The organism is Streptomyces sp. NPDC006134, assembly GCF_040628835.1.
GTDB lineage: Bacteria > Actinomycetota > Actinomycetes > Streptomycetales > Streptomycetaceae > Streptomyces.
Map to the genome: position 1 here is coordinate 12,837 of NZ_JBEXTV010000039.1, position 56,488 is coordinate 69,324.

A 56,488-nucleotide genomic window follows, 5' to 3' on the forward strand; every position below is an offset into this window, starting at 1 on the left:
AGACGGACTGGAACAGGTCGCGGGCGCGGGTGTGGGCGTCGATCGCCTCCTCCACCCGGCCCGCCACCCGCAGGGCGCTGCCGAGGTTGTTCCACGTCATGGCCTCGCGGTGGCGGTCCCCGACGGACTGGAACAGGTCGCGGGCGCGGGTGTGGGCGTCGATCGCCTCCTCCACCCGGCCCGCCACCCGCAGGGCGCTGCCGAGGTTGTTCCACGCCATGGCCTCGCGGTGGCGGTCCCCGACGGACTGGAACAGGTCGCGGGCGCGGGTGAGGGCGTCGATCGCCTCCTCCACCCGACCCGCCCTCCGCAGGACGAGGCCGAGGTTGTTCCACGCCCCGGCCTCGCGGTGGCGGTCCCCGACGGACTGGAACAGGTCGCGGGCGCGGATGTGGGCGTCGATCGCCTCCTCCACCCGACCCGTCTCCCCCAGGGCGACGCCGAGGCTGTTCCACGCGGCGGTCTCGCCGTGGCGGTCCCCGGCGCGATGTGCGGCCTCCTGAGCGGCACGGCTGACCGTGATCAAGTCGTCGAAGTACCGCCGCCAGTCGAGATACGTCCACAGACGCAGCGCCAGCCGCACCGCCGTGCCCGCGTACCGCTCCTCCCGCGCCCACAACGCCGCCGCCACCAGCCCCGCCCGCTCCGAGTCCAGCCACGCCAACGCCTGCCCCCGGTCAACGAACCGCTCCGGCTCCACCATCCCCGGCAACCACCGCAACCGGTCATCAGCCGCAGTCGCCCACCGGTCATAGAACCCCAGCACCCGCTCCCGCGCCGCCTCCCCCTCCTCCCGCAATCCCGGATCCCCGGCCACGACACCCGCCCCGAACACCCGCACCAGGTCATGCATCCGCCACCACCCCCGCCCACTCCCCCGCTCCACGAGGTGGGCCCGTGCCAGTGCCCTCAGCTCCCGCACAGGCGACGCCTCGGCACCGACCAGCGCGGCGATCACCTCCTCGCTCGCCTCCGGCCCCGGCGCGAGGGCCAGGAGCCGCAGCAGCCGGGCCTGCTCGGGCGGCAGCCGGCGGTACGACAGTTCGAACGCGGCGCGGACGCTGCGCTCGCCGTCGTAGAGGTCGTCGAGGCGGTCGTGGGACTCCGCCAGTTCCGCCACCAGCTCGGTCACCGGCTTGTCCGGGTCCTCCGCCAGCAGCGCGGCGGCGATCTGGAGGGCGAGCGGCAGGTGTCCGCAGAGGCCCGCCAGTCGCTCGGCGGCGTCGGGGGCGTCGGCGATGCGGGTGTCGTCCGGGTCGGCGATGCGCAGGGCGCGGTCGAGCAGCCCGTACGCCTCCGCCGGGGTCAGCTCGTCCAAGGCCACGAGGCGTGCCCCCAGCTGTGGCAGCCGGTCGCGTGAGGTGACGAGGACGCGGTGCCGGGTGTCGCCGGGGAGCAGGGGCCGTACCTGTTCCGGGGACGAGGCGTTGTCCGCGAGGATCAGCACCGGCCCGCGCTCGCGCGCCCGTTCGGCCAGCACCGACCGGTACAGCACCCCCCGCTCGTCCGCCGTGGCCGGAAGGTCCTCGGGCCGCACCCCTAGCGCCCGCAGCAGGGTCTGGAGGCCCCGGTCGGCGGTCACCGGCTCGGCGTCGTACCCGTGCAGGTCGACGAAGAGAACCCCGCCCGGGAACCACCCCCGCGCACACGCCGCATACGCGGTCTCCACGGCCAGCGCGGTCTTGCCGATGCCGCCGAGCCCGGAGACGGCGGCGACCAGCACGGCCGCCGGGCTCGGGGCCGCCGGATCCAGCGCCGCGAGCAGGGCGTCGGTCTCCGCGACGCGCCCGGTGAAGCCGCCCGGCCGGGGCGGCAGCCCGGCGAGGGCCTCCGGCGTGGCGGCGCCGCCCGACTGGATGACGATCTGCACGCCGACGGCCTCCCGCAGGAAGACACCGCCGCGGAAGTCGGTGTGGTCACCGCGGTACCAGGTCGCCGTGCTGCCCGGCGCGTGCTCCTCCATGGCCCGCGCCATGGCCCCGGCGACGCCGGGCTCGCCGCCCAGCAGCCCGGCGAGCCGTTCCCCCCACGCCCGTACGGCGTCCCACCGCGCCGGGTCCTCCGCCGCCCGGGCCAGCTCCCGGACCGGAGCCCCGGCATCCAGGCCGACCGCCCGCGCCAGCTCCTCCACCGCCTTGCGCCCGGCATCCCCGCCCGCGCCCTCGGCCAGTGCCGCAAGCAACGCCGCTCTCATGCTTCCCTGCTCCCCCACCGCGTCCCGGTCGTGGGTCAACGGTACGGCGTCACGGGCCGGTCAGAGGCGGTCTCGCCGGCTTGGTGTACAGCACCACCTGCGCCCCGAGCCCCACCACCACGAGCGCTTCCACCACCGACAGGGCGAGGAGCAGCGCACCGGCGTCCCCGCTCGCCCAGAACACGGCGAGCGCGGCGATCGGTACGACGCAGAAGGCGACCAGGTCCACGACGCATTGGATCGCCTTGCGGGACCTGCGGCGCGCGTCGCGCCGGTGGTACGCCTCCCAGCCGAAGGTCGAGAAGTCCGCGCCGCCACCACCGGCCGCGGCGGCCTGGGCCGCCAGCCGGGGCCCCAGCTCGTCCCGCACGTACAGCCCGATCGCGGAGATCTTCTCGTCGTTGACCAGGTACGTCCACCCGAGGACGACACACACCGGCGGCAGCGCCAGCAGCATCGCCGGCTGCTTGGCCTGCGCCGCGGCGGCGATGACGGCGGCGACCACGGCCAGCGTGACGTACAGCAGGTTGTCGCGGAACCCGATCCGCGCCTTCTGCTCGTCCTTCACGCTCTGGTACTCGGCGAGCAGCAACTGCCCCACGCTGACGTCGTGTTCGGCCACGGTGATCGTCCCCCTCCCCCATCGGCTTGGCAGTACCTTAGGCAGATGCCCGAGCCGCAGCACACCGCCACCGCCGTCGTCCTCACCGCGCTGCCGGTGGAGTACGACGCCGTGGCCGCCCACCTGACGGACCCCGAGGAAGACGTGCACCGCAACGGGACCCGCGTGGAGATCGGCCGGCTCGGCGGCACGGCCTGGCGGGTGGCGGTCGCGGAGCTCGGCGAGGGCGCCCTGAACACGGCGACACTCGCGACGCAGCTCGTGGAATGGCTGCGCCCGGAAGTGCTGCTCTTCGTCGGAGTCGCGGGCGGGCTGAAGGCAGACCTGGAAATCGGGGACGTCGTCGTCGGGACGAAGGTGTACGCCTTCCAGGGCGGCAAGCAGACCCCGGAGGGCTTCCACGCTCGCCCCGAGGTCTGGCACGGCTCCCACCGCCTGGTGCAGACGGCGCGCTCGGCGCTGCGGGAGCTGAAGGACATCCGGGGTCACCGCAAACCGATCGCGGCCGGGGACGTGGTCCTGGCCGACGACAGATCGGCGCTGGCCGACTTCATCCGCCGTACCTACAACGACGCGTACGCCATCGAGATGGAAGGCTCCGGCGCGGCCCATGCCGCCCTGGTCAACGGCTCGTTGGACGCGCTCGTCATCCGCGGCATCAGCGACCACGCCGACCCCGGGAAGGCCGCGGCGGACGCCTCGGGCTCACAGGAACTGGCCGCCGCGCAGGCGGCGCGGGTGGCCGTCGCCGTCCTGCGCAAGCAACGGCCGAGGGGCGCGGGCGGCGACTCCGAGGAGGGCCCCCAAGCGGGCGGCGCCCACTACGGAGGCGACCACATCGACTTCCGGGGCGGGGTCTTCCTCGGACCGGTCACCGGGAAGGGCGGGGAACAGCGGTAGGGGTACCGGTCACGGCCCGGTCCCGCGGGCGACGGCCACGCTGCCGCCCCGCCCACCGGGCTTCACCGGCCGTACGGCGGAACTGGACCGCCTCCTCCCCCGCCTGGCGCCGGACTCCGCCGACTCCGCCGTCCTGATCTCCGCCGTCACCGGCATGGGCGGCATCGGCAAGACGGCCCTGGCGGTGGAGGCGGCGCACCGGGCGTGCGGGCAGGGCTGGTTCCCCGGCGGCACGCTCTTCGTCGACCTGCGCGGATACGACGACGATCCGGTCACGGCCGACCAGGCGGTCCTGGCGCTGCTGGACGCGCTCGGCGTACGGGACCGGGACCTGCCGCCGACGGCGGAGCGGCAGTACGACGCGTACCGCGCGCTGCTCGCCGGCCGGCGGGACCGGACGCTGCTGATCCTGGACAACGCGTCGGCCCCGTCCCAGTACCTGCCGCTGCTGCCCGGCACGGACCACCACCGGGTGCTGATCACGTCCCGTGACCGGCCCGACTCCCTCGCGGTGCGGCTCATCGACCTGGAGACACTCGCACCGGACGACTCCGTGGCCCTGGTGACGCGGGCCCTGTACGACACCGACGAACGCGACGACCGCCCGGCGCGCGAGCCGGACGCCCTGCGCGAACTGGCCGACCTCTGCGGTCACCTGCCCCTGGCCCTGCACATCGCCGCGGGCATGCTGCGCCGGCGACGGCACCGGGACATCGCTTCCCTGGTGACCGACATCCGGGAGGCCGGGGACGCGGCGGCCTTCCTCGACGGCGGCAGCCCCGGAACGGACCTGTACGGGCGGTCGCTCGCGCTGCGCCCCGTGCTGGAGACCTCGTACCGCCGGCTGCCGGCCGAGCAGGCCCGGCTGCTGCGGCTGCTGTGCCTGGCGCCGGGGGCGGAGACGGGGACGGAGGCGATCGCGGCACTGGCCGACCTCGACGTGAAGTCTGCGGTGGCGCTGCTGGAGGAGCTGGCCGCGTCGTATCTCGTCACGGTGGTGCGGGGTGGCAACGGGGCGGCTGCCGCTGTGCGGTGGCGGGTGCATGACCTGGTGCGGGTGTTCGGGGCGGGTGTCGGGGCGGGGAATGCCGGGTTGCGGGAGGAGGGGGAAGCGGCGCGGGAGCGGGTGCTGGGGTTCTATTACCGGTGGGCGGATGCGGCCGATGACCGGTTGGCGTGGTTGCCGGGGATGGTGGAGCCGGAGCGGTTCGTGGACCGGGGGCAGGCGTTGGCGTGGCTGGACTCGGAGCGGGCGGGGCTGGTGGCGGCGGCGTTGTGGGCGCGGGAGGAGCGGTACGCGGACACGGCGGTGAGGCTGGCGCTGTGCCTGTGGACGTATCTCCACTGGAGGCGGTACTTCGACGACTTGATCACGGTCAGCCGTGCCGCTCAGGAGGCCGCACACCGCGCCGGGAACCGCCACGACGAGGCCATGGCGTGGAACAACCTCGGCCTCGCCCTGCGGGAGGCGGGCCGGGTGGAGGAGGCGATCGACGCCCACACCCGTGACCTCGCCGTGTGTCAGGCCGCCGGGGACCGCCGCAACGAGGCCATGGCGTGGAACAACCTCGGCCTCGCCCTGCGGAAGGCGGGCCGGGCGGAGGAGGCGATCGACGCCCATACTCGCGACCTCGACCTGTCCCAGGCCGCCGGGGACCGCCACGGCGAGGCCAGGGCGTGGAACAACCTCGGCATCGCCCTGGCGGAGGCGGGCCGGGCGGTGGAGGCGCTCGACGCCCACACACGCGCCCTCGACCTGTCCCAGGCCGCCGGGGACCGCCACGGCGAGGCCAGGGCGTGGAACAACCTCGGCGTCGCCCTGGAGGAGGCGGGCCAGGTGGAGGAGGCGATCGAGGCGCACGGCAAGGCCCTGGAGATATTCCGGGAGTTCGAGGACTGGTACGGGGCGGGCCAGACCCTCGCAAATCTGGCCCTCGCCCACGAGGACGCCGACCGCCCCGCCGACGCCCGCGCTTACTGGCTCCAGGCCGCCGACGCCTACACCCGCGCCAACGCCCCCACCGAAGCCGCCGACGCCCGCGCCCAAGCCGCCGCACTACCGGAATAGCGCCCCCCCTACCCCCCATACCCCCGAGCCCCCCGCCAAGGCACCACCGCCCACATCCGCGTCCCACCCCCGGGCTCCCGAGCCTCCCCGAACCCCCACTCCCCCTCGCAGGCCCGCACCACGCACCCGAGCACCCGCAGCGCCGCCCGCCGCCGGGCATCGCAGGCCGCCGCCAGCCGGGGATGCGCATGCCGCGCATGCCCGTCGTAGAAGATCACCCGTACCTCCCCGTCCCGGTACCGCAGGGACACGTACACCTCACCGTCGGGCGTGAACCGGTAAGCACATGCGGCGAGTTCGCCGACCACCTGCACCACCGCGTCCGTCACGTCGGCCAGCCCGTGCGTCTGGAGCGCGACCCGCGTGACCGCACGGGCGATGCGGGGACTGGCCGGACCAGGGGGCAACGTGAAGCTGTAGGCGAGTGCGTCGGGAGACGGTGGCGGCGCCTGCCGATCGTCGCCGGACAGGGGGCAGGCCGAGACGGTGACCGATGCGGACACGGGCGACTCCTTCGTGAGGTGAGGTGTGGTGTGTGACGCGATCCGATGAGCCGGCGACTCGACCGACGCCGGTGGCCCGTCTCCCCGGCGCGGGCCCGCCCCTCCCGGGGAAGGAGGACGCGGGCAGGCTCGCGCGATGCACTTCCGGCGGCGCCGGTCGGTAAGCGGCTCATCACCGACTGTAGAGAAAAGTAGGGAACGTGTGCCACATACTCTCCTCAATTGCCTCCAACGGGTTGGACCGAAGGCCCCTGCGCGGTGCAGACTGGCCCCGATTCGCCGGGGAGAAAGGGCAGCGATGCCGACAAGGCCCGCACCGACGGAACGTCAGAAGCGGCTGGGCGCCGAGCTGCGCAGGATGCGGCTTGCGGCGGGGCGGAACACGGAGTACGCCGCCGGACTGCTGGGACTGGACCGCACGAAGGTGTCCAACATGGAAGCGGGGGTCCGCGCCATCTCGCCGGACCGCATTCGGATACTCGCCAGCAACTACGAGTGCTCGGACGAGGCGTACATCGATGCTCTGGTCGCAATGGCCGACCCCCGCCCGCGGGGATGGTGGCACCAGTTCAGGGGTGCGCTGCCGCAAGGGCTGCTGGACGTCGCGGAGCTGGAGTGGTTCGCCACGCGGCTGCGCAGCTATCAGACCGTGCACGTCCCAGGGCTCCTGCAAATCGGCGAGTACGCCCGCGCCATCTTCGCCGCCGCGCTCCCGGCCCTGCCGCCCTCGGAGGTCGAACTCCGCGTCGTTCAGCGACTGCGTCGGCAGCAGGTGCTCGACCGCGAGCAGCCGTCCCCTGTGGACTACGTCGCGTACGTGCACGAGTGGGCCCTGCGCATGCAGTTCGGGGGTCGCCGCACCATGCGGGAGCAGCTCTTCCACCTGTGCGAGGTGTCCGAGCGGCCCCACGTCGAGCTACGGGTCCTCCCCGTCGAGGCAGGGGCGTTCCCGGGCGCGGGACATGCCGTGCTCTACGCGCACGGCGCCGTTCCCCAACTGGACACCGTGCAGCTGGATTCCGCGCACGGCGGCGAGTTCACGTACGCCGAGGCCCAACTGGACAAGTACCGGGCCCATCTGGACTGGTGGCACGCGCATACGCTGAGCCCCAAGGACTCGCGGGAACTGATCCACTCGATCGCCCGCCGACTCTGACCGGAGAGGAGACGTCATGGCCGACATCACCTGGGAAGAGCCCTTCTGCGCCGAGGGCAACAACTGCTTCCGCATAGGCACCGACCCCACCGGCAACGCCTACATCGCCATCGCCGGACAGGAAGACCACCCCCTCGTCGACTCCCACGAAGCCCTCCGCGCACTCATCCGCGCCGTGAAGGCCGGAGAGGTCGACCACCTCCTCTAGGGAAGCGGCGGGGGCACGGTCCCCTTGACCTGACCAGACCGGCGCTCCTACGTTCACACGGCAGTCATCTCCACGCCACAACGACGTGCGCCGCCTGGAGGTCATGCCCGTGCGCCCCACCGCAGCCACTCTCCTCCTCCCCGTCCTCCTCGCCGCCACCGCTCTCACCGCCTGCGGCGGCGGCAGCGGCGGCGACCCGGACACCGTGAAGGTCTCCTTCAAGCAGTCGACGGACAATTCCATCCGCGTGATGGACGACTATCTGGCCGACATCAAAAGGCAGTTCGAGAAGAGCCACCCGGGCAAGAAGGTGGAGCTGGTCCCCATCAAGGCCCCGGACTCGGAGTACTACACCAAGGTCCAGCAGATGCTGCGTTCCCCGAAGACGGCCCCGGACCTGGTCTACGAGGACACCTTCCTCGTCAACAGCGACATCACCAGCGGGTACCTCAAACCCCTCGACGCCTACCTCGCCAAGTGGCCGGACTGGGACCAGTTCATCGACACGGCCAAGGCGGCGGCCCGCGGGGAGGACGGGAAGACGTACGGCGTCCCGGACGGCACCGACGCCCGCGGGCTCTGGTACGACAAGGGCGTCTTCGCCAAGGCCGGCATCCCCACCCCCTGGCAGCCGAAGACCTGGGACGACATCCTCGACGCGGCCCGGACGATCAAGGCCAAGGTGCCCGGCGTGACGCCCCTCAACGTCTACACCGGCAAGCCCGCCGGTGAGGCCGCCACCATGCAGGGCTTCCAGATGCTGCTGTACGGGACCGGCGACGGCACGACCGATCCGCTCTACGACGAGACGAGCAAGAAGTGGGTCACCGGCAGCGACGGCTTCAAGGACGCCCTCCGCTTCGTCCACACCGTCTACGACGAGAAGCTCGGCCCCGACGTCGCCACCGCCCTCGACCCCAACATCCAGACCATCGTCCGCGGCGATCTGCTGCCCAAGGGCAAGCTCGGCATCGCGCTCGACGGCTCCTGGCTCCCGCAGGACTGGCTGCCGGGCAGCGGGCACGAGTGGCCCCAGTGGTCGCAGAAGCTGGGGCTGGCCTACATGCCGACGCAGCACGGGCAGGCGCCCGGCAAGGTGAGCATGTCCGGCGGCTGGACCTGGGCGATCCCCGCGAAGGCCGGCAATCCCGATCTGGCCTTCGAGTTCATCAAGACGATGCAGACCAAGGCGAACGCCAAGAAGTGGTACGTCGCCAACTCCGGGATCGCGGTACGGAAGGACGTGGCGGCCGATCCGTCCTACGCCGGCGCGCAGCCCGGCATCGAGTTCTTCACCGGTCTCGTCGCCTTCACCCACTACCGGCCCGCCTACCCGGCGTACCCGAAGGTGTCCACGGCCGTCCAGGAGGCGATGGAGGGGGTCACCACCGGTGATCTGTCCGTCGAGGAGGCCGCCGCCGGATACGACGAGACGCTGCGGGAGGTCACCGACGACCGCGTGGTCCAGCGGTGACCCGGCGCACCCTGGCCCGCGCCCTTCCCCTCACCCCCGCCGTCGTCCTGCTGCTGCTCTTCCTCGCCGGGCCCATCGCCTACTGCGTCTACATCGCCTTCACCGACCTCCAGCTCACCGGCCAGGCGCACTCCTCCTTCGTCGGCCTGGACAACTTCCGTACCGCCTTCACCGACGAGGGGTTCCTCAACGCCGTATGGCTGACGCTCGTCTTCACCGTGCTGTCGTCGCTCATCGGGCAGAACACGCTCGGGCTGGCCCTCGCCTCGCTCATGCAGCGCGCGTCCAAACCGGTCCGTACGCTCACCGGCGGCATCGTCATCACCGCGTGGGTGCTGCCCGAGGTGGTCGCCGGTTTCCTCCTCTACGCCTTCTTCCGCCGGGAGGGCACCCTCAACGCCGTCCTCGACGCGCTCCATCTGCCGCGCCAGAACTGGCTGTTCACGCTGCCGATCCTCGCCGTGTCCTTCGCCAACGTCTGGCGCGGCACCGCCTTCTCGATGCTCGTCTACTCGGCCGCCCTCCAGGAGATACCGAAGGAGATCACCGAGGCGGCCGAGGTCGACGGGGCGGGCGGCTGGCGGCGGCTGTGGCACGTCACGCTGCCGATGATCCGGCGCTCCATCGGGACCAACCTGATGCTCAACACCCTCCAGACCCTGTCCGTCTTCGGGCTGATCTGGGTGATGACCCGGGGCGGGCCCGGGGACAAGAGCCAGACGCTGCCGCTGTTCATGTACGAGCAGGCGTTCCAGAACAGCATGATCGGCTACGGCACGGCGGTGGCGCTTCTGCTGCTGCTCGTCGGCGCGCTCTTCTCCGTCGTCTACCTGCGCCTGCTGCGGACGGAGGTGTGAGACGCCCATGACCCGCACCCGCACCCGCGTCACGCGCCCTGCGTCCCGCCGCGTCTCCCGCGGTACCTCCCGCCGTGTCGCCGCCGACATCTGCCTGCTGCTCGTCGCTGCGGCCTTCTGCCTCCCCCTCGCCTGGGTGGTGCTCTCGTCCGTCGATCCGCACGCCGACCTCACCGTGAAGGCCCCGGACGGTCTCACCTTCGGCAACTTCGACGCGATCCTCACCGAGGACGTCACCTTCCGGCCGCTGCTCAACAGCCTGGTCCTGTGCGGCGGCGGCACCGCCCTCACCGTCGTCTGCGCGGTGCTGGCGGCCTATCCGCTCTCACGGTTCCGGTCCCGGCTCAACCGGCCGTTCCTGCTGACGATCCTGTTCGCCACCGGCCTGCCGATCACCGCGGTCATGGTGCCGGTGTACGCGCTGTTCGTGCAGGTCGACCTGATCGACACCCTGCGGGGGACGGTGCTGTTCTTCGCCGCCTCCCAGCTTCCCTTCGCGATCTGGCTGATGAAGAACTTCATGGACGGGGTGCCGAAGGAGCTGGAGGAGGCGGCCTGGACCGACGGCGCGTCCACCCGGCAGTCCCTGCTGCGGATCGTGCTGCCGCTGATGGGGCCGGGCGTGGCGGTGGTGACCGTGTTCTCGTTCGTGATGATGTGGGGCAACTTCTTCGTCCCCTTCATGCTGCTGCTCACCCCGGACCGGATGCCCGCGTCGGTCGGCATCAACGAGTTCTTCGGCAACCGCGGCATGGTCGCCTACGGGCAGCTCGCCGCCTTCTCGGTCGTCTACTCGACGCCGGTGATCCTGCTGTACGTCCTGATCGCACGACGGCTGGGCGGCGGCTTCGCGCTGGGCGGGGCGGTGAAGGGGTGACCGGGACCGTACGCCTGTGCAAGCCACCGAGGCCGTACGCCTGCGCGAGCCACCGGAGCCGTACGCCTGCGCGAGCCACCAGGACCGTACGCCTGCGCGAGTGGCCGGAACCGTACCTTCCTACAATCCGTGATCCTGGCCGAACAGCCCGTAGTCACCCCGGCCCCGCGCCCCTACGGTGTGGCCGTGCACCAGCCCACCCCCCGGCCGGACCCGTCCGGTCCTCCGTTCAGCGCCCCCGCCGCCCGCCGGCTCCGCGCCGGCCTCGGCATGGGGCCCGAGCACGTCGCCCACGGCATGCGCGTCCTGTACGGGCTCCCGCACGTCACCCCCGGCCTCGTCGTCGCCTGGGAACGCGGGACCGCCCACCCGACCGGCCCCGAACTCACCGCCCTGGCCGGGGTGCTGTGGTGTTCGCCCGGCGACCTCATCGGCCGGCCCCGGACCCTGCGCGAGCACCGCGTCGCCCGCGGACTCGCGCCCCAGGACGTCGCCCGCGCGATCGGGATGGAGCCGCGCGCCTATCTGCGGGCGGAGGAGACGGACACCTGGCGGGGCACCGACCGCCAGACGGCCGCGCTGGCCGAGGCGCTCGGCCTCGCCCTGCCGGACCTCGTCGCCGTCACGGGCCGCGACGGCGAGCTCGCCGAGCTGCTGCGCAGCGCCGTGACCACCCGCTGGCAGGCGTACGTCCGCCCGGTCGCCAAGGTGGTGCCGCTGGACCGGCCGGTGCTGGAGGGCGTCCTGCGGCGGCTGCACCGGGACTACCAGGGCCGCATGGCCGCCACCCTCGGCTGGGGCGGCGGCAGCGGCGACTCCAGCGACTCCGGGCGCGCCTTCCTCGACCGGATCGCCGAGCACTTCTGGGCGGCGGCCGAGGGGCGGGCGGCCGAGACAGGGAACGCCGGGGGCTAGAAGACCGACTCGGCCTCGTCCATCCGGTTCTTCGGCACGGTCTTCAGCTCGGTGACCGCCTCCGCCAGCGGCACCATCACGATGTCGGTGCCGCGCAGCGCGGTCATCTTCCCGAACTCGCCGCGGTGCGCGGCCTCCACCGCGTGCCAGCCGAAGCGGGTGGCGAGCACCCGGTCGTACGCGGTCGGCGTGCCGCCGCGCTGGACGTGGCCGAGGATGACCGGCTTGGCCTCCTTGCCGAGCCGCTTCTCCAGCTCGTGCGCCAGCGCCGTGCCGATGCCCTGGAAGCGCTCGTGGCCGTACTGGTCGATCGCGCCCTTGCCGTAGTCCATGGTGCCGTCGGCGGGGTGGGCGCCCTCGGCGACGCAGATGACCGCGAACTTCTTGCCGCGGGCGAAGCGCTCCTCGACCATCTTCACCAGGTCGGCGGGGTCGAAGGGCCGCTCGGGCAGGCAGATGCCGTGCGCGCCGGCCGCCATGCCGGACTCCAGGGCGATCCAGCCCGCGTGGCGGCCCATGACCTCCACGACCATGACCCGCTGGTGGGACTCGGCGGTGGTCTTCAGGCGGTCCATCGCCTCCGTGGCGACGCCGACGGCGGTGTCGAAGCCGAAGGTGCGGTCGGTGGAGGAGATGTCGTTGTCGATGGTCTTCGGCACGCCGACCACCGGCAGACCCGCCTCCGACAGCATCCGGGCCGCCGTGAGCGTGCCCTCGCCGCCGATCGGGATGAGCGCGTCGATGCCGAAGTCGCGGGCGATGTCGGCGGCGTTCTCACACGCCTCGCGCAGCCGGTCGCGCTCCAGGCGGGAGGAGCCGAGGATGGTGCCGCCGCGGGCCAGGATGCCGCTGACCGCGTTCAGGTCGAGGGTGCGGTAGCGGCCGTCCAGCAGACCGGCGTAACCGTCCTCGAAACCGATGACCTCGTCGTCGTACTGGGCGACCGCTCGGTGCACGACCGACCGGATCACTGCGTTCAGGCCGGGGCAGTCGCCGCCTGCGGTGAGGACTCCGATACGCATCGTGCTCTGTCTCCTGCTCGCTGTTGACACCGGTGAGCCGGCTTCGATTCTTTCACGTCCCCCGGGACGGTGCCGATTACGCCTCGTCCACCCCGGTGTGCCCCTCTTCGCCCCCTCCCCTCCGCCACTGACAGGCGCCTTATCTGTCGGCAGAGGTATTGTCAAGAGGGTTCCGCTCACCTCGGTGGGCGATTTTTGTGCACGAAACGGTACCCGTCGGACAATGTCGTCTCGCAGGGTGTCCCTCAGACGAAACGGAGAGCACGCGTGACGCGCAGCGTGTACGTGACCGGTATCGACCGCGGCGACGGCCGCCAGGTCGTCGAACTGGGGGTCATGGAACTCCTCACCCGGCAGGTCGACCGGGTCGGCGTCTTCCGCCCCCTCGTCCACGACGGGCCCGACCGCCTCTTCGAGCTGCTGCGCGCCCGCTACCGGCTGTCGCAGGACCCGGCGACCGTGTACGGCATGGACTACCGGCAGGCGTCCGCCCTCCAGGCCGAACAGGGCACGGACGAGCTGGTGTCGGCGCTGGTGGACCGCTTCCACCTGGTCGCCCGCGACTACGACGTGGTGCTCGTCCTCGGCACCGACTTCGCCGGCACCCAGCTCCCCGACGAGCTGGCGCTCAACGCCCGGCTCGCCAACGAGTTCGGCGCCTCCGTGATCCCGGTGGTCGGCGGGCGCAAGCAGACCGCCGAGTCCGTCCTCGCCGAGACCCGCAACGCCTTCCGCGCCTACGACGGGCTGGGCTGCGACGTCCTGGCCATGGTCGCCAACCGGGTCGCCCGCGAGGACCGGGACGAGATCGCCGAGCGGCTCGTCTCCCGGCTGCCGGTGCCGTGCTGGGTGCTGCCCGACGAACCCGCGCTGTCCGCGCCGACGGTCGCCCAGATCGCCCACGCCCTGGAGGCCAAGGTGCTCCTCGGCGACGACTCCGGGCTCGCCCGCGACGCGCTCGACTTCGTCTTCGGCGGCGCGATGCTGCCGAACTTCCTGGGCGCGCTGACCCCCGGCTGCCTCGTCGTCACCCCGGGCGACCGCGCCGACCTGGTCGTCGGCTCGCTGGCCGCGCACAGCGCCGGCACCCCGCCGATAGCCGGTGTGCTGCTCACCCTGAACGAGGTGCCGGGCGACGACATCCTCACCCTGGCCGCCCGCCTCGCCCCCGGCACGCCGGTGCTGTCGGTGTCCGGCAACAGCTTCCCCACCGCCGCGCAGCTGTTCTCCCTGGAGGGCAAGCTGAACGCGGCCACCCCGCGCAAGGCGGAGACCGCGCTCGGCCTGTTCGAGCGCCACACCGACACCGCCGAGCTCGCCCGCCGGGTCTCCGCGCCCAGCAGCGGCCGGGTCACCCCGATGATGTTCGAGCACAAGCTGCTGGAGCAGGCCCGCTCCGACAGGCGCCGCGTGGTGCTGCCCGAGGGCACCGAGGAGCGCGTGCTGCACGCCGCCGAGGTGCTGCTGCGCCGGGGCGTGTGCGACCTGACCCTGCTCGGCCCCGTCGACCAGATCCGCAAGAAGGCCGCCGACCTCGGCATCGACCTCGGCGACTCCCAGCTGATCGACCCGGCCACCAGCGACCTGCGCGACGGCTTCGCCGAGAAGTACGCCGCCCTGCGCGCCCACAAGGGCGTCACCGTCGAGCTGGCCTACGACGTCGTCTCCGACGTGAACTACTTCGGCACCCTGATGGTGCAGGAGGGCCTGGCCGACGGCATGGTCTCGGGCTCCGTGCACTCCACGGCCGCCACCATCCGGCCCGCCTTCGAGATCATCAAGACCCGGCCGGACGCCTCGATCGTGTCGTCCGTGTTCTTCATGTGCCTGGCCGACAAGGTCCTGGTCTACGGCGACTGCGCCGTCAACCCCGACCCGAACGCCGAGCAGCTCGCCGACATCGCCGTCCAGTCCGCCACCACCGCCGCCCAGTTCGGCGTGGAGCCGCGGATCGCGATGCTGTCGTACTCCACCGGCACCTCCGGCTCCGGCGCGGACGTCGACAAGGTGCGCGAGGCGACGGAGATCGTCCGCGCGCGCCGGCCCGACCTGAAGATCGAGGGCCCGATCCAGTACGACGCGGCCGTCGAGCCGTCCGTCGCCGCGACCAAGCTGCCCGGCTCCGAGGTCGCCGGGCAGGCCACCGTGCTGATCTTCCCCGACCTCAACACCGGCAACAACACCTACAAGGCCGTGCAGCGCTCGGCCGGCGCCATCGCCGTCGGCCCGGTCCTGCAGGGCCTGCGCAAGCCGGTCAACGACCTGTCCCGCGGCGCCCTCGTCCAGGACATCGTCAACACCGTCGCCATCACGGCGATCCAGGCCCAGCAGGCCCCCGCCCAGCAGTCCCCCAGCGAGAAGGCAACCGCCCAGTGAGCTCCACCCACCCGTCTCCCGCCACCGCCCTGTCCGACGGGCTCCGCCCGGCCCTCCCTTCCCGGGTCCTCGTCCTCAACTCCGGCTCCTCGTCGGTGAAGTACCAGCTGCTCGACATGCGCGACGAGCGCCGGCTGGCGGTGGGCCTCGTCGAGCGGATCGGCGAGCAGACCTCCCGGCTCAAGCACACCCCGCTGCTCGGCGGCGGCGAGCCCCGGGAGCGCACCGGCCCGATCGCCGACCACAAGGCCGCCCTGGAGGCGGTCGCCGAGGAGCTGGCCGCCGACGGGCTGGGCCTGGACTCGCCCGAGCTGGCCGCCATCGGGCACCGGGTGGTGCACGGCGGGAAGCACTTCACCGAGCCGACCGTCGTCGACGACGCCGTCCTCGCCGAGATCGAGCGGCTCATCCCGGTCGCCCCGCTGCACAACCCGGCCAACCTCACCGGCATCCGCACCGCGCAGGCGCTCCGCCCGGACCTGCCGCAGGTCGCCGTCTTCGACACCGCCTTCCACACGACGATGCCGGAGTCGGCCGCCCGCTATGCCATCGACGTCGAGACCGCCGACGCGCACCGCATCCGCCGCTACGGCTTCCACGGCACCTCGCACGCCTACGTCTCCCGGGCCACGGCGAAGCTGCTCGGCAAGGACCCGTCCGAGGTCAACGTGATCGTGCTGCACCTGGGCAACGGCGCGTCCGCCTCCGCCGTGCGGGGCGGGAAGTGCGTGGACACCTCCATGGGGCTCACCCCCTTGGAGGGCCTGGTGATGGGTACGCGTTCCGGCGACATGGACCCGGCCGTCATCTTCCATTTGATGCGCGTTGGCGGAATGTCCGCCGACGAGATCGACACTCTCCTCAACAAGAAGAGCGGCCTGATCGGCCTGTGCGGGGACAACGACATGCGGGAGATCCGCCGCCGTATCGACGAGGGTGACGAACAGGCGCGGCTCGCCTTCGACATCTACATTCACCGTCTGAAGAAGTACATCGGCGCCTATTACGCCGTGCTCGGACGGGTGGACGCGGTCGCCTTCACGGCCGGGGTCGGCGAGAACGCCGCGCCGGTGCGGGAGGCCGCCGTGGCGGGCCTGGAGGAGCTGGGCCTGGCGGTCGACGGCGAGCTGAACGCCGCGCGCGGCGACGGGCCGCGGCTGATCTCGCCCGAGTACGCCCGGGTGGCGGTCGCCGTGGTGCCGACCGACGAGGAATTGGAGATCGCGACGCAGACCTACGCGCTGGTCGGAAAGAACAGCTGAGGGAGGCAGAGGAATTCACGGGTGAGCACCCACGCGCCCATTTGTATCTTCCGCCAGACGGAATATTCCGCAGCGAAACAAACCGATAGGATCGCTCCATGCGCCGTTCGAAAATCGTCTGTACTCTCGGCCCCGCGGTCGACTCCCACGAACAGCTCGTCGCGCTGATCGAGGCGGGCATGAATGTGGCCCGCTTCAACTTCAGCCACGGCTCCCACGCCGAGCACCAGGGGCGGTACGACCGCCTCCGGGCCGCCGCCAAGGAAGCGGGCCGGCCCGTCGGTGTCCTCGCCGACCTCCAGGGCCCCAAGATCCGGCTGGAGACCTTCGCCGAGGGCCCGGTGGAGCTGGTGCGCGGTGACGAGTTCACCATCACCACCGAGGACGTGCCGGGTGACAAGACGATCTGCGGCACCACCTACAAGGGCCTGCCCGGCGACGTGGCCAAGGGCGACCAGATCCTCATCAACGACGGCAACGTCGAGCTGAAGGTCACCGAGGTCGTCGGCCACCAGGTGAAGACGATCGTCATCGAGGGCGGCGTCATCTCCGACCACAAGGGCATCAACCTGCCCGGCGCGGCCGTCAACGTCCCCGCCCTGTCCGACAAGGACGTCGAGGACCTCCGCTTCGCGCTGCGCATGGGCTGCGACCTGGTCGCCCTGTCCTTCGTCCGCGACGCCAAGGACATCCAGGACGTGCACCGCGTCATGGACGAGGAGGGCCGCCGCGTCCCGGTCATCGCCAAGGTGGAGAAGCCGCAGGCGGTGGAGAACATGGAGGACGTCGTGCTGGCGTTCGACGGTGTCATGGTCGCCCGCGGCGACCTGGCCGTCGAGTACCCGCTCGAGAAGGTCCCCATGGTGCAGAAGCGCCTGATCGAGCTGTGCCGGCGCAACGCCAAGCCGGTGATCGTCGCGACCCAGATGATGGAGTCGATGATCACCAACTCGCGTCCGACCCGCGCCGAGGCCTCCGACGTGGCCAACGCGATCCTGGACGGCGCCGACGCGGTCATGCTGTCCGCCGAGTCCAGCGTGGGCGCGTACCCGATCGAGACCGTCAAGACGATGTCGAAGATCGTCACCGCGGCCGAGCAGGAGCTGCTCTCCAAGGGCCTCCAGCCGCTGGTCCCGGGCAAGAAGCCGCGCACGCAGGGCGGTTCGGTGGCCCGTGCCGCCTGCGAGATCGCCGACTTCCTCGGCGGCAGGGGCCTGGTGGCCTTCACCCAGTCCGGTGACACCGCCCGCCGCCTGTGCCGCTACCGCGCGGCCCAGCCGATCATCGCGTTCACCACCGACGAGTCCACCCGCAACCAGCTCACCCTCAGCTGGGGCGTGGAGCCGCACGTCGTGCCGTTCGTCAACAGCACCGACGAGATGGTCGACCTGGTGGACCAGGAGATGGTCAAGCTCGGCCGGTTCGGCGAGGGCGACATCGTCGTGATCACCGCCGGCTCGCCGCCCGGCGTCCCCGGCACCACCAACATGGTCCGCGTCCACCACCTGGGCGAGGGCACCCGCGGCAACTGACGTCCGCGGCCCGCGTACGGCACCGAGGGCGCCCCCTGCGATCGGCAGGGGGCGCCCTCGGCGTTGTGCGGCTCCCGAACGGGCTTACGAAGGTGCTCAGTCGGTGATGTACTGGTGCAGCCCCGGAATGGTCAGGGTGCCGCCGAACTGGCCGGCCTGGGTGACCTTGACGTCGGTGAAGTAGATCAGGGGGATGTTCAGCGGCGGCGGGTGCTCCGGGTCGAACGTGATCGGGATCAGGCCGAGCAGCTTCCCGGAGATGCTCTCCGTGTACATGATCGTCTTGCCGTCGCGGATGGTGGACGTGGAACCCTTGGCCGCCTGCACGTGGTAGGTCTTGCCGCTGCCCCGGTCCTTGACGATCTGGTGCAGGTCACCGATGTCGGTGCCGTCGGAGACGACGTACTTCAGCACCCTCTTGGTCGTGCCGTTCGCCGTCTTCACCTCGACGATGCCCTGGTAGTCGGCGCCCTTCAGCAGCAGCGAACTGGCCTCCAGGTACCAGGGGTCGTCGGGCACCAGGAGGGCGTTGTCGACGCCGCCCTCCGCGTCCGTGGCGATCGGGCAGTCCGCGGGGTCCGCGGAGGCGCTCGCCGACGGGCTGGGGCTGGGACTGGGCGAGGCGGTGGCCTCCCCGGTCGCCTCCCCCGCGGTTTCCCCGGTCTCCTCCGCAGCCTTCCCGCTCTCGCCCTTCTCGGCCGCCGTACCGGACGTGCCGGCGGACTTCTCCGCCTTCTTCTCCTCCGTCTCCTTCGCCGGGTCCTCGGCGGAGGCGGACGGGGACGGGACCGCGCTCCCGGACGCGGACGCCGAAGGGGTGGGCGTGGGGCCGGCGCTCTCCGGCGATCCGCCGCCGGTGAAGGCGTCCTCGATGGCGTCGCCGATGCCCTCCAGCAGGCCGCCGCCCTTCGGCTCCGGCGGCGGGGAGCCGGCCGCGGCGCCCGCACCGGCGGACGGCGCGCTCACGGACGAGGAGGGGGACGGGGAGGGCTCGGCCGCCCGCGCGCCCTGTCCCGCGGAACCGGTCCGCCCGCCTTCGGAGGCCGCGTCGTCGGAACCTGAATCCGGCGAAGGGGCCCTGTCCGGGGCGGAGCTTTCCGCGCTTTCCACGGGCGTGCCGTCCTCCGTGCCGCCGGAGGCCGAAGGCACCGCCTGCGCGCCCTTCTCCTCCTCGCCGGGCGAGGCGGAGGGCGTCGGTTTCGCCGTGCCGCCCTTCTCCAAGGCGGCCACACAGGCCTCGTACTCCTCGGCCGTCAGGCTGTTCGAAGCCGACGGCGAGGGGCTGTCAGCAAGGGCCAGCGTCGGCGTGAACCCCATCCCCATGAGGACCGCCGTGGGCATCGCCGCCAGGGCTATCGCCCGGCCGGCCGGCATGTGAAACCTGGTCAGAAGCGGCTTTCTGGGGGCTGCGTGGCGGGGCCCCGTTCTCTCCTGCGGCGGCACCCCCGTGCTGCTGTCGTCCCGGATCTCGTCAGCCGACACGGTGCCCCCCGTCGCGGTCCTCGGCCCGGGGGCCGTCCGGGCCGCTCCCTCCGGGGGCGTCCGTTCCGCCGGGTCCCGGGGCGCCCGCCGGCTGCGGTCCGCTCGCCGCCGGCTCCGGCCGGCCCGGCGCCCAGGAGACGGCGAGCGCGCCGCCGACCAGCGCCAGCAGGAAACCGACCAGGAAACCGCCGATGTTGGAGATCACCAGGGACACCAGGGCGAGGACGATCGCCGCGACGCCCGCGAAGACGCGTGTGGCCGCCTGGAACCACATCGTCAGCCCGAGCGTGATCAGCAGCACGCCGATGATCAGCGAACCGGCACCGGCCGTGGTCGACATGGTGATCGACATGGTGCCCAACTTGAGCGTGGCATACGGGAAGTAGGCGATCGGCACCCCGCCGAGCAGGGTGAACAGACCTGCCCAGAACGGCCGGCTGCCCCGCCAGTCACGGAACCGCAGTCGCAGCCGGGTGAGGTTCCCGGCGCTCTGGACCGGAGTTTCGGCACTCATGGAAAACAGCTCCCTGGGTCCGGTGGACGTACATACCGGCTCGGCCGCGTGGAGAAGCCGGAAGTCTGGGTGGGGGGAAGGCGGCGCCCACGGTACGAGGGCACCGGGCGGGGAGCGGGAGGAAAACCCGTTCCCCGCCCTGTGGGACGGCTCAGCCGCCCTGCGTCATCCCGGGTAGCACTCCATCTTGGGGTCCGTGCCGAGACGCATCTTCAGACCGCTGAGCTTGAAGCTGCCGGCCGTGGTCGCCCACGCCGTCTGCTTGACGTCGTAGAGGTCGGCCGATTCCGCCTGCTGGGCGAAGCCACCCGGCAGCACGCTCTTGTCCTTGACGGCAGGCCCCTTGGACTGGTCCTGGACCGCCACACCGATGTCGATGTTCTTGAACTCGGCGTCGGCGTCGAGCTGGGCGACGTCGATGTAGAGGTTCGTGGCCTCGACCTTGCGCTTCTCGTTCGGCCCCGCGTCCAGACGGAGGTAGATCGTCTTCCCGATGAGGGGGATCTCCGTCTTGACCGACTGGCACATCTTGGTGATCTGGGCGGACTTGAACGACGAGATCGCGACCGGACGCTGCGTCGTCTCATCGCCCTTGGTCGTGGTGTAGCCGGTGTCTATGCCGCCGTACTGCGCGAAACCCTCACCGTGCAGGTGACCGGCCGACACCTTGAACTGCTGGCCGGACACGGCGAACGACGCCGCGAGGGCACCCTGCGCCAGCCCGATGCCCACACACGCCGTGGCGGCCACGCTGGGCACCATCACCACCGCGAACCGCTTCCATCTGGTCCCGCCACGCACCTGGGACTCCATATTTCCTCCTTCTCGGACGTACATCTCCTGGCCCCGGTCGGCCCCCAGACGGCGGCTCGGCCGGGCAGGGATGGGAGAAGTGCTACGTCCTCGGGAAGGAGAGCGCCCGCGCTCGACGGCACGCACCACGCGCCCGAATCACCGGCGATCACCCCCGAGCGACAACCACTGGTCGCGCCTGACGCACATCACGCACAACCTTGCTGGACAGGCTTCGCCGGGTGAGCGAAGACCCCCCTGCCCAAGAGCCGGCGCCCACTGCCGCCGACCCTGCTCGGTGGGGACCCAGGAAGTCCCGCGACCCGATTGGCTGTCGGGTACGGGAATGGACCGAGCGTCGCCGATCGTTGTGCATTCTCGCCGCAGACACAAGGGGGTTCGTTACTCGCTAGTAACGGCCGGATAACCGATGTACGACACACAGGTCTCACCCGGCGACGCTCGGTGGCAGCTGACGACGAGACAAACCGCCTTGTTCCCGGACAGGATCCGGCAGATCACCACCACCGACTTACTGGCAGTAACAGCGGCCGCGATTGCCAAGATTTGGCAAAACGCGGCCGCACTGGCTCTCTGTCGCCCCACCGTCACCCAGGGGTCACGCGCCCGGGCGATCCGGGGGCGGGCCCGGAGGGGAAGGCTCGCCTCCCGCTCAGAACAGGGCGCGCGCGAGCGCCCTGCGCGCCGCGATCACCCGCGGGTCCTCGGCGCCGACGACCTCGAACAGCTCCAGCAGCCGCAGCCGTACGGCGTCCCGGTCGTCGCCCGCCGTGCGCCGCACCGTCTCGGTGAGACGCCCGAAGGCGTCCTCCACGTGCCCGCCCGCGAGGTCGAGGTCGGCGGCGGCCATCTGGGCCTGCGCGTCGTCCGGCTTCTCGGCGGCGTCCTTGCGGACCTGCTGCGGGTCGAGGTTCTGCACCCGCTGGAGCAACTCGGCCTGGGCGAGGCCCAGTTTGGCCTCGGTGTTGCCCGGGTCGTCGCTCAGCACGTTCTGGTACGCCCGGATGGCGCCGCCCAGGTCGCCCGCGTCCAGGGCCTGTACGGCGGCCTCCAGCGCGGCGTCGTGCGGGCCGGCGGGACGGGTGGGGGCGGCCGGGACGCCGCCCGGCTCGGCCTCCGGGTCGACGGTGAGACCGGTCAGGCCGAAGCGCTGCTCGGCGACCTGCACCAGCTGGTCCAGGGTCTGCCGGATCTGCGTCTCGCCGGCGGCACCCTGGAAGAGCGGCAGCGCCTGGCCGGCGACCACCGCGAAGACGGCCGGGATCCCCTGGACCCCGAACTGCTGCATCAGCAGCTGGTTGGCGTCGACGTCGATCTTGGCGAGGACGAAGCGCCCGTTGTACTCGACGGCGAGCCGCTCCAGCACCGGGCTGAGCTGCTTGCAGGGCTGGCACCACTCGGCCCAGAAGTCGATGACGACCGGGACCTCGGTGGACCGCTGCAGGACGTCGCGCTCGAAGCCCGCCTCGTCGACGTCGATGACGAGATCGGCCGGGGAGACGGCTCCGGTGCCGCCGCCCTGCCGGGCCGCTTGGGCGCGCGCCTGCTCCGCCTTCGCCTTGGCCTCCTGGGCCGCCTTCACCGCGGCGAGGTCGACGACTCCGCTCATGGACATGTTCCGTGGCTGCATGCGTCTATCCTCCCCCGTCCGGCCGCGTCTGTGAAAAACGATGTGACAGCGGGGCCCGTCGGACGGCCCCGCGGCGCCGGGTCCCCACCCCACGCCCGTGGTTGTCGCTCGCGTGCGCGCCCCGGACACGCCGGATGCGCCGCTCACCGCAGCTTTCGCTACGGGTCGTAGCGTAATACCGGCCGGGCCCCCGGGGACACCCTCCCCTGGTGATCTCCCTCACGACCCCGCGGGAGGCGCGGTTATGGTCGTGGGATGCAGTCCCGCTCCCCCACCGGCCGCGCCGGCCGTGCCGGGCGCCCGCGCAGTGCCGCGGCCGACGCCGCGATCCTGGCCGCGACCCGGGCGGCCCTGGTCGAACTGGGCTGGTCCAAGCTCACCCTGGGAGACGTCGCCGCCCGCGCCGGGGTTGCGAAGACCACGCTGTACCGGCGCTGGCCGGGCAAGAACGAACTGGTGGTCGACGCCGTCGCGGAACTCTTCGACGAGCTCCGTCTGCCCGACCGCGGCTCCCTCGCCGCCGACATCGAGGGCGTCGTCCTGCAGTTCGCGGCGATCCTGGAGCGCCCGGAGGCCCGCAGCGGGCTGATGGCGGTGGTGGCGGAGGCCACCCGCGACGACGCCCTGCGCGCCCGGATCCGCGCCCTCATCGTCGACCGGCAGAAACGCCTGGTCCGGGAGGGCCGGGCACGCGCCCAGCGGCGCGGGGAGCTCCCCGCGGAGACGGACGCGCGGCAGACCGCCCGCACCGTGGACCTGATCTTCGACATGGTGGCCGGCGCGGTGGTCCACCGCACTCTGGTGAGCGCGGAGCCGGCCGACGAGGAGTGGGCGCGCGGCTTCACCCGGGTCCTGCTGCACGGGCTGGCCCGCACCGGCGCGCGCGGCGGCCGGCGCTGACCGCGACCACCGCGCGCGGGCGACCGCCCGGCAGGTACGGCCGCCCGCCGCGCCGGAGGGGAGCACCCGTCCGCGCCCCCGCCCCGCCGCGCCGGGGGGAGCACCCGTCCGCGCCCCCGTACGTACGGCCGTCTAGAAGCCGGCCGGTTCCGTGTAGACGCCCCACTCCTCCCTGAGCGCCCCGCAGATCTCGCCCAGCGTCGCCTCCGCCCGTACGGCCCGGAGCATCGGCTCGATCATGTTGGCGCCGGAGCGCGCGGCGTCGATCATCCCGGCGAGGGCGGCGCGCACCGCCGCGTCGTCGCGGGCGGCCTTGCGCGCCCGCAGCACCCGCACCTGCTCCCGCTCCACCTCGTGGCTGACCCGCAGGATCTCCAGGTCCCCGGTGACGGACCCGGTGTGGACGTTGACGCCCACCACCTTCTTGTCGCCCTTCTCCAGGGCCTGCTGGTAGCGGAAGGCGGACTCGGCGATCTCGCCGGTGAACCAGCCGTCCTCGATGCCGCGCAGGATGCCGGAGGTCATCGGCCCGATCGGGTGCCGCCCGTCGGGGTGGGCCCTGAGGCCCCGCTCCTTGATCTGCTCGAAGATCTTCTCGGCGTCGGCCTCGATCCGGTCGGTGAGCTGCTCGACGTACCAGGAACCGCCCAGCGGGTCGGCGACGTTGGCGACGCCGGTCTCCTCCATCAGCACCTGCTGGGTGCGCAGCGCGATCTCGGCGGCCTGCTCGCTGGGCAGCGCGAGGGTCTCGTCCAGCGCGTTGGTGTGCAGGGAGTTGGTCCCGCCGAGCACGGCGGCCAGCGCCTCCACCGCGGTGCGCACCACGTTGTTGTACGGCTGCTGCGCGGTCAGCGAGACACCGGCGGTCTGCGTGTGGAACCGCAGCCACTGCGCCTTCTCGCTCTTCGCCCCGTACACGTCCCGCATCCACCGCGCCCAGATCCGCCGGGCCGCCCGGAACTTGGCGATCTCCTCGAAGAAGTCGACGTGCGCGTCGAAGAAGAAGGACAGCCCCGGCGCGAAGACGTCCACGTCGAGGCCGCGGCTGAGACCCAGCTCCACGTACCCGAAGCCGTCCGCGAGGGTGTACGCCAGCTCCTGCGCGGCCGTCGCCCCGGCCTCGCGGATGTGGTAGCCGGAGACGGACAGCGGCTTGTAGGCGGGGATGCCGGCCGCGCAGTACTCCATCAGGTCGCCGATCAGGCGCAGGTGCGGCTCGGGCTGGAAGAGCCACTCCTTCTGGGCGATGTACTCCTTGAAGATGTCGGTCTGGAGGGTGCCGTTGAGCACGGAGTGCGCGACGCCCTGCCGTTCGGCGGCGACCAGGTACATGCAGAAGACGGGCACGGCGGGCCCGCTGATCGTCATGGAGGTGGTGACGTCCCCGAGCGGGATGTCGCGGAACAGCACCTCCATGTCGGCCGCCGAGTCGATCGCGACGCCGCAGTGCCCGACCTCGCCCAGCGAGCGCGGGTCGTCGGAGTCGCGTCCCATCAGCGTCGGCATGTCGAACGCCACGGACAGGCCCCCGCCGCCCGCGGCGAGGATCATCTTGTACCGCTCGTTGGTCTGCTCGGCGTTCCCGAACCCGGCGAACTGCCGGATGGTCCACGTCCGCCCTCGGTACCCGGTCGGATACAGCCCGCGGGTGAAGGGGTACTCCCCCGGCCAGCCGATCCGCTCGAACCCCTCGTACCTGTCCCCGGGCCGCGGCCCGTACACCGGCTCCACGGGATCGCCGGAGAGCGTGGTGAAGTCGGCCTCGCGCTTGCGCGAGGCGTCGTAGCGGGCCTGCCAGCGGCGGCGGCCCTCCTCTATGGCGTCAGCGTCCATACCCACGAATTTACTAGGACGTCCTAGTAAATGTCGACGGCTGACCGCCGTACGGGTGTCCGTACGGCGGACCGGTTACGCCTTCGCGACCGCCGGGGCGGCGCCCTGCGCGGCCTTCGCCTCCAGCTCCCGGCTGATCTTCCGCTCCACGAAGAAGGCGGCCGTCGGGATGGTGCCGGCGATCAGCACCCACAGCTGCTTGCCGACCTTCCACTTGGCCTTGGCGCCCAGGTCGAAGGCGAAGACCAGGTAGACGACGTAGAGCCAGCCGTGCGCGATGGCGACGACACGGGTGAAGCCGTCGGCACCGTCCATCGTCAGCGCATACTTGGCGATCATGCCGAGGCACAGCAGGACCAGCAGGACACCGGTGACGTACGCCATGACCCGGTAGCGGGTCAGCACGCTCTTTTTCATGGGAACGAGCGTAACCGCCCGTTTCGCGCGATCTTCCGGCGGGGCGCGCGGCGCCCCGGACGGTCACTCCTCCGTGAAGTCCCCCGCCGCGACCCGCAGCGGCCGGAGCATCGCGAAGATCTCCGCGCACTCCTCCGCGTCGTACACGCCCAGGCCGAAGTCCATCGCCATCAGGTCGCGGGTGGCCGCCTCGACCACCTCGCGGCCCTTGTCGGTGATGGTGGCGAGGGTGCCGCGGCCGTCGTTGGGGTTGGGGCGCTTGGCGACCAGCCCCGACTTCACCAGCCGGTCGACGGTGTTCGTGACCGACGTGGGGTGCACCATCAGCCGCTCGCCGATCTTGGACATCGGCAGCTCGCCGGATTTCGAGAAGGTGAGCAGCACCAGCGCCTCGTACCGCGCGAACGTCAGCCCGTACGGCTTGACCACCGCGTCGACCTCGGCCAGCAGGATCTGGTGCGCGCGCATGATCGACGTGATCGCCGCCATGGACGGCACACTGCCCCAGCGCTGCTTCCAGAGTTCGTCGGCGCGGGCGATGGGGTCGAACGAGAGACTGAGGGGCTTCGGCACGTCTCCAGACCTTACCGGCCGGTCATATGCCGGGCAGCCCTGTCTCGCCCCTCGGGCCACGGCCGCCGTCCGGGCGCGGCGGGACGAGGGCGGCGAGGGCGCGGCAACAGCGGCAATACCGGGCACGGCGCGCCCCCTATGTCACGATTGGCGACGGTCATCACCGAACGTCATCATCTCTGTACTCGTCCTCAGGGAGCGGCATGCCCCGGCTGATCCACACCCTCGCGGCACTGGCGGCGCTCGGGCTCGCGGCGGGCTGCTCGTCCGGGCCCGACGCCGACGAGGCGTCCGTCGCCGGTGCCGCCTCCAAGAAACCCGCCCGCCCGGCCGGCTCCCCCTTCTGGGTCGACCCGGACAGCCCCGCCGCCGCCCAGAGCCGGCAGTGGCAGCGGGAGGGGCGGACCCAGGACGCCGCGCTGCTGCGCCGGATCGCCGACCAGCCGGCGGCGCTGTGGCCGGCCGGCGAGATCGACCCGGCGCCGCTGGTCCGGAAGGCCACCCGGGCGGCGGCCAAGGCGGGGAAGACGGCCCTGCTCGTCGCCTACAACATCCCGCACCGCGACTGCGGCCAGCACTCCGCGGGCGGCGCGGCGGACGCCGAGACCTACCGGCAGTGGATCGGGAGGTTCGCCGACGCCGTGGGCGACGCCAAGGCCCTGGTCGTCCTGGAGCCCGACGCGGTCGCGCACATCGTCGACGGCTGCACGCCCGGCGAACTGCACGCCGAACGGGAGCGGCTGCTGGGTGAGGCGATCGAGCGGCTGAAACGGCAGCCGAACACCAAGGTCTACCTGGACGCGGGCAACCCCGCCTGGATCAAGGAACCCTGGAAACTGGTCGAGCCGCTGAAGCGGGCCGGGATCGCGCACGCCGACGGCTTCGCCCTCAACGTCTCCAACTTCCAGACCGACGAGGTCGCCAAGACCTACGGGCGGGCCCTCGCCAAGGACCTCGGCGGCAAGCACTTCGTCGTCGACAGCAGCCGCAACGGCAACGGTCCCCTGCCCGGCGCCTGGTGCAACCCGCCGGGCCGGGCGCTCGGCACCCGGCCGACGACCGACACCGGCGAGCCCCTCCTCGACGCCTACCTGTGGATCAAGCGGCCCGGCGAGTCGGACGGGACCTGCGAGGGCGGGCCGGACGCCGGGCAGTGGTGGCCGGAGTACGCCCTGGAGCTGGCGCGCAACTCCAGGGCGTGAGGGACTCCGGGAGCGGGCTCCCCTCCCCTCGCTTCCCCTCGCTTCACTTCACGTGGATCCACTTCGCCTTCGACGGTGTGCCCTGCGCGTCCGTGACGAACAGCATGTACCAGCCGGGCGGGACCAGGGTGCGGTCGCGCGGGATGTCGAACGTCACCGCCTTGCCCTTCTTGGTCACCCCGAGTTCGATGGACCGCTGCTCGACGTCCGTCGTGTGCGTCACCGCGCTGGGCCGCATCAGCCGGGCCTTGACGACGCGTTCGGGGTGCTCGGTCCGGAACGTCACGCGGTGGTCGCCGTCCGGCTCCCGGGGGCCGTCCTGGAGCACGGGGCGCTGGGCGGCGTTGCGGTGCAGGGCCGGCGGGGTGAACACCTCCATGCGCTGCTCGAAGTGGCCGAGCTTGGTGTTCTGCTGGTCGTCGAAGAGCGGGTCGGAGCCGAAGGTGGCGACCCGGCCGTCGGGCAGCAGCAGCGCCTCGGAGTGGTAGTTGCGGCCCACCGTCGGCGCGGCGGCCTCCCGGAAGGCGTTGGTCTTCGGGTCGTAGAACTGCGCCTTGAGGATGTTGCTGGCGCTGCGCCCGCGGTAGTCCCTGGAGCCGTTGGAGGTGAACACCGTGTCGTCCGGCATGATCACGCTGTTCAGGTAGCGCGTGCCCTGCGGCAGGTCGGGGCCGTCCTTGAAGACCGGGCTGTCCTCCTTCAGGTCGACGACGGCCGTGCGCGGGGTCGACTTGCGGGACTCCCCGACGCCTCCGCCGCCCAGGATCATCACCTTCTGGTCCTGCGCCGGCGGCAGGAGGACGGACGCGGAGGTCTCGGTCTGGTCCAGGTCCGTCAGGCCCGGCACCTTCCGGAAGGTGTTCGTCTTCAGGTCCCACAGCCCCGGTTCGCGGCCCTGGTCGGCGGGGCCGTACCCGGCGTTGGAGGCCGGGTAGAACAGCTTGCCGCCCTTGGTGAGGAACAGGGCCGGGTACGTCGGGAAGTACCGCTTGGGGCCGGGTGACCACTTCTTCGTCTTCGGGTCGTAGATCTCGTTGTCACCCGGGTCGATCACGCCGACGTCGTCCAGGCCGGAGACGGCGAGGATCCGCCCGTCCTCCAGGCCGACGAGGGTCGGGTACCAGCGGGCCTTGTCCATCGGTTCGACGGGGACGTACCTCTCGGCGACCGGGTCGAACTCGTAGGCGGCGCGGATGCCCTGGAAGTCCTGCTTCTCCAGGGTGATCTTCTCGGAGAGGCCGTAGGTGTTGGCGGCGTCCCTGCCCTCCAGGCCGACGATCTCGTACTGGGCCTGGCGTTCGGTGACCGACAGCGGTCCCTTCTCCACGGCTTCGACGAAGACCCGCACCTCGCTGGCGGTGACCTGGGTCCGCCAGGGCCGCATCGCGCCGCGCTCGTCGTACGTGACGTCGAAGGAGCGCTTGGCCTTCGGGACGGTGACGTCGAACTTCGAGACGTACTCGACTCCGGCCGGGGAGCGGAAGCGGGTGCCCTTGGGCAGGAACACGGGCTTGTCGGGGTTCTCGTTCTTCACCCGCATGCCGCCGCCGGCCCGCTCCACCTCACCGTCGAGCAGCTCGTAGCGGGCGGTGCCGCCGGCGACCAGGAGGCGGCCGTCGGGGAGCTGGGCGTGGCCGGCGCAGAAGAAGTCGTCCGGGGTGGGGATCTTCTTGAAGGTGTTCTTCTCCGGGTCCCACAGGACGGTGTCGAACTCGCCCTTGTCGAACTTCTTCTGCTCGTTCCCGGAGCCCGCGACGATCAGCACCTTGCCGGTGTGCAGCAGGGCCGCGTGGATGGCGTTGGTGCGGTACTCCTCCGGGATGTCGACCTGGTTCCAGGAGCCGTACTTCGCCTTGTACGCGGGCCGGGAGATCTTGTACGCGTGGTACTGATCGCCCGCGAAGTCGAGGGCGGCCGGGGCGTTGAGGCCGGCCAGGACGGCTATGCCTCCGATGCCCAGGACGGTCTTCTTGGTCTTCTGCGAGGGCGTGTAGGGCATGGCCTAGTTGCCTCCTGTCGTGCTGCCGGAGACCGAAGGGGTGGCGACGGACGGAGTGGCGACGGACGGGGTGGCCGTGGACGGGGTGGCCGCTCCCGAGGCGGCGGGCACCGCCTGCCGTTCCCCGAACCGGCCGCGCTCCCAGTGCCGCCTCAGCAGCGGGGCGGCCCACACGGCGACCGGTGCCAGGGAGATCGCCGTGGCGAGGACCGCCCAGGTGCGCATCGCCGCGTGGGTGTGGTCGAGGACGGCCGAGGCGGCCAGGGAGGTGACCAGGAGGGCCGCCCACGACAGGTGGATACGGAAGGTCAGGAGCCGGTCGGGGCTGGCGTCGCCGCCCTTGGGGGTGACCACGAAACGGCTGGGGCGGCGCAGGAGCGCCTCCGTGAAGGACTTGAGGTAGATCGGCGCGGAGAGCGCCGACATCGCCATGCCGGCCAGGCCGCCGGAGCCCTGCGGTTCGTGCGGGGAGACGTTGTGGCGGCGGTTCCAGAGGTAGAGCCCGATCTGGAGGGCGGCGGCGTCGCTGTAGAGCATCAGCCAGACGGAGGCGGCGACCTCGGTGCCGGAGGCGCCGAACCAGAGGAAGAGGAAGCAGCTGAGGATGCCGAGGAACCAGTTGACGGCCGTCATGGGGTAGTAGACGAGCATCAGGGTGTAGGAGAGGAGGCGGCCCGGACGCATCCGGAAGGGTGCCTTCCAGTACTGCTTGAGGAGGGTCTCGTAGGTGCCCCTGGACCAGCGCATCTGCTGGGTGAAGAAGTCGGTCCAGGAGGCCGGTCCCTCGCCCACCGCGAGCACGTCCGGGGTGTAGACGGACTCCCAGTGGCGGCCGGTGCGGGGGTTGCGGTGGCGGTGGATCTCGAAGCCGGTGGCCATGTCCTCGGTGATGGAGTCGTACAGGCCGCCGATCTGCTTGACGGCCTCGATGCGTACGACGTTGTTGGTGCCGACGAACATGGGGGCGCGGTAGCGGTTGCCGGCGCGCTGGATGAGCGCGTGGAAGAGGAACTGCTGGGACTCGGCGGCCTTGGTGACGGGGTTGTGGTAGTTGCCGTACACCTGGGGGCCGACGACGAAGGCGACGTCCGGGTCGCGGAAGTAGCCCATCATCCGCTCCAGGAAGCCGGGGAGCGGAACGTGGTCGGTGTCGACGGAGGCGAAGAAGTCGTAGGCGTCGCCGTGCATGGCGATCCAGGCGTTGTAGTTGCCGTGCTTGGTGCGGGCCTTGTGGACGCCGGTGTCGCGGTTCCACTCGGGGACGCCGCGGCGGGTGAAGTGCCGGACGCCGAGCTCCTCGCACAGGGCCTTGGCCTGGTCGTCGTCGCCCTCGTCGAGGAGCCAGACGTCGAGGGGGCCGGTGTGGTGGATGCGGGTCGCGCCCTCCAGGGTGGCGCGGACCATCGAGAGGGGCTCCTTGCCCGGGACGTACGTGGTGAGGAAGGCGACGCGGGTGCCGGGTTCGGGGACGACGGGGACGGGGTCGCGGGCGACCATCGTGGCGTGGGCGACGGAGGCGACGTTGACCACCATGAACAGCTCGATCAGGCCGATCGCTATGAGCATGGTGACGTCGAGAACGGTCAGCCAGCGGTCGGCGCCCTCGCGTTCGACCCAGTGCGTCGGCCAGACGAGGTAGACGAGCAGGGCGCCGGTGAGCAGCGGCGCCAGGCTCATCAGGAGGACGGCTCGTATTCGGTGCGGCTCGCGCGCGAGGAGTGAGGTGTACTGCACCCGGTACGCCTGGCCGGACGGCTCCGTGAGGGGCCCGGCGAGGCGGCTGTGGGTTTCGTAGTCGTAGCCCTCCGGCCGCACAGCGCCCTCCAGTTGTTTGGGAAGTGATCTGGAGTGATCTACCCATACAAAAAGGGAGATTTGGGGGCGTGTCGAACTGGGAGGGGCCAGGCGGGTGGGGTAGGGGCGGGGTGTCTCCGGCGGTGGGCGGGGGTGCCCGCGGCGCGTGTGCGGGTTCGGCGAGGGTGCGCGCAGCGCCTTCTCGGCAGGGGTGAGCCGGGCCGCGCGGCCCACCCCCGACGGCCGCTTTGGCGCCGGGCGACCGGTGACCGGTCGCCCGGCGGGCGGCTACCCGGCCAGGTGCCGCTCCACCGTCTCCACCTTGGACGTCAGTCCGTCCGTCACGCCGGGACGGATGTCGGCCTTGAGGACCAGGGACACCCGCGGCGCCCGCGCCTCGACGGCGGCCACCGCGCGCCTGACGACGTCCATGACCTCGTCCCACTCACCCTCGACGGACGTGAACATCGCGTCGGTGCGGTTCGGCAGCCCGGACTCGCGGACCACGCGGACGGCGTCGGCGACGTACTCCCCCACGTCCTCGCCGACGCCCAGCGGCGTCACGGAGAAGGCGACGATCATGCGTTGACGATCCCTTCCTTGCGGGCGCGGGAGGCGATGACCGCGTTCTCGGCCTCGCGGCGCAGCTTGCGGTCGGCGAAGAACCCGCCGGTGGGCAGGACGGACAGGACGAAGTAGAGGGCGGCGGTCTTCAGGGGCCATTTGGCCCGGTTCCACGCGTCGGCCCAGAAGATCACGTACAGGATGAAGAGGACGCCGTGGATCATGCCCATCGCGGGGACGGCGTTGAAGTCCGTGGTCCGCTTCAGCACCGAGCAGACCAGCAGCAGGAGGAAGGAGATCGCCTCGGGGGCCGAGACCAGACGGAGGCGGCGGAGGGCGGTGGCGGTCTTGAGGTCCACGGGTCACCTTCGGTGGGAGACGGTCTGAAACTGTCGCACGGTTTGTGAACGCACGCACAAGCGTCGGTCCATTGTGGCAAACCGCCGCGCGGTGCCCGACCCCGGGCCCCGGAGGGAACCGGTCCGGGGGGATCCGGGGGGACGGCCAGGGTCCGTCTCCCCCTGGGGGACCTGTCGGCGGACCCGTCCGGCGGATACCGTCGCAACGTGGCGATGTTCCGACTTCAGAGCAGCAAGGTGCTCGCCGTCGACATGACCGGGGACGCCGTGAAGGCGAAGAACGGCTCGATGGTCGCGTACGACGGCGAGATGGCCTTCAAGAAGCTCAGCGGCGGCGGTGAGGGCATCCGGGGGATGGTCACCCGGCGGCTCACGGGCGAGCAGATGACGATGATGGAGGCGAAGGGGCACGGGACCTGCTGGTTCGCGGACCGCGCCTCGGAGATCAGCCTCGTGAGCCTCCAGGGGGACAAGCTGTACGTCGAGTCGAGCAACCTGCTGGCCGCGGACGCCGGGCTGCGGACGGGGACCAGCTTCACGGGGACGCGCGGCGCCTCGCAGGGCAACGGGCTGTTCACGACGACCGTCGAGGGGCACGGGCAGGCGGCGATCATGTCGGACGGCCCGGCGGTGGTGCTCCGGGTGAGCCCGCAGTACCCCCTGCTGGTCGATCCGGGGGCCTATGTGGCGCACCAGGGGAATGTGCGGCAGTCCTTCCAGTCCGGGGTGACGTTCCGCACCTTCCTGGGGGAGGGCGGCGGGGAGGCCTTCCAGATCCGCTTCGAGGGGGACGGGCTGGTCTACGTCCAGCCGAGCGAGCGGAACACGATCGCGGGAGACGTGTGAGATGACCTTCCGGGAGATCAACGCGAAGATGGTCGAGGCGACCGTGACGCCCGGGCAGCGGCTGTTCAGCCAGCGCGGCGCGATGCTCGCCTATCGGGGGGAGGTGTCCTTCACACCCAGCACGGCCGGCGGCCAGGGCGGGATCATGTCGATGATCGGGCGCCGGGTCGCCGACGAGGACACCCCGCTGATGACCGTCGAGGGCAGCGGCACGGTGCTGTTCGGGCACGGCGGCCACCACGTGCAGGTCATCCGCCTGTCCGGGGACACGCTGTACGTCGAGGCCGACCGGCTGCTGGCCTTCGAGGGCACCCTGGAGCAGCGGACGGTGTTCCTGGGCGCGCAGGGCGGCGTGATGGGCATGGTGCGGGGCCAGGTCAGCGGGCAGGGGCTGTTCACGACCGCGCTGCGGGGGCACGGAGCGGTGGCGGTGATGGCCCACGGGGGCGTGTTCGAGATCCCGATCACCCCGCAGCGGCCGGTGCACGTGGACCCGCAGGCGTACGTCGCCCACCACGGCGACGTACGCAACAGGCTGTCCACGGCGCTGGGCTGGCGCGACATGGTGGGCCGCGGTTCCGGGGAAGGGTTCCAGCTGGAGCTGAGCGGCAGCGGCGCGGTGTACGTCCAGGCCTCCGAGGAGAAGCTGTGAGCATGTACGGGACGGCGGGCGGCCCGGTGGTGTACGACCCGGCGACGCTGCCGGGCGACGACAACGTGAACGCGTACACCTTCTGCGTGGAGCTCAAGGGGAGCCAGTGGTTCCTGCAGAAGGGGAAGATGATCGCCTACTACGGGTCGATCGACTTCAACGGGATCGGGCACGGCCGGCTGGACCGCCTGGTCCGTACGTCGTTCCATTCGCCTCTGCACGCGAGCGACTGGGTCGTGGCCCAGGGCGCGGGCAAGATGCTCCTCGCCGACCGGGCCTTCGACGTGAACTCGTACGACCTGGACGACGGCAATCTGACCATTCGCGCGGGCAACCTGCTCGCTTTTCAGCCAAGTCTCGCCCTCAAGCAGTCGATCGTGCCGGGCTTTCTGACCCTGATCGGAACCGGAAAGTTCGTGGCCGCGTCCAACGGCCCGGTGGTGTTCATGGAACCCCCGCTCCGGGTGGACCCGCAGGCACTGGTCGGCTGGGCCGACTGCCCCTCGCCGTGCCACCACTACGACCACGGGTACATGACCGGCGTACTGGGCGGTCTACGTGCGCTGACGGGCCTGGGCGGGACCTCCGGAGAGGAGCACCAGTTCGAGTTCGTGGGCGCGGGGACGGTGCTGCTGCAGTCGTCGGAGACGCTGATGGCGGAGCAGGCCACCGGGGCGGTTCCGCACGACGCGGGCGTGCCCGGCGGCGGGGCGCACGGCGCCGGAGGACAGCAGTCGGGGGCACCACGTCTTCCCGGACAGCTGGGCGACCTCCAGCGCCGCTTCGGGCTGTGAGCGGTAACCTGCGGAGTGTGACGTCGAACGCGTGCGCGCCGTCACGGGAAACCTCTCACTAGTTCGCTTTTCAACTTCTTAGGTAGACTTCATTCATGGAGACCGAGACGGCCACCCGCTGGCTGACCGATGCGGAGCAGTGTGCTTGGCGCACCCACCTGGAAGTCAACAAGCTGTTGACGTACCAGCTCGAAAAGGACCTGCAGCCGTTCGGCCTGACGATGAACGACTACGAGATCCTGGTGAACCTCTCCGAGTCGGAGGGCGTGCGGATGCGGATGAGCGACCTCGCCTCCGCCACCCTCCAGTCCAAGAGCCGCCTCTCCCACCAGATCACGCGCATGGAGAACGCGAACCTGGTACGGCGGGAGAACTGCGAGTCCGACCGCCGCGGGCTCTACGCGGTCCTCACCGAGCACGGCCTGGAGACCATGAAGAAGGTGGCGCCGCACCACGTGGCGTCGGTGCGCCGGCACTTCATCGACCTGCTCTCCCCCGAAGCCCTCATCGAGCTCGACAAGGCCCTCAAACCCATCGCGGAGCACCTGCGGGGCCAGCGCGGCCGGCCCTGAGCGGTGCGGCCCTAAACACTCGGCAGGCGGAGCTCGAACAGGGCTCCGCCCGCCGGTGCGTCGCGCACCGTGAGCGTGCCGCCGTGCCGTACGGCGACGTCCCGGGCGATGGCGAGCCCCAGTCCCGCCCCGCCGTCGTCGCGGCTGCGGGCGGCGTCCAGCCGCACGAACCGCTCGAAGACGCGCTCCCGGTCCCCCGCGGGCACCCCGTCCCCGTCGTCGGCGACACCGACCACGGCCGCCGTCCCCTCCCTGCGCACGGACACCTCGACCACCGACCGGGCATGCCGCTGCGCGTTGTCGAGCAGATTGGCGAGCACCCGCTCCAGCTGCCCCCGCGACCCGGCCACCGCCACGCCCTCCTGCGCCCGCACGGTCACCCCGGACCTGCCCTCCGCCGCCTCCCGCGCCAGCGCGGCGAGGTCCACCCGCCCGTCGGCGGGCCGCTCCCCCGCGTCCAGCCGGGCGAGCAGCAGCAGGTCGGCGGCGAGCCGCTGGAGCCGTACGGTGTCCTCGACGGCGCCGCCGAGGTCGAGCAGTTCCGGGTGGGCGGCGCCCACCTCCAGCTGGGTCCGCAGGCTGGCGATCGGGCTGCGCAGCTCGTGCGAGGCGTCGGCGACGAACCGCCGCTGCCGCTCCACGGACGTCTCCAGCGCGGCCAGCGTCTCGTTGGTCGTGGTCGCGAGCCGGGCGACCTCGTCGTGGGTGTCCGGCACCGGGACGCGCCGCGCCAGGTCCTCGGAGGCGGTGATGGCGGCCATCTCGCGCCGGATGCCCTCGACCGGGCGCAGCGCCCGCCCGGTGACCAGCCAGGTCACGCCCGCGACGACCGCGAGCAGCAGCGGGAAGCCGATCAGCATGGCGGTCAGCGCGCTGCCCACGGCACTGTGCTCGGCGGACAGCGGGGCACCGGCGTAGACGGTGAGCGTGCCCCGGTCCGGGGTCTCGACGGGCAGCGCGGCGAACCGGTAGTCCTCCGTCTCCCCGTCGATCGTCGCGAACCCGTCGCTGTAGGCGGGCCGCTCCCCGATCTCACCGGGCTCCAGCTCCCCCTCCTCGCCCTCGTCCTCAGGGGCGCCCGCACCCGCCTGCGGCCGGACCGCGCCGGTGCCGGTCCCCCCGATCCGCTCCAGGTCCTCGCTGACGGCGACCAGCCTGCCGTCCTCGTCCACGACCTGCACGGGCCGGTCCTCGGCGTCCAGCGGCAGCTCGTCGTAGGCCCTGCCGACGGCGAGCTCGGTGGCCACCGCCCGTGCCGAGCGCTCCGCCTGGGTGCCGGCCTCGCCGTGCAGGTTCGTCCGCAGGGACAGCAGGACGGCGGCCCCGGCCGCGACGAGCGCGACGGCCACCACGAGGGTGGCGCCGAGCGTCGCCCGGGCCCGCACCGAACCGAACAGCCGCCTCACGACGACTCCTCCAGCCGGTACCCGGCCCCGCGCACGGTCCGGATGAGCCCGGCCCGCAGCTTGCGCCGCAGCGCGCTGACGTACACCTCGACGATGTTGGGATCGCCCTCGTACGCGAAGTCCCACACGTGTTCGAGGATCTCCCCCTTGGACACCACCTCGCCCGCCCGCGTCACGAGCTGCTCCAGCACGGCGAACTCCTTGGCGGTGAGCGCCACTTCCCTCTCCTCCAGGAAGACCCGGCGGGCCGCGGTGTCGACCTTCAGCTCCCCGCAGACCCACACGGACGAGGCCCCGGCCGCCTGCCCGCGCCGCCGCAGCAGCGCCTTGACCCGGGCGACGAGAACGACGTACGAGAACGGCTTGGTCAGGTAGTCGTCCGCACCCGTGTCGAGCCCCTCCGCCTCGTCGTACTCGCCGTCCTTCGCGGTGAGCATCAGGATCGGCACCTCGTGCCCGGCGGCGCGCAGGGCGGCGCAGACGCGGTAGCCGTTGAGGCCGGGCAGCATGATGTCGAGGATCACGAGGTCGTACGTCCCCTCGGCGGCCCGGTACAGCCCCTCCCGCCCGTCGTGGACGACGTCCACGGCGTACCCCTCGGCCGTCAGTCCCCGGGCGAGCGACAGGGCCAGCCGCTTCTCGTCCTCGACGATCAGGAGGCGACAGGGGCGGCGCGGAGCGCCTCCGGCAGGGTGGTGGCGGGTGACGGATGGGCGCATGGGTCAAGGGTCGCAAAGCCAACCTGAAGATCACTTCAGGAGGCTTCAGCTTCCCCTCAGCGTCGGTCGGCGACAGTGGACGACGTCGCAAGCCGAACGAGTCGGGAGGACTCCCCATGAAGCGCAACATCGTGATCGCCGCCCTCACGGCCGCCGCACTGATCGGGGGCGGTACGGCGACGGCGCTGGCGACCACGGCCGACGACGAGGCCCCGGCGCGGCAGACGGACACGCGCGCCGCGGACGACGACGCGCACGACGACGACGCCGGCGACCGGGACGACGACACCGCGCGGGCGTCCACCGCCGAGGTGGCGGCCCCGGAGGCCATCGCCTCCGCGCTCCGGCACACCACCGGCACGGTGGTCTCCGCCGAACTGGACGACGAGGACGACGACCACGGCCACCGCACGGTCTGGGAGGTCGACGTCCTCACCTCCGACAACGTCTGGCGCAGCGTCACGGTCGACGCCGGCACCGGCAAGGTCCTCGACACCCACACCGAGGACGAGGACGACGGCACCGCCCCCGTACGGGCCGCCCTGAAGGGCGCCTCCGTGTCAGCCGCCGACGCCGCGAAGGCCGTCGCCGGCAAGGGCGGTGAGGTGACGTCGGTGGACCTGGACGAGGACGGCCGGTCCAAGGGCTGGGAAGTGGAGACGCACGGCTCCGGCCAGGACGACGAGCACGACTGGCACGTCGACCTGAGGACGGGCAAGGCCACGGCGGAACGCGACGACGACTGACGGCGTCCACGCGGTCCCGACGTTCACGGTTGCCCGGCGTCGGGGTGGGTCGCGCAGCCCGGCGCTGCCGGGTTGCCTCCCCCAAGCTCTTCGAGCAGGGGGTACCCCCAGCGCCCACCCGTGCCGCCCTGGGGGCACCTCCCAGGCCGTTCAGGCACCGGGGGAGGCACGACTGCCCGCGGCTGGACGGTACCGGCTGCCCGCGGCTGGACGGTACCGGCTGCCCGCGGCTGGGCGACTTGCCGCACCGGCCCCCGTTGGGACGGGCCCGCAGTCGCCCGCGGCGGGAAGGGACGTGCCGGGGGTGTCCGCCCGCAGCGGTTGGCGCGTCAACCCGGGCACCTTGGCAGAAGACCGATTCCGCGCCGTTCCGAGGACGGACACCCCCCGGCGCGGCCCGACCCACCCACCGGCACCCGGCGCTACGCGCACCCCCACCGAACCCGCACATGCACCGCAGGCACCCCGCACCCCCACCGCCGAAGACACCCGCACAGGCCGCCGCAGGCCCCCCGCCCACCGCCGGAGGCACCCGTCACCCCCCGGTAACCCCCGCCACCAGCTCATCCGCCGCCCGGTAAGGGTCCAGCTCCCCCGCGACGATCCGCTCCGCCAGCGCCCCCAGCCGCCGGTCCCCGTGCAGGTCTCCGATCCGCTCCCGCAGGGCCGTCACCGCGATCGTCTCCACCTCGCGCGCGGCCCGCGCCAGCCGCCGTTCCGCGAGCACCCCCCGTTCCTCCATCCACGCCCGGTGCTTCTCCAGCGCCTCGACGACCTCGTCGACGCCCTCGCCCCGCGCCGCGACCGTCTTGACGATCGGCGGACGCCAGTCCCCGGGCCCGCGCGCCTCCCCCAGCCCCAGCATGTGGTTCAGCTCGCGCGCCGTCGCGTCGGCCCCGTCCCGGTCGGCCTTGTTCACGACGTACACGTCGCCGATCTCCAGGATCCCGGCCTTGGCCGCCTGGATCCCGTCGCCCATCCCCGGCGCGAGCAGCACCACGGACGTGTCGGCCTGCGCGGCGATCTCCACCTCCGACTGCCCGACCCCGACCGTCTCGACGAGGACCACGTCGCACCCGGCCGCGTCCAGCACCCGGATCGCCTGGGGCGCGGCCCAGGCGAGACCGCCCAGGTGCCCGCGCGTCGCCATCGACCGGATGTAGACCCCGGGGTCCGAGGCGTGCTCGGACATCCGCACCCGGTCGCCGAGGAGCGCTCCCCCGGAGAACGGCGACGACGGGTCCACCGCCAGCACCCCGACCCGCTTGCCCTGCTTGCGGTACGCGGTCACGAGCGCCGACGTCGACGTGGACTTCCCCACGCCCGGCGACCCGGTCAGCCCGACCACGTACGCCCCGCCGGTCAGCGGTGCCAGCGCCGCCATGACCTCCCTCAGCTGTGGGGACGCCCCCTCCACCAGTGAGATCAGCCGGGCCACGGCGCGCGGCCGGCCTTCCCTGGCCTGGGCCACCAGCGTGGAGACGTCCTGCATCACAGCTCCGTTCCCGAGAAGGAGAAGGTTGGTCAGCCGGCCCGAAGACGCCGTCAGGCCTTCGGTACCCGCACGATCAGCGCGTCGCCCTGGCCGCCGCCCCCGCACAGCGCCGCCGCGCCGATCCCGCCGCCGCGCCGCTTCAGTTCCAGCGCCAGGTGGAGGACGAGCCGCGCCCCGGACATCCCGATCGGGTGACCCAGGGCAATGGCGCCGCCATTGACATTCACCTTTTCGGAGGAAACCCCAAGATCCTTCATTGACTGCACGGCGACGGCCGCGAACGCCTCGTTGATCTCGATCAGGTCGAGGTCCGAGACCTCCAGCCCTTCCTTCTTCAGGGCGTGCAGGATCGCGTTCGACGGCTGCGACTGCAACGAGTTGTCCGGACCGGCCACGTTCCCGTGGGCGCCGATCTCGGCGATCCAGTCCAGCCCCAGCTCCTGCGCCTTGGCCTTGCTCATCACGACCACGGCCGCGGCCCCGTCGGAGATCTGCGAGGACGACCCGGCGGTGATCGTGCCGTCCTTGGAGAAGGCCGGCCGCAGCCTGCCCAGCGATTCCGCGGTCGTCTCCGGGCGGATGCCCTCGTCCTTGCTGAACAGCACCGGGTCGCCCTTGCGCTGCGGGATCTCCACCGGCGTGATCTCGGCCTCGAAGATGCCGTTCTTCTGGGCGGCGGCGGCCCGCTGGTGGGACAGCGCGGCCACGGCGTCCTGCTCCTCGCGCCCGATGCCCAGCCGCGCGTTGTGCTTCTCGGTGGACTCGCCCATGGCGATGCCCTCGAAGGAGTCGGTGAGCCCGTCGTACGCCATGGCGTCGAGCATCTGGACGGCGCCGTACTTGAAGCCCTCGCGGGACTTGGGCAGCAGGTGCGGGGCGTTGGTCATGGACTCCTGCCCGCCGGCGACGACGACGTCGAATTCGCCGGCGCGAATGAGCTGGTCGGCGAGGGCGATCGCGTCCAGGCCCGACAGGCACACCTTGTTGACGGTGAGCGCGGGGACGTTCATCGGGATGCCGGCCTTGACGGCGGCCTGCCGCGCCGGGATCTGGCCCGCCCCGGCCTGGAGCACCTGCCCCATGATCACGTACTGCACCTGGTCGCCGCCGATCCCCGCACGGTCGAGGGCAGCCTTGATCGCGAAGCCGCCGAGCTCGGCCCCGGAGAAGGACTTCAGCGAGCCGAGCAGCCGCCCCATCGGAGTACGGGCACCGGCGACGATGACCGACGTCGTGCCGTTGGCCCCGGCAGTTCCAGAGGTCCCAGAGGTTCCAGAAGTCATGAGCTGCGATCCCCTTACCGGCTGCACAGCCGAGGAGTGAACGAGGGTTTACCCGAATGTACTGAGCGGTATCCCGCCCGTCACCGGGCTGTCGGTGTGATCGCGCGCACGTTGCGTAACCACCTCCGGAGCGCTGCACTGAATCCATGCTGACGCGAATCGACCACATCGGGATCGCCTGCCACGACCTCGACGCCACCGTCGAGTTCTACCGTGCCACGTACGGCTTCGAGGTGTTCCACACCGAGGTCAACGAGGAGCAGGGCGTGCGCGAGGCCATGCTCAAGATCAACGATACGTCGGACGGCGGCGCCTCGTATCTCCAGCTGCTCGAACCGATCCGCGAGGACTCCACCGTCGCCAAGTGGCTCGCCAAGAACGGCGAGGGCGTCCACCACATCGCCTTCGGCACCGCGGACGTGGACGGCGACGCCGCGGCCGTCCGCGCCAAGGGCGTACGTGTCCTGTACGACGAGCCCCGGCGCGGCTCCATGGGGTCGCGGATCACCTTCCTGCACCCCAAGGACTGCCATGGCGTCCTGACAGAACTGGTCACTTCCGCGCCTGTTGAGGCACCTGAGCACTGACCCCCGCGCAAAGGGGCCGGTAGGGTTGGGTGCGGTCGCCGCTCAATCCAGGGTGACCCGGTCCTGCCACCGCCAGGTGACGGGACCGCCGGGGACCGGGTTTCGGGGGCCGAGTGCCGGGGCGGCAGCCCATGCTCCGCCGTTGATCTGACACCATTCCCCGGGAGCCCCGTCCGGCGGACGGTCGGGGGCTCGTTCGGAGAGTTTTGCGACCAGGGGACGGATGGGACCGCGCAGTGCGGGGCTACGAGAGCCAGGAGCGAGAGCCGGCGGCTGACGTCGACCACCTCTCTCGGTTCGAGGCCGAGATGAAGCGGCTGAGGACCGAGCGGGAAAAGGCGATCCAGCACGCCGAGGACCTCGGCTACCAGGTCGAGGTGCTGCGCGCCAAGCTGCACGAGGCGCGCCGCACCATCATGTCCCGGCCCGCCTACGACAGCGCCGACATCGGCTACCAGGCCGAGCAGTTGTTGCGCAACGCGCAGATGCAGGCCGACCAGATCCGCGCCGACGCCGAGCGCGAGCTGAGCCAGGCCCGGGCGCAGACCCAGCGCATCCTCCAGGAGCACGCCGAGCAGGCGGCCCGCCTCCAGGCGGAGCTGCACCAGGAGGCGGTGACCCGGCGCCAGCAGCTCGACCAGGAGCTGGCCGAGCGCCGGCAGACCGTCGAGTCGCACGTCAACGAGAACGTGGCGTGGGCGGAGCAGCTGCGCGCCCGCACCGAGCAGCAGGCCCGCCGGCTGCTCGACGAGTCCCGCGCGGAGGCCGAGCAGTCCCTGGCCGCCGCCCGCGCGGAGGCCGAGCGGCTGACCGCCGAGGCCCGTCAGCGCCTGCAGAGCGAGGCCGAGGCCGCCCGCGCGGAGGCCGAGCAGCTGCTGCGCCGCGCCCGCGCGGAGGCCGAGCGGCTGCTGAACGCCGCCTCCACCCAGGCCCAGGAGGCCACCGACCACGCCGAGCAGCTGCGCACCGCCACCGCCACCGAGTCCGAGGCCGCCCGCCGCCAGGCCCAGGAGCTGAGCCGGACCGCCGAGCAGCGCATGGCCGAGGCGGACACGGCGCTGCGCGAGGCCCGCGCCGAGGCCGAGAAGCTGGTCGCCGAGGCGAAGGAGGCCGCCGCCAAGGCGCTGGCGAGCGCCGAGTCGGCCAACGAGCAGCGCACGCGCGTGGCCAAGGAGCAGGTGGCCCGGCTGGTCGGCGAGGCGACGAAGGAGGCCGAGTCCACCCGGGCGGAGGCCGAGCAGCTGGTCGCCGACGCCCGCGCCGAGGCCGAGAAGATCGTCGCCGAGGCCGCCGAGAAGGCCCGTACGCTCGCCGCCGAGGAGACGGCGACGCAGCTGTCGAAGGCCGCCAAGACCGCCGAGGACGTCCTCAACAAGGCGTCGGAGGAGGCCAAGAAGACCACCAAGGCCGCCGCCGAGGAGGCCGAGCGGATCCGCAAGGAGGCCGAGGCCGAGGCGGACCGGCTGCGCGCCGAGGCGCACGACATCGCCGAGCAGCTCAAGGGCGCGGCCAAGGACGACACCAAGGAGTACCGCGCCAAGACGGTCGAGCTGCAGGAGGAGGCCCGCCGGCTGCGCGGCGAGGCCGAGCAGCTGCGCGCCGACGCCGTCGACGAGGGCGACCGGATCCGCGCGGAGGCCCGGCGCGAGGCCGTGGCGCAGATCGAGGAGGCGGCGAAGACCGCCGAGGAGCTGCTCGCCAAGGCCAAGGCGGACGCGGACGAGCTGCGGCAGACCGCGACCGCGGACAGCGAGAAGGTCCGCACCGAGGCCATCGAGCGGGCCACGGCGCTGCGCCGGCAGGCCGAGGAGACCCTGGAGCGCACCCGCGCGGAGGCCGAGCGGCACCGTACGGAGATCGTGGAGCAGGCCGAGGCGCTCAAGGAGGACGCCGAGCGGGCCGCGCGCGAGCTGCGCGAGGAGACCGAGCGGGCGATGGCGGCCCGGCAGACGGAGGCCGCCGAGGAGCTGACGCGGCTGAGGGCGGAGGCCGAGGAGCGGCTCGCCGCCGCCGAGCAGGCGCTGACCGAGGCCCGCGAGGAGGCCGCGCGGATCCGCCGGGAGGCCGCCGAGGAGAGCGAGCGGCTGCGCGCGGAGTCCGCCGAGCGGATCCGTACGCTCCAGCAGCAGGCCGAGGCGGAGGCCGAGCGGCTGCGCACCGAGGCCGCCTCGGACGCGTCCGCGTCCCGCGCGGAGGGCGAGGCCGTCGCCGTACGCCTGCGCTCGGAGGCCGCGGCCGAGGCGGAGCGGCTGAAGTCGGAGGCGCAGGAGAGCGCGGACCGGGTGCGGGCGGAGGCGCAGGCCGCCGCCGAGCGGCTGGCCGCGGAGGCGTCGGAGACGCTGGCCGCCGCGCAGGAGGAGGCCGCCCGGCGCCGCCGCGAGGCCGAGGAGCTGCTGGGCGCGGCCCGGCAGGAGGCCGACCAGGAGCGCGAGCGGGCCCGGGAACAGAGCGAGGAACTGCTGGCCTCGGCGCGCAAGCGCGTGGAGGAGGCGCAGGCCGAGGCGACCCGTCTGGTCGAGGAGGCCGACCGCCGCGCCGGCGAGATGGTGTCGGCGGCCGAGCAGCATGCCCAGCAGGTGCGCGACTCGGTGGCCGGGCTGCACGAGCAGGCCCAGGAGGAGATCGCCGGGCTGCGCAGCGCCGCCGAGCACGCGGCGGAGCGTACGCGCCGGGAGGCCGAGGAGGAGGCGGACCGGGTCCGCTCCGACGCCTACGCGGAGCGGGACCGGGCGGGCGAGGACGCCGCCCGGCTGCGGCGCGAGGCGCAGGAGGAGGCCGAGGCCGCCAAGGCGCTCGCCGAGCGCACCATGTCCGAGGCGATGGCCGAGGCGGAGCGGATCCGCACGGATGTCGCCGAGCACGCCCAGCGGGTGCGCACCCAGGCGTCGGACGCGCTCGCCGAGGCCGACCAGGCGGCGGCGCGCACCCGGGCGGACGCCCGCGAGGACGCCAACCGCATCCGGTCGGACGCGGCGGCGCAGGCGGACACGCTCGTCACCGAGGCGCGCAAGGAAGCCGAGCGGCTGACCACGGAGACGGCCGCCGAGACCGAGCGGATCCGCACCGAGACGGCCGAGCAGGCCGAGCGGGTGCGCACCGAGGCGGCGCAGGAGGCCGAGCAGGTCACCACGGCCGCCCGCGAAGAAGCCGAACAGGTCACCACGGCCGCCCGCGAAGAGGCCGAGCGGCTCACGACGACGGCGCGCGAGGAGGCCGGGCAGGTCCGCGCGGAGGCGGCCGCCGAGGCCGAGCGGCTGCGCACCGAGGCGGCCGAGGAGACCGAGCGGCTGCGCACCGAGGCGGCCGAGGAGACCGAGCGGCTGCGTACCGAGACGGCCGAGGAGGCCGAGCGCGTACGGACCGAGGCGGTGGCGAAGGCCGAGAAGCTGGTGGCGGACGCCACCGGGGAGGCGGAGCGGCTGCGGGCCGAGGCCGCCGAGACGGTCGGCTCCGCGCAGCAGCACGCCGAGCGGATCCGCACCGAGGCGGAGCGGGTCAAGGCCGAGGCGGCGGCGGAGGCCGAGCGGGTGACGACGCAGGCGCGCGAGGAGGCCGAGCGCACCCTGGACGAGGCCCGCAAGGACGCCAACAAGCGGCGTTCGGAGGCGGCCGAGCAGGTCGACAAGCTCATCGCCGAGACGACGGCCGAGGCGGACAAGCTGCTCACCGAGGCGCAGCAGCAGGCGCTGAAGACCACGGCGGACGCCGAGTCGCAGGCCGACACGATGGTGGGCGTGGCCCGCAAGGAGGCCGAGCGGATCGTCTCCGAGGCGACGGTCCAGGGCAACACCCTGGTGGAGAAGGCCCGCGCGGACGCGGACGAGCTGCTCGTCGGCGCCCGCCAGGACGCCACCCGGATCAGGGAGCGCGCCGAGGAGCTGCGCGACCGTCTCACCACCGAGATCGAGGAGCTGCACGAGCGGGCCCGCCGTGAGGCCGCCGAGGCGATGAAGTCGGCCGGCGACCGGTGCGACGCCCTGGTCAAGGCCGCCGAGGAGCAGCTCGCCGAGGCGGAGGCGAAGGCCAAGGAGATCGTCTCGGAGGCCAACTCCGAGGCCGGGAAGGTGCGGATCGCCGCCGTCAAGAAGGCCGAGGGGCTGCTGAAGGAGGCCGAGCAGAAGAAGGCCCGGCTCGTCAAGGAGGCCGAGGAGATCAAGGCCGAGGCGGAGCGGGAGGCCCGGCACACGGTCGAGGAGGGCCGGCGCGAGCTGGAGATCCTGGTGCGGCGCCGCGAGGACATCAACGCGGAGATCTCACGGGTCCAGGACGTGCTGGAGGCGCTGGAGTCCTTCGAGGCACCGCCCGCGGGCAAGGACGGCGGGGTCAAGGCGGGCGCGACCGTGGGCGCCCCCCGATCGGGTGGCAAGTCGTCGGACAAGTAGCGAGGAGGTGTGATTCCGGTGTCTGCTAGGGCCTTTGGCTCCACGTTTGGCAAGCCGTTGCCTGGTTAGCCACTCAAAAGGGGTGTCATTCTCCCGACCAATCGGGCCTTCTACTCGATGACACACCGCCCAGACCCCTAGGATTCCCCCTATCACCTCACCGGTCTCTTTCGACAGGAACCCCATGAGCGACACTTCCCCCTACGGCTTCGAGCTTGTGCGGCGTGGGTACGACCGCGCTCAGGTGGACGAACGTATCTCCAAGCTCGTCTCCGACCGTGACAGTGCTCTCGCCCGCATCACCGCTCTGGAAAAGCGCATCGAGGAGCTCCACCTCGAGACCCAGAACGCTCAGGCTCAGATCACCGAGGCCGAGCCGTCGTACGCGGGTCTCGGCGCGCGGGTCGAGAAGATCCTGCGCCTGGCCGAGGAAGAGGCCAAGGAACTGCGTGAGGAGGCCCGGCGCGCGGCCGAGCAGCACCGCGACCTCGCCGAGTCGGCGGCCCAGCAGGTGCGCAACGACGCCGAGGCGTACGCCGCCGAGCGCAAGGCGAAGGCCGAGGACGAGGGCGTACGGATCGTCGAGAAGGCCAAGAGTGACGCCGCCCAGCTGCGGGCCGAGGCGCAGAAGGACGCCCAGTCCAAGCGGGAGGAGGCGGACGCCCTCTTCGAGGAGACCCGGGCCAAGGCCGCGCAGGCCGCCGCCGACTTCGAGACGAACCTCGCCAAGCGCCGCGAGCAGTCCGAGCGGGACCTGGCCGCCCGTCAGCAGAAGGCGGAGAAGCGGCTGGCGGAGATCGAGCACCGGGCCGAGCAGCTGCGCCTGGAGGCGGAGAAGCTGCGCACCGACGCCGAGCGCCGTGCCCGTCAGACCGTCGAGACGGCGCAGCGCCAGGCCGAGGACATCGTGGCCGACGCCAACGCCAAGGCGGACCGCATCCGTTCGGAGTCCGAGCGCGAGCTGGCGGCGCTCACCAACCGCCGCGACTCCATCAACGCGCAGCTGACGAACGTGCGCGAGATGCTGGCGACCCTCACGGGTGCCGCGGTGGCCGCCGCCGGCACGCCGTCCACGGACGACGATTCGGTCTCCCGCGGGGTGCCCGCGCAGCAGTCGCGGTAACGCGTCGGCGTACTTCGGCCGAAAACCTGCGGAGCCCTCTGTCACTGCGGTGGCAGAGGGCTCCGTCCCGTTCTAGCGTGGGCGGCATGATCGAGCTCGAGGGGCTGACGAAGCGGTACGGCGAGAAGGTGGCGGTCAACAACCTCACCTTCACCGTCAGACCCGGCATCATCACCGGCTTCCTCGGCCCCAACGGGGCGGGCAAGTCGACCACGATGCGGATGGTGCTGGGGCTCGACCGGCCCACCGCCGGGGACGTGCGGATCGACGGCAAGCACTACGACGAGCTCAAGGACCCGCTGACGTACATCGGCGCCCTGCTGGACGCCAAGGCCGTGCACGGCGGGCGCAGCGCCTACCACCATCTGCTGTGCCTGGCGCAGGCCAACGGCATCCCGGCCGCCCGGGTGCACGAGGTGCTGGACGTCGTCGGCCTGACGGCCGTGGCGAAGAAGAAGGCCAAGGGCTTCTCGCTCGGCATGGGACAGCGGCTGGGCATCGCCGCGGCGCTGCTGGGCGATCCGCGGATCCTGATGTTCGACGAGCCGGTCAACGGCCTCGACCCCGAGGGCATCCACTGGATCCGCAACCTGATGAAGTCGCTGGCCGCGCAGGGCCGTACGGTCTTCGTCTCCTCCCACCTGATGAGCGAGATGGCGCTGACCGCGGACCACCTGGTCGTCATCGGCCAGGGCCGGCTGCTCGCCGACACCTCGATGGCCGACTTCATCGCGCAGAACTCGCGCAGTTACGTCCGGATCCGCACCCCGCAGCGGGAGCGGCTGCTGGACGTGCTGCACGGGGACGGGATCACGGTCGTCGAGAGCGGTGCCGAGGTGCTGGAGGTGGACGGCGACAAGTCCGAGCGGATCGGCGAGCTGGCCGCGCAGCACCAGATCGTGCTGCACGAGCTGAGCCCTCAGCGGGCCTCGCTGGAGGAGGCGTTCATGCAGCTGACGGCGGAGTCGGTGGAGTACCACGCCCACGGCGGGCAGCCCCCCGGACAGCAGCCGGGACAGCAGTGGGGCGCCGAGTGGAGGAGGGGCTGACCATGGCCACGGCACAGGTCGTCCGGTCCGAGTGGACCAAGATCCGGTCGGTGGCGTCCACGGTGTGGACGCTGTCCCTCGCGGCGGTCGTCACGATCGCCCTCGGCATGCTGATCGCGGCGCTGTCGAAGAACGAGTACGACACCATGGGCCGGCAGGACCGGCTCTCTTTCGACCCGACGTTCATCAGCTTCGCCGGGATGAGCCTGGGGCAGCTCGCGATGATCGTGTTCGGGGTGCTCGTGGTGGCCAACGAGTACAGCTCCGGCATGATCCGCACCTCGCTGGCGGCCGTGCCGCAACGCGGCACCTTCCTGTTCGGCAAGGTGGCGGTGGCCTCCCTGCTGGCGCTGGTGGTCGGGGTGGCCACCAGCTTCGCCGCGTTCTTCCTCGGGCAGGCGATGCTGGGGGACCTGAAGGCGTCGATCGGTGATCCGGGCGTGCTGCGGGCGGTCGTCGGCGGCGGCCTGTACATGACGCTCATCGCGATGTTCTCGATGGGCGTCGCCGCGATGCTGCGCTCCCCGATGCTGTCGCTCGGCATCCTGATGCCGTTCTTCTTCCTGATCTCCAACATCCTCGGCTCGGTCGACGTGACGCAGAAGGTGGGCCGGTTCCTGCCCGACCAGGCCGGCAACAAGATCATGCAGGTGGTCCCGCCGGTCGACGACGACACCCCGTACGGCCCGTGGGGCGGCCTCGGCATCATGGTGCTGTGGGTGGCCGCGGCGCTGGCCGGCGGTTACGTGGTGCTGAAGCGCCGCGACGCCTAGGGGGCTTCTGACGGATCTCCGCGGAAGAAGGAGCGGCGTTCGGTGCGTGCTCTCGGCGTGCGGGGCGGCGGGTCATGTGGCGGAGCCACCTGGCCCTCCGTCCCGTGCGGCGAGAGGGCGTGCCGGGCGTCGCGACGCCGCGGAGATCCGTCAGAAGCCCCCTAGTGACCGCCGGTTTTCACTCGTCCCCGAGGGGAACCGTCAGCGGCTCGATATGCTCCTAACCCTTACGGGGGCGTGTGCCCCGCTGTCCTGAACCTTTCGATGGGTGCGGAGCATGATCGAGGCTGTCGGCCTGACCAAGCGCTACGGCGACAAAACCGCTGTGTACAACCTGTCCTTCCAGGTACGGCCGGGTGCCGTCACCGGCTTCCTCGGGCCCAACGGCTCGGGCAAGTCGACGACGATGCGCATGATCCTCGGCCTGGACAACCCCACGTCGGGGCGCGTCACGATCGGCGGCTACCCGTACCGCAAGCTGCCCAACGCGCCCCGTCAGGTGGGCGCGCTGATCGACGCCAAGGCCGTGCACGGCGGCCGGTCGGCCCGCAGCCACCTGCTGAGCCTCGCCCAGCTCTCCGGCATCCCGGCCCGGCGGGTCGACGAGGTGCTCGGCGTGGTCGGTTTGCAGGACGTGGCGAAGAAGCGGTCCAAGGGCTTCTCCCTCGGCATGGGCCAGCGGCTCGGCATCGCCGCCGCGCTGCTGGGCGACCCCCAGGTGCTGCTCTTCGACGAGCCGGTCAACGGCCTCGACCCCGAGGGCATCCTCTGGGTGCGCAACCTGATGAAGGCGCTCGCCGCGGAGGGCCGTACGGTCTTCGTCTCCTCCCACCTGATGAGCGAGATGGCGCTGACCGCGGACCACCTCATCGTCATCGGGCGCGGGCAGCTGCTCGCCGACATGAGCGTGAGGGACTTCATTTCGGCCAATTCCGCCGACTTCGCCCGGGTCCGGACGCCGGACACCGAGCCGCAGCTGCGCGAGAAGCTGTCCGCCGCGCTCTCCGAGGCGGGCGGGCAGGTCCTGCCGGAGCAGGACGGCGCGCTGCGGGTGACGGGGCTGCCGCTGCCCCGCATCAGCGACATCGCGCACGACGCCGGCGTGCGGCTGTGGGAACTGTCGCCGCACCAGGCGTCGCTGGAAGAGGCGTACATGCGGATGACGCAGGGCGCCGTGGACTACCGCTCCACGATCGACCAGAAGGCCGGTCTCCAGCAGCCCCAGCCGCCCGGCGCGCAGCCGCCGGTGCCGGTGCCCGGCCAGGGCCAGCCCGGCTGGTACGCCCCGCCGGCGCCCCAGCACGCGGCGCCCCCGCAGCCGGTACCCCAGCCCGCGCCGGTCCAGGCGCCCGCGGGCCCGTACGGCGCGCCCGGCGCCGCACCGGGCACGGGGACGGCCAGCCCGTACGCGCAGCCGGCCGCGCCGCAGGCCCCGGCTCCGGCTCCGGCTCCGGCTCCGGCTCCGGCTCCGGCCGCTCCCCCGGCCGCCTCCGCTCCCACGCCCTCCCCCACCCCCGCTCCCGTCACCGACCCGACCAAGTCCGAGGACGCCCGATGAGCACGCCCCAGCCCCCGATGCCGCAGGCCGCGCCCGACTGGCAGGCGGCGCCCGGCCCGTCGTACCCCTCCTACGCCTCGCCGATCCCGGTGGTGCGCACGCACCTCGGGCACGCGATCGCCTCCGAGTGGACGAAGATGAAGTCGGTGCGTTCCACGATGTGGACGCTCGGTGTGTTCGTGCTGCTGGTGGTCGGCATCGGCCTACTGGCCGGCGCGGTGGTGGCGAGTTCCTCGTCCGACCTGTCCGGCGAGAACGCGCTGTCCCTCGGTATGTTCGGCCTGCTGCTCGGCAGCATGTGCATCATCACGCTCGGCGTGCTGACCACGGCCTCGGAGTACGGCACCGGCATGATCCGCACCACCATGACCGCCTGCCCCAGCCGCGGCCGGGTGCTGGCGGCGAAGGCGGTGGTGTTCTTCCTGGTCGCGTTCGTCGTGACGCTGGTGTCGTCCTCGCTCGTGGCATTCCTGCACGTGGCCATGTTGGAGGGCAACGGCGCCGAGGACCCGACGGGCGGCGAGTGGCTGAAGGCCACCGTCGGCATCTCCCTCTACATCGCCCTGCTCGGCCTGCTCTCGCTCGCCGTCGGCTCGATCATCCGCCACTCGGCGGGTGCCGTCACCCTCATGATCGGCGCCGTGCTCGCCCCGCTGGTGATCGCGCTGTTCATGTTCTCGGAGTCGCTGGCGGACGTGCGCCAGGCCCTGCTGGAGTACTCGATCCCGAACCAGCTCAGCGTCTTCTACACCCAGTCCCTCAGCGACTCCGGCCCGTCCGGCTGGGACCCGCTGTGGATCGCGCTCGGTGTGACGGCCGTCGCGTTCGCCGGCGCCTTCGCCCTGCTGGAGAAGCGGGACGTGTGACCCGCTGACGTATCGACGCGCCGTCAGAACCGCGGCGCGTTACGGGACCGCTGCACCCGCGTGGTGCGGCGGTCCTTCGCGTTCCAGCAGGCCCGGTGCCAGTGCCGGCGGTCGTCGACCCCCGCGTACTGCGGCCAGGCCACCACGTGCGGGACGCCGTCGGGGATCAGCTGGTCGCAGCCGGGGCAGCGGTACGCCTTGCCCTGCGCGCTCGCCCCCGCCACATGCCGTACGCTCCACTCCTCGCCCTGCCAGCTCTCGCTGGACTGCCAGCCGCCGTAACGGCCGGAGCGGTCGTCCTCGGCGCTCCGGCCTGAGGAACCAGCTCCCTTGGGTCGGTTGCGACGCGGGGACACAGCACACCTCACGGGGCTATACAGGAAGTACGGACCGCGTCCAGCCTACGCGGCGCGCACCGGGGTACGTGTACGGCGCACACCCCCGGACCTCCCCCGCGAGCCCCGCGGGACGGCACGGAGCCCTCCGCGGCGGCCCATTCTGCAGACAATCCGCAAATCCCCCGTCCTGACCGTGTCCTCGGCACGTGTCAGACGGTTATGCCCGATGGGGGAGCTCCGCGTCGGAGCCAGGAAGCAGGAAAAGCACATGCGTGTGGGAAGTTTCGTGTTGGCGGCCCAGTTCCCGGGCCAGGGCCAGGGGGAGGCGCTGCACCGCGCGGTCCGCTCGGCCGAGGTCGCCGAGGAGGCCGGGCTCGACTCGGTCTGGCTGGCCGAGCACCACTTCGTGCCGTACGGCACGTGCCCGTCGGCCGTCACCCTGGCCGCTTTACTGCTGGGCCGCACCCGGCGGATCCGGGTGGGCACGGCGGTCAGCGTGCTGCCCACCACCCACCCCGTCGCCCTGGGCGAGCAGACCGCGCTGCTGCACCTCACCAGCGGCGGGCGGTTCTCGCTGGGGGTGGGGCGCGGCGGGCCGTGGGTCGACCTGGAGGTGTTCGGCGGTGGACTGGAGGCGTACGAACGGGGTTTCCCCGAGTCGCTCGACCTGCTGATGCGCTGGCTGCGCGAACCGGCGGTGGGCGCGGACGGCGAGCGCTTCCGCTTCCGCGAAGTCCCCGTCGTGCCGCGGCCGGCGGAGGCCCTGACGGACACCCCGGGACCGGAGGTCGTCGTCGCCTGCACCTCGCCGGCGAGCGTGCGCCTGGCGGCCGAGCGCGGGCTGCCGATGCTGCTCGGCATGCACGTCGGTGACGAGGAGAAGGCCGAGATGGTCGCCCAGTGGCAGCGGCACGCGCGGGCCTGCGGGCGGCCGGCGGAGGAGATCCGCGGCGCGCCTCACGTCTCGGCCGGGGTCTGCCAGATCGCGGACCGGCGCGCGGACGCGGCGGAGACCCTGCTGAAGGCGATGCCGGGCTGGCTGCGGCACGGACTCGACGCCCATGTCACGGTGGACGGCCGGGCCCGGCGGATGCGCGACCCGCTGGCGTACACGGAACTGCTGTGCGGACTGCATCCGGTGGGCACGCCCCGGCTGTGCGCCGACCGGCTCGCGGCGACCAGCGAGCGGACCGGCATCACCCGTTTTGCGCTGCTCGTCGAGGGCTCCGGCGATCTCGCGGCGACCGAGGAGAACGTGCGGCGTCTCGGGGCCGAGGTGCTGCCCCGGCTGCGCTGAACCGCCGGGCCCGGCGGGGAGCTTGCCGCTCCGGTGCGTACCGCACCTCCCGCGTACGGAGCGGCAAGCCGACGCCCTTGTGCGTCAGCAGTCGCGGAGCTCCGGCGACTGGTTCAGCAACTGACTGCGCACCGAGGTGAAACGGGCCAGCGTCTCGTCGACGGAGGAGTCCAACGGGAACACCGCCACCCGGTGGCAGTTCTGGAAGGCCAGCCGCACACCGAAGTGCCGCTGCAGCGCGCCGCGTATCGCGTCACTCGCGAGCGCACGCAGCAGCTGACCGCGCGCCTGCTCGTCCGGCGGGGGCGTCTGGTTGTCGGCGAACGCTCCGCCGTCGACCTTCAGCTGTGCCACCAGGGAGCTGATCATCTCCCATGCGTAGGGCAGGGAGGTCCGGACGCAGTCGACGAAGTCGGCTTCGTCGACCTCGCCTCGCTCGGCCTGTTCCAGTAGGGCCGGTGAGACGTCGAGCGACATGGGTTCTCCTCTCGCACCCCCGACCAGCAGGGGTTGCCGGACAGTAAGGGGAGTCGCGAAAACAAACACGCTGCGTACACACTTCGCGACCTCCCGTTCAATACCGTAAGCACCCGGACGGGGCGGCACCAGGAGAATGCCCAGATCAGCACCAACCTGTAGGCACACAATCGGCCAGTGCTCAACAGGGGTCTAATGGGAGAAGTGGGACGTCCCGCCGGTGGTCCGCCGTCGCCCCGCCGGTGGTCCGCCGACGTCCCGCCGGCCCCGGCGGCAGGGGTGCGAATCGCGTCGGGGCGGGCCGGTCGAGTAGCGTTGCCGACCATGCGTCTCGTCATTGCCCGCTGCTCCGTCGACTACGCCGGGCGGCTCACCGCCCATCTCCCCTCGGCGCCCCGCCTGATCCTGGTCAAGGCGGACGGCAGCGTCTCGATCCACGCCGACGACCGGGCCTACAAGCCTCTCAACTGGATGTCGCCGCCCTGCACGCTGAAGGAGGGCAGCGGCGACGACGAGGGGGTGTGGACCGTCGTCAACAAGGCGGGCGAGAAACTCATCATCACGATGGAGGAGATCCTCCACGACTCCACGCACGAACTGGGCGTGGATCCCGGCCTGATCAAGGACGGCGTGGAAGCGCACCTCCAGGAGCTGCTCGCCGACCGCATCGAGACGCTCGGTGAGGGCTACACCCTGATCCGCCGCGAGTACCCGACGGCCATCGGCCCGGTCGACATCCTGTGCCGGGACGCCGACGGGCAGACCGTCGCCGTCGAGATCAAGCGGCGCGGCGAGATCGACGGTGTGGAGCAGCTCACCCGCTATCTGGACCTGCTGAACCGCGACCCCCACCTGGCGCCGGTGCGCGGCATCTTCGCCGCCCAGGAGATCAAGCCGCAGGCCCGCGTCCTGGCCACCGACCGCGGGATCGGCTGCCAGGTGCTGGACTACGACGCCCTGCGGGGCATCGAGGACGACAAGCTGCGGTTGTTCTGACCGCGGTACGACCGCAGGAAGCTGCGGTTGTTCTGACCGCGGTACGACCGCAGGAAGGGCCGGGTCCGTCGGACGGACCCGGCCCTTCCTGTGTGCCCGCGGGGCCCGGGCGGGCTCCGCGTCAGATGAGGGCGCCCGACGCGGAGCCGGACCCGCTCGGGGTCCCGCCGCCGCTCTCCGGCGCGCTCGCCGTGGTGGTCACGGGAGCGCTGGGGGCGGGGCCGCCGGCCGAGTCGGTGGTCGACGGCGGAGGCGGCTCCTCGGAGCTGGGCGGCGGCTCCTGCGAGGTGGGCGGCGGTTCCTCGGAGGTGGGCGGCGGCTCTTCGGAGCTGGGCGGCGGCTCCTCGGAGCTGGGCGGCGGCTCCTCGGACGTGGGCGGCTTGCCGGACGTGGGCGGTTTCCCGGACGTCGGCGGCTTGCCGGAGGGGGACGGGTCGCTGGACGTCGGGTCGTCCGGGTCGCTCGGCTCGCGCGTGCCGCCCGGGTCGTCCGACGGCTCGCCCGAGCCCGTGGGCGTCGGGTCGTCGGAGGTGCCCAGGGTGCCGTCGGGGCCCGGGTCGGTGGGCCGGCCGGCGGCCGGTCCTCCGCCGCCGGATCCCTCGCCCTCGCCGTCGTCCGCCCGGTCGGCGCCCAGGCCGCCGTCGCCGGTGCCCTGGCTGGCGGACGGGTTGACGCCGACCTGGTCGGAGGGGGTGCCGCCCTCGTTGTCGGACGTGGCGCCGAGGGTGACGACCGTGCCGAGCACGGCGACGAGCAGCGCGCCCGCGCCCGCCGCCACGAGGTTGCGCCGGGCGAACCCCTTGATGCCGCCCCGCGCCGCGCGGGACGGGCCGGGGGCGTCGCCGCGGTGGGCCACCAGGGCCGGGCTCTGGGTGGGCGGCCTGAGCGGCGGGAAGGCCGCGGGCACGCCCTTGGGCGGCGACGCCGACTCCTCGTGCCGGGCGTCGGGCACCTCCTCCCCCGCGGTCGGGCCGAAGCCCGCCGCCGCGGCGGCGGCGAGGCCGGCGCCGGGCAGGGGCGTGGTGACGCCCCCGGCTCCGAGGCCGGGTGTGTCGCCGGACCGGTCGGCGACCAGGGCGAGGGCGCGGCGGCCGGCGACCGTGCCGCGCTTGTCGGCGAGCGCGCCGCGCAGGCCGATGGACGCCTCCAGCTCCGCGCGGGCCCGGTCCAGGTGCCCCTCGCACAGCGCGAGGATGCCGAGCTCGTGGTGGAAATAGGCCTGTTCGGTCACGTCGCCGGCGAGCCGGGCGGCCTGGCTGCCGGAGCGCAGGGCCCGCTCCCAGGCGCTCCAGTGCAGTCCCGCGGCGAACGCGGGCGCCGCCGTGCGGGCCAGCGCCACGGCGGGGCTCTCGGCCTCCTCGGCGCCGTCGGCCGGCCGGGTCGTGGCCGGTGCCAGGACCGCCAGGGCGGCCAGGACGGCGTCGGCCTCGGCGCAGACGCGTTCCGGGGTGACCGAGGGGTGTCCGGCCCACCAGGCGTAGTGCCGGGCGGCGGTCAGAGCCCGGTCGGTGACGTCGTCGGCGTAGCCGGCGGCCTCCAGCTGGGTGAGCACCCCGGCGGCGAGCCGGTAGCGGGAGCCGACCGGGGAGATGAGACCGCACTCGGCCAGCTCGCCGAGGGCGGCGTCCGCGTGGGTGTCGCCGACCAGGGCGGGCAGGTGCGCCTGGTGCGGCACCTCGCCGCCGAGCGCGACGGCGAACTCCAGGGCGGCGCGGGCGGAGGCGCTCAGCCGCGAGGCGAGCAGCGGCGCGGGCGCGGCGGCCTCGCCGAGCGACGGCAGGGGGGCGTCGTCGCGCTCGGCGGCGTCACGGGGCCCGGCGTCCGCCGGGCGGGCGTCGGCGAAGACGCCGAACTCGTCGACGGCGTCGGCCCCGGCCCGCAGCCGGTCGCGCCGGCGCAGCAGGGCGCCGGCCTGGACGAAGCGCAGCGGCAGGCCCTCGGACTCGAACCAGAGGTCGCCGGCCCAGTTGGCCTCGTCCTCGGTGAGGACGCGGCCGACGGCGCGCTCCAGCAGTTCCACGCCGTCCGCGCGCTCCAGGCCGGCGAGGAAGACCTCCTCGACGGCGGAGCCGGCGGACGGGGCGGGCACGTCCGGGGTGGCGCCGATCAGGAAGGCGCACTCGGGGGTGGCGTCCAGCAGCTCGTCGAGCGCGGCACCGCCGAACTCGATGTCGTCGAGGACGACGACCGCGCCGATCTCCCGGACGCAGGAGAGCAGTTCGTCGCGCTCGGGGCGGTGCAGGGGCGCGCGGTGGACGGCGTAGAACAGGTCGTAGAGCAGCTCGTCGGCCGTGCGGCGGAAGCCGTTGAGGCGGACGACGCCGTCCGGGGCGAGGTCGGCGCAGTCCTCGGCGACGAGGTCGAGCAGGCTGGTGCGGCCCGCGCCGGCGGGCCCGGTCAGGCGTACGGAACGGCCGCGGGCCAGCAGCCGCACCAGCCGCTCGCGTTCCTCTTCGCGGGCCACCAGCGGCAGCGCGGGCTGC

The 56,488-nt window shown here is 72.3% G+C and carries 49 protein-coding genes (1 of these 49 running past the window's edge); 27 read left to right on the forward strand and 22 right to left on the reverse strand.

Features of this window, described 5'->3' with window-relative positions; genetic code table 11:
- Together ABZ340_RS24005 and ABZ340_RS24010 are read right to left on the reverse strand one after the other, a co-directional pair.
- On the reverse strand, nucleotides 1-2,194 hold a 2,194-nt coding region (locus ABZ340_RS24005), incomplete at its 3' end, for a tetratricopeptide repeat protein (RefSeq protein WP_358783867.1).
- Between the two features lie 49 nt (nucleotides 2,195-2,243).
- The gene (locus ABZ340_RS24010; protein WP_358783868.1) at nucleotides 2,244-2,816 is read right to left on the reverse strand and encodes a hypothetical protein; all 573 of its coding nucleotides are present in this window, start codon (nucleotides 2,814-2,816) and stop codon (nucleotides 2,244-2,246) included.
- Nucleotides 2,817-2,861: 45 nt separating this feature from the next.
- On the opposite strand from ABZ340_RS24010, the gene ABZ340_RS24015 reads away from it, so the two are divergent.
- Both ABZ340_RS24015 and ABZ340_RS24020 read left to right on the forward strand, forming a co-directional pair.
- Nucleotides 2,862-3,716: a 5'-methylthioadenosine/S-adenosylhomocysteine nucleosidase gene (locus tag ABZ340_RS24015; RefSeq protein WP_358783869.1), complete on the forward strand. Its 855-nt coding sequence runs from the start codon at nucleotides 2,862-2,864 to the stop codon at nucleotides 3,714-3,716.
- A 103-nt stretch (nucleotides 3,717-3,819) separates the two neighbouring features.
- Nucleotides 3,820-5,784: a tetratricopeptide repeat protein gene (locus ABZ340_RS24020; protein ID WP_358783922.1), complete on the forward strand. Its 1,965-nt coding sequence runs from the start codon at nucleotides 3,820-3,822 to the stop codon at nucleotides 5,782-5,784.
- Between the two features lie 8 nt (nucleotides 5,785-5,792).
- Here ABZ340_RS24020 and ABZ340_RS24025 read toward each other — a convergent pair whose 3' ends face one another.
- On the reverse strand, nucleotides 5,793-6,287 hold the full coding sequence (locus tag ABZ340_RS24025; protein ID WP_358783870.1) for an ATP-binding protein: 495 nt from the start codon (nucleotides 6,285-6,287) through the stop codon (nucleotides 5,793-5,795).
- Between the two features lie 298 nt (nucleotides 6,288-6,585).
- Here ABZ340_RS24025 and ABZ340_RS24030 point away from each other — a divergent pair, with 298 nt between their 5' ends.
- From ABZ340_RS24030 to ABZ340_RS24055, 6 genes are all read left to right on the forward strand, one after another.
- On the forward strand, nucleotides 6,586-7,443 hold the full coding sequence (locus ABZ340_RS24030; RefSeq protein WP_358783871.1) for a helix-turn-helix transcriptional regulator: 858 nt from the start codon (nucleotides 6,586-6,588) through the stop codon (nucleotides 7,441-7,443).
- 16 nt (nucleotides 7,444-7,459) lie between these two features.
- The gene (locus ABZ340_RS24035) at nucleotides 7,460-7,651 is read left to right on the forward strand and encodes a hypothetical protein (protein WP_358783872.1); all 192 of its coding nucleotides are present in this window, start codon (nucleotides 7,460-7,462) and stop codon (nucleotides 7,649-7,651) included.
- 103 nt (nucleotides 7,652-7,754) lie between these two features.
- Complete coding sequence (locus ABZ340_RS24040) at nucleotides 7,755-9,125, forward strand: extracellular solute-binding protein (RefSeq protein WP_358783873.1); 1,371 nt, start codon at nucleotides 7,755-7,757, stop codon at nucleotides 9,123-9,125.
- On the forward strand, nucleotides 9,122-9,982 hold the full coding sequence (locus tag ABZ340_RS24045; RefSeq protein ID WP_358783874.1) for a sugar ABC transporter permease: 861 nt from the start codon (nucleotides 9,122-9,124) through the stop codon (nucleotides 9,980-9,982). Before ABZ340_RS24040 ends, ABZ340_RS24045 begins: the two co-directional genes overlap by 4 nt.
- A gap of 7 nt (nucleotides 9,983-9,989) precedes the next feature.
- On the forward strand, nucleotides 9,990-10,859 hold the full coding sequence (locus ABZ340_RS24050) for a carbohydrate ABC transporter permease (protein WP_358783875.1): 870 nt from the start codon (nucleotides 9,990-9,992) through the stop codon (nucleotides 10,857-10,859).
- A 186-nt stretch (nucleotides 10,860-11,045) separates the two neighbouring features.
- Complete coding sequence (locus ABZ340_RS24055; protein WP_358783876.1) at nucleotides 11,046-11,774, forward strand: helix-turn-helix transcriptional regulator; 729 nt, start codon at nucleotides 11,046-11,048, stop codon at nucleotides 11,772-11,774.
- Here ABZ340_RS24055 and ABZ340_RS24060 read toward each other — a convergent pair.
- Complete coding sequence (locus ABZ340_RS24060) at nucleotides 11,771-12,796, reverse strand: ATP-dependent 6-phosphofructokinase (RefSeq protein ID WP_358783877.1); 1,026 nt, start codon at nucleotides 12,794-12,796, stop codon at nucleotides 11,771-11,773. The genes ABZ340_RS24055 and ABZ340_RS24060 overlap by 4 nt on opposite strands.
- 267 nt (nucleotides 12,797-13,063) lie before the next feature.
- Here ABZ340_RS24060 and pta point away from each other — a divergent pair, with 267 nt between their 5' ends.
- The 3 genes from pta to pyk all read left to right on the forward strand — a co-directional run bounded on the left by pta (nucleotide 13,064) and on the right by pyk (nucleotide 17,966).
- Nucleotides 13,064-15,172, forward strand: coding sequence for a phosphate acetyltransferase (gene pta, locus ABZ340_RS24065; protein ID WP_358783878.1), 2,109 nt, complete (start codon nucleotides 13,064-13,066; stop codon nucleotides 15,170-15,172).
- A gap of 29 nt (nucleotides 15,173-15,201) precedes the next feature.
- Complete coding sequence (locus ABZ340_RS24070) at nucleotides 15,202-16,434, forward strand: acetate kinase (RefSeq protein WP_358783923.1); 1,233 nt, start codon at nucleotides 15,202-15,204, stop codon at nucleotides 16,432-16,434.
- Between the two features lie 98 nt (nucleotides 16,435-16,532).
- Nucleotides 16,533-17,966 (forward strand): pyruvate kinase, encoded by a 1,434-nt coding sequence (pyk, locus tag ABZ340_RS24075; protein ID WP_358783879.1) that lies wholly within the window; start codon nucleotides 16,533-16,535, stop codon nucleotides 17,964-17,966.
- Between the two features lie 96 nt (nucleotides 17,967-18,062).
- Here pyk and ABZ340_RS24080 read toward each other — a convergent pair whose 3' ends face one another.
- The 4 genes from ABZ340_RS24080 to ABZ340_RS24095 form a co-directional block, all read right to left on the reverse strand.
- Nucleotides 18,063-19,340 carry a hypothetical protein gene (locus ABZ340_RS24080; RefSeq protein WP_358783880.1) on the reverse strand — a complete coding sequence of 426 codons (1,278 nt, stop codon included), beginning with the start codon at nucleotides 19,338-19,340 and terminating at the stop codon, nucleotides 18,063-18,065.
- 97 nt (nucleotides 19,341-19,437) lie between these two features.
- Complete coding sequence (locus ABZ340_RS24085; protein WP_358783881.1) at nucleotides 19,438-19,962, reverse strand: DUF6114 domain-containing protein; 525 nt, start codon at nucleotides 19,960-19,962, stop codon at nucleotides 19,438-19,440.
- Nucleotides 19,963-20,127: 165 nt separating this feature from the next.
- Entirely contained in the window at nucleotides 20,128-20,775 is a 648-nt protein-coding gene (locus ABZ340_RS24090) for a DUF6230 family protein (RefSeq protein WP_358783882.1), read from the reverse strand.
- Between the two features lie 652 nt (nucleotides 20,776-21,427).
- On the reverse strand, nucleotides 21,428-22,405 hold the full coding sequence (locus ABZ340_RS24095) for a tetratricopeptide repeat protein (RefSeq protein WP_358783883.1): 978 nt from the start codon (nucleotides 22,403-22,405) through the stop codon (nucleotides 21,428-21,430).
- Nucleotides 22,406-22,660: 255 nt separating this feature from the next.
- Here ABZ340_RS24095 and ABZ340_RS24100 point away from each other — a divergent pair, with 255 nt between their 5' ends.
- Entirely contained in the window at nucleotides 22,661-23,305 is a 645-nt protein-coding gene (locus tag ABZ340_RS24100; RefSeq protein ID WP_358783884.1) for a TetR/AcrR family transcriptional regulator, read from the forward strand.
- A 132-nt stretch (nucleotides 23,306-23,437) separates the two neighbouring features.
- Here ABZ340_RS24100 and ABZ340_RS24105 read toward each other — a convergent pair whose 3' ends face one another.
- From ABZ340_RS24105 to ABZ340_RS24115, 3 genes are all read right to left on the reverse strand, one after another.
- Entirely contained in the window at nucleotides 23,438-25,138 is a 1,701-nt protein-coding gene (locus ABZ340_RS24105) for a methylmalonyl-CoA mutase family protein (protein ID WP_358783885.1), read from the reverse strand.
- 75 nt (nucleotides 25,139-25,213) lie between these two features.
- On the reverse strand, nucleotides 25,214-25,555 hold the full coding sequence (locus ABZ340_RS24110; protein ID WP_358783886.1) for a DUF3817 domain-containing protein: 342 nt from the start codon (nucleotides 25,553-25,555) through the stop codon (nucleotides 25,214-25,216).
- A 63-nt stretch (nucleotides 25,556-25,618) separates the two neighbouring features.
- Nucleotides 25,619-26,128, reverse strand: a complete 510-nt coding sequence (locus tag ABZ340_RS24115; RefSeq protein ID WP_358783887.1) for a MarR family transcriptional regulator — start codon at nucleotides 26,126-26,128, stop codon at nucleotides 25,619-25,621.
- 203 nt (nucleotides 26,129-26,331) lie between these two features.
- On the opposite strand from ABZ340_RS24115, the gene ABZ340_RS24120 reads away from it, so the two are divergent.
- The gene (locus tag ABZ340_RS24120; protein ID WP_358783888.1) at nucleotides 26,332-27,330 is read left to right on the forward strand and encodes a glycoside hydrolase family 6 protein; all 999 of its coding nucleotides are present in this window, start codon (nucleotides 26,332-26,334) and stop codon (nucleotides 27,328-27,330) included.
- Nucleotides 27,331-27,373: 43 nt separating this feature from the next.
- Here ABZ340_RS24120 and ABZ340_RS24125 read toward each other — a convergent pair whose 3' ends face one another.
- The 4 genes from ABZ340_RS24125 to ABZ340_RS24140 all read right to left on the reverse strand — a co-directional run bounded on the left by ABZ340_RS24125 (nucleotide 27,374) and on the right by ABZ340_RS24140 (nucleotide 32,046).
- Nucleotides 27,374-29,329 carry a kelch motif-containing protein gene (locus tag ABZ340_RS24125; RefSeq protein WP_358783889.1) on the reverse strand — a complete coding sequence of 652 codons (1,956 nt, stop codon included), beginning with the start codon at nucleotides 29,327-29,329 and terminating at the stop codon, nucleotides 27,374-27,376.
- A 3-nt stretch (nucleotides 29,330-29,332) separates the two neighbouring features.
- Nucleotides 29,333-31,144: a cellulose synthase catalytic subunit gene (locus tag ABZ340_RS24130; protein WP_358783890.1), complete on the reverse strand. Its 1,812-nt coding sequence runs from the start codon at nucleotides 31,142-31,144 to the stop codon at nucleotides 29,333-29,335.
- Between the two features lie 267 nt (nucleotides 31,145-31,411).
- Nucleotides 31,412-31,705 (reverse strand): MTH1187 family thiamine-binding protein, encoded by a 294-nt coding sequence (locus ABZ340_RS24135; RefSeq protein ID WP_030187368.1) that lies wholly within the window; start codon nucleotides 31,703-31,705, stop codon nucleotides 31,412-31,414.
- The gene (locus ABZ340_RS24140) at nucleotides 31,702-32,046 is read right to left on the reverse strand and encodes a DUF3817 domain-containing protein (protein ID WP_358783891.1); all 345 of its coding nucleotides are present in this window, start codon (nucleotides 32,044-32,046) and stop codon (nucleotides 31,702-31,704) included. Before ABZ340_RS24140 ends, ABZ340_RS24135 begins: the two co-directional genes overlap by 4 nt.
- Nucleotides 32,047-32,259: 213 nt before the next feature.
- Between ABZ340_RS24140 and ABZ340_RS24145 the strand changes: the two genes are divergently transcribed.
- The 4 genes from ABZ340_RS24145 (at nucleotide 32,260) to ABZ340_RS24160 (ending at nucleotide 34,910) form a co-directional block, all read left to right on the forward strand.
- Nucleotides 32,260-32,892, forward strand: a complete 633-nt coding sequence (locus ABZ340_RS24145) for an AIM24 family protein (RefSeq protein ID WP_358783924.1) — start codon at nucleotides 32,260-32,262, stop codon at nucleotides 32,890-32,892.
- Between the two features lies 1 nt (nucleotide 32,893).
- Nucleotides 32,894-33,544: an AIM24 family protein gene (locus ABZ340_RS24150; RefSeq protein ID WP_358783892.1), complete on the forward strand. Its 651-nt coding sequence runs from the start codon at nucleotides 32,894-32,896 to the stop codon at nucleotides 33,542-33,544.
- A complete protein-coding gene (locus ABZ340_RS24155) occupies nucleotides 33,541-34,338 on the forward strand; it encodes an AIM24 family protein (RefSeq protein ID WP_358783893.1) in 798 nt (265 codons plus the stop codon). The genes ABZ340_RS24150 and ABZ340_RS24155 overlap by 4 nt, the downstream gene beginning before the upstream one ends.
- A 95-nt stretch (nucleotides 34,339-34,433) precedes the next feature.
- Nucleotides 34,434-34,910, forward strand: coding sequence for a MarR family transcriptional regulator (locus tag ABZ340_RS24160; protein WP_358783894.1), 477 nt, complete (start codon nucleotides 34,434-34,436; stop codon nucleotides 34,908-34,910).
- A gap of 11 nt (nucleotides 34,911-34,921) precedes the next feature.
- Here the strand turns inward: ABZ340_RS24160 and ABZ340_RS24165 are convergent, their stop codons facing one another.
- Nucleotides 34,922-36,316 (reverse strand): HAMP domain-containing sensor histidine kinase, encoded by a 1,395-nt coding sequence (locus ABZ340_RS24165; protein WP_358783895.1) that lies wholly within the window; start codon nucleotides 36,314-36,316, stop codon nucleotides 34,922-34,924.
- A complete protein-coding gene (locus ABZ340_RS24170; RefSeq protein ID WP_358783896.1) occupies nucleotides 36,313-37,035 on the reverse strand; it encodes a response regulator transcription factor in 723 nt (240 codons plus the stop codon). Before ABZ340_RS24170 ends, ABZ340_RS24165 begins: the two co-directional genes overlap by 4 nt.
- A gap of 116 nt (nucleotides 37,036-37,151) precedes the next feature.
- On the opposite strand from ABZ340_RS24170, the gene ABZ340_RS24175 reads away from it, so the two are divergent.
- The gene (locus tag ABZ340_RS24175) at nucleotides 37,152-37,781 is read left to right on the forward strand and encodes a PepSY domain-containing protein (RefSeq protein ID WP_358783897.1); all 630 of its coding nucleotides are present in this window, start codon (nucleotides 37,152-37,154) and stop codon (nucleotides 37,779-37,781) included.
- A 535-nt stretch (nucleotides 37,782-38,316) separates the two neighbouring features.
- Here the strand turns inward: ABZ340_RS24175 and meaB are convergent.
- Nucleotides 38,317-39,273 (reverse strand): methylmalonyl Co-A mutase-associated GTPase MeaB, encoded by a 957-nt coding sequence (gene meaB / locus ABZ340_RS24180; RefSeq protein WP_358783898.1) that lies wholly within the window; start codon nucleotides 39,271-39,273, stop codon nucleotides 38,317-38,319.
- 53 nt (nucleotides 39,274-39,326) lie between these two features.
- Nucleotides 39,327-40,559, reverse strand: coding sequence for an acetyl-CoA C-acetyltransferase (locus tag ABZ340_RS24185; protein ID WP_358783899.1), 1,233 nt, complete (start codon nucleotides 40,557-40,559; stop codon nucleotides 39,327-39,329).
- 146 nt (nucleotides 40,560-40,705) lie between these two features.
- Between ABZ340_RS24185 and mce the strand changes: the two genes are divergently transcribed.
- The 7 genes from mce to ABZ340_RS24220 all read left to right on the forward strand — a co-directional run bounded on the left by mce (nucleotide 40,706) and on the right by ABZ340_RS24220 (nucleotide 50,897).
- Nucleotides 40,706-41,146: a methylmalonyl-CoA epimerase gene (gene mce / locus ABZ340_RS24190; protein ID WP_358783900.1), complete on the forward strand. Its 441-nt coding sequence runs from the start codon at nucleotides 40,706-40,708 to the stop codon at nucleotides 41,144-41,146.
- 236 nt (nucleotides 41,147-41,382) lie between these two features.
- Nucleotides 41,383-45,528, forward strand: a complete 4,146-nt coding sequence (gene scy / locus ABZ340_RS24195) for a polarized growth protein Scy (RefSeq protein WP_358783901.1) — start codon at nucleotides 41,383-41,385, stop codon at nucleotides 45,526-45,528.
- 184 nt (nucleotides 45,529-45,712) lie between these two features.
- Entirely contained in the window at nucleotides 45,713-46,651 is a 939-nt protein-coding gene (locus tag ABZ340_RS24200) for a cellulose-binding protein (protein WP_358783902.1), read from the forward strand.
- Nucleotides 46,652-46,737: 86 nt separating this feature from the next.
- Nucleotides 46,738-47,700, forward strand: coding sequence for an ABC transporter ATP-binding protein (locus ABZ340_RS24205; RefSeq protein WP_358783903.1), 963 nt, complete (start codon nucleotides 46,738-46,740; stop codon nucleotides 47,698-47,700).
- Nucleotides 47,701-47,702: 2 nt separating this feature from the next.
- Entirely contained in the window at nucleotides 47,703-48,473 is a 771-nt protein-coding gene (locus tag ABZ340_RS24210) for an ABC transporter permease subunit (protein ID WP_358783904.1), read from the forward strand.
- 277 nt (nucleotides 48,474-48,750) lie between these two features.
- The gene (locus ABZ340_RS24215; protein WP_358783905.1) at nucleotides 48,751-50,031 is read left to right on the forward strand and encodes an ABC transporter ATP-binding protein; all 1,281 of its coding nucleotides are present in this window, start codon (nucleotides 48,751-48,753) and stop codon (nucleotides 50,029-50,031) included.
- Nucleotides 50,028-50,897: an ABC transporter permease gene (locus ABZ340_RS24220; RefSeq protein WP_358783906.1), complete on the forward strand. Its 870-nt coding sequence runs from the start codon at nucleotides 50,028-50,030 to the stop codon at nucleotides 50,895-50,897. Before ABZ340_RS24215 ends, ABZ340_RS24220 begins: the two co-directional genes overlap by 4 nt.
- Before the next feature lie 23 nt (nucleotides 50,898-50,920).
- On the opposite strand, the gene ABZ340_RS24225 is transcribed toward ABZ340_RS24220, so the two are convergent.
- Nucleotides 50,921-51,253 carry an ATP/GTP-binding protein gene (locus ABZ340_RS24225; protein WP_358783907.1) on the reverse strand — a complete coding sequence of 111 codons (333 nt, stop codon included), beginning with the start codon at nucleotides 51,251-51,253 and terminating at the stop codon, nucleotides 50,921-50,923.
- A gap of 250 nt (nucleotides 51,254-51,503) precedes the next feature.
- Between ABZ340_RS24225 and ABZ340_RS24230 the strand changes: the two genes are divergently transcribed.
- Nucleotides 51,504-52,532 carry an LLM class flavin-dependent oxidoreductase gene (locus tag ABZ340_RS24230; RefSeq protein WP_358783908.1) on the forward strand — a complete coding sequence of 343 codons (1,029 nt, stop codon included), beginning with the start codon at nucleotides 51,504-51,506 and terminating at the stop codon, nucleotides 52,530-52,532.
- Nucleotides 52,533-52,616: 84 nt separating this feature from the next.
- Here the strand turns inward: ABZ340_RS24230 and ABZ340_RS24235 are convergent, their stop codons facing one another.
- Nucleotides 52,617-53,009 (reverse strand): SCO5389 family protein, encoded by a 393-nt coding sequence (locus tag ABZ340_RS24235; RefSeq protein ID WP_006130174.1) that lies wholly within the window; start codon nucleotides 53,007-53,009, stop codon nucleotides 52,617-52,619.
- A gap of 324 nt (nucleotides 53,010-53,333) precedes the next feature.
- On the opposite strand from ABZ340_RS24235, the gene nucS reads away from it, so the two are divergent.
- The gene (gene nucS / locus ABZ340_RS24240; RefSeq protein ID WP_358783909.1) at nucleotides 53,334-54,005 is read left to right on the forward strand and encodes an endonuclease NucS; all 672 of its coding nucleotides are present in this window, start codon (nucleotides 53,334-53,336) and stop codon (nucleotides 54,003-54,005) included.
- Between the two features lie 121 nt (nucleotides 54,006-54,126).
- Here the strand turns inward: nucS and ABZ340_RS24245 are convergent, their stop codons facing one another.
- Nucleotides 54,127-56,488: the 3' portion of an ATP-binding protein gene (locus tag ABZ340_RS24245; protein ID WP_358783910.1), read on the reverse strand. Its footprint extends 332 nt past the window's final position; the window shows 2,362 of its 2,694 coding nt (coding positions 333-2,694); its start codon lies off the right edge, out of view; its stop codon occupies nucleotides 54,127-54,129.

Excerpts from the sequence above, each read along its gene's own strand:
- ABZ340_RS24125 (WP_358783889.1), bottom strand. The coding sequence starts at position 29,329 with ATGCCCTACACGCCCTCGCAGAAGACCAAGAAGACCGTCCTGGGCATC.
- ABZ340_RS24220 (WP_358783906.1), top strand. The coding sequence starts at position 50,028 with ATGAGCACGCCCCAGCCCCCGATGCCGCAGGCCGCGCCCGACTGGCAG.
- ABZ340_RS24050 (WP_358783875.1), top strand. The coding sequence starts at position 9,990 with ATGACCCGCACCCGCACCCGCGTCACGCGCCCTGCGTCCCGCCGCGTC.
- ABZ340_RS24205 (WP_358783903.1), top strand. The coding sequence starts at position 46,738 with ATGATCGAGCTCGAGGGGCTGACGAAGCGGTACGGCGAGAAGGTGGCG.
- ABZ340_RS24040 (WP_358783873.1), top strand. The coding sequence starts at position 7,755 with ATGCCCGTGCGCCCCACCGCAGCCACTCTCCTCCTCCCCGTCCTCCTC.
- ABZ340_RS24060 (WP_358783877.1), bottom strand. The coding sequence starts at position 12,796 with ATGCGTATCGGAGTCCTCACCGCAGGCGGCGACTGCCCCGGCCTGAAC.
- ABZ340_RS24100 (WP_358783884.1), top strand. The coding sequence starts at position 22,661 with ATGCAGTCCCGCTCCCCCACCGGCCGCGCCGGCCGTGCCGGGCGCCCG.
- ABZ340_RS24185 (WP_358783899.1), bottom strand. The coding sequence starts at position 40,559 with ATGACTTCTGGAACCTCTGGGACCTCTGGAACTGCCGGGGCCAACGGC.
- ABZ340_RS24090 (WP_358783882.1), bottom strand. The coding sequence starts at position 20,775 with ATGGAGTCCCAGGTGCGTGGCGGGACCAGATGGAAGCGGTTCGCGGTG.
- ABZ340_RS24160 (WP_358783894.1), top strand. The coding sequence starts at position 34,434 with ATGGAGACCGAGACGGCCACCCGCTGGCTGACCGATGCGGAGCAGTGT.
- pyk (WP_358783879.1), top strand. The coding sequence starts at position 16,533 with ATGCGCCGTTCGAAAATCGTCTGTACTCTCGGCCCCGCGGTCGACTCC.
- ABZ340_RS24210 (WP_358783904.1), top strand. The coding sequence starts at position 47,703 with ATGGCCACGGCACAGGTCGTCCGGTCCGAGTGGACCAAGATCCGGTCG.
- ABZ340_RS24170 (WP_358783896.1), bottom strand. The coding sequence starts at position 37,035 with ATGCGCCCATCCGTCACCCGCCACCACCCTGCCGGAGGCGCTCCGCGC.
- ABZ340_RS24105 (WP_358783885.1), bottom strand. The coding sequence starts at position 25,138 with ATGGACGCTGACGCCATAGAGGAGGGCCGCCGCCGCTGGCAGGCCCGC.
- ABZ340_RS24230 (WP_358783908.1), top strand. The coding sequence starts at position 51,504 with ATGCGTGTGGGAAGTTTCGTGTTGGCGGCCCAGTTCCCGGGCCAGGGC.
- ABZ340_RS24080 (WP_358783880.1), bottom strand. The coding sequence starts at position 19,340 with ATGCCGGCCGGCCGGGCGATAGCCCTGGCGGCGATGCCCACGGCGGTC.
- meaB (WP_358783898.1), bottom strand. The coding sequence starts at position 39,273 with ATGCAGGACGTCTCCACGCTGGTGGCCCAGGCCAGGGAAGGCCGGCCG.
- ABZ340_RS24030 (WP_358783871.1), top strand. The coding sequence starts at position 6,586 with ATGCCGACAAGGCCCGCACCGACGGAACGTCAGAAGCGGCTGGGCGCC.
- ABZ340_RS24110 (WP_358783886.1), bottom strand. The coding sequence starts at position 25,555 with ATGAAAAAGAGCGTGCTGACCCGCTACCGGGTCATGGCGTACGTCACC.
- nucS (WP_358783909.1), top strand. The coding sequence starts at position 53,334 with ATGCGTCTCGTCATTGCCCGCTGCTCCGTCGACTACGCCGGGCGGCTC.
- ABZ340_RS24015 (WP_358783869.1), top strand. The coding sequence starts at position 2,862 with ATGCCCGAGCCGCAGCACACCGCCACCGCCGTCGTCCTCACCGCGCTG.
- ABZ340_RS24235 (WP_006130174.1), bottom strand. The coding sequence starts at position 53,009 with ATGTCGCTCGACGTCTCACCGGCCCTACTGGAACAGGCCGAGCGAGGC.
- mce (WP_358783900.1), top strand. The coding sequence starts at position 40,706 with ATGCTGACGCGAATCGACCACATCGGGATCGCCTGCCACGACCTCGAC.
- ABZ340_RS24150 (WP_358783892.1), top strand. The coding sequence starts at position 32,894 with ATGACCTTCCGGGAGATCAACGCGAAGATGGTCGAGGCGACCGTGACG.
- ABZ340_RS24215 (WP_358783905.1), top strand. The coding sequence starts at position 48,751 with ATGATCGAGGCTGTCGGCCTGACCAAGCGCTACGGCGACAAAACCGCT.
- ABZ340_RS24085 (WP_358783881.1), bottom strand. The coding sequence starts at position 19,962 with ATGAGTGCCGAAACTCCGGTCCAGAGCGCCGGGAACCTCACCCGGCTG.
- ABZ340_RS24175 (WP_358783897.1), top strand. The coding sequence starts at position 37,152 with ATGAAGCGCAACATCGTGATCGCCGCCCTCACGGCCGCCGCACTGATC.
- ABZ340_RS24035 (WP_358783872.1), top strand. The coding sequence starts at position 7,460 with ATGGCCGACATCACCTGGGAAGAGCCCTTCTGCGCCGAGGGCAACAAC.
- ABZ340_RS24120 (WP_358783888.1), top strand. The coding sequence starts at position 26,332 with ATGCCCCGGCTGATCCACACCCTCGCGGCACTGGCGGCGCTCGGGCTC.
- ABZ340_RS24200 (WP_358783902.1), top strand. The coding sequence starts at position 45,713 with ATGAGCGACACTTCCCCCTACGGCTTCGAGCTTGTGCGGCGTGGGTAC.
- ABZ340_RS24135 (WP_030187368.1), bottom strand. The coding sequence starts at position 31,705 with ATGATCGTCGCCTTCTCCGTGACGCCGCTGGGCGTCGGCGAGGACGTG.
- ABZ340_RS24095 (WP_358783883.1), bottom strand. The coding sequence starts at position 22,405 with ATGCAGCCACGGAACATGTCCATGAGCGGAGTCGTCGACCTCGCCGCG.
- ABZ340_RS24145 (WP_358783924.1), top strand. The coding sequence starts at position 32,260 with ATGTTCCGACTTCAGAGCAGCAAGGTGCTCGCCGTCGACATGACCGGG.